This is a genomic window from Staphylococcus petrasii (assembly GCF_002902565.1).
Lineage (GTDB): Bacteria > Bacillota > Bacilli > Staphylococcales > Staphylococcaceae > Staphylococcus > Staphylococcus petrasii.
Map to the genome: position 1 here is coordinate 1 of NZ_PPRC01000009.1, position 57,671 is coordinate 57,671.

Here is a 57,671-nt window from a genome sequence, read left to right on the forward strand (position 1 = left end):
GAATAAGTATGTTTAATAACTTATTGTATTGTTCTTTTTTTGCAGAATTACAAACTACATTTTCAAAAAAAGTTAAAAAATAAACACGCCTACTCTATGTCTATAAGGAAAGTTAGAGTAAACGCGTTTATGAAGTTAACTGGTTAGTTATCTAAATTACTATTTAATATATCTGAAGCTTGCTGTTTAGAAGAATCATTTGGAATAAAGTACCATAGGCCATCACTTTGAATACCGCCTTGGCCTTCTAATTGATGACGATTTACAGTATTATTGGCATCTTTATAATTACTTCTAATTGCATTCATATCACTTAAAGTTAAGTCTGTAGTTACATTCTTTTGAATTTCTCCTATTAATGAAGGGAAATGTGTCAATGCAGAAGCACTAGTCATTTTATTAGCCATCGCTTGTAATACAAGCTGTTGACGTTCTTGACGACCGAAGTCTCCGCCTGCCCCTTCTTCTTTACGACTTCTGATGAATTCCATAGCCGTTTTACCATCGACATGCGTTTTTTGACCTTTAGTAAACTGTGTACCGTTTACAGTAAATGTATCGTTACTTACTACATCTACGCCACCTAAAGCATCAATCATCTCATGTAGTCCGTCCATATCAACAGTAGCGTAATGGTCCACGGGTACATTCATTAATTTCTCTATAGATTTAACCGCCATTGTTGGTCCGCCATAAGCGTAGGCATGATTAATCTTTTCTGTAGTATTATGTCCTACAATTTGTGCTTGTGTATCACGCGGGATACTTACAATTTCTGTCGTCTTTTTCGCTGGATTTATCGATAACAACATAATTGTGTCACTACGTTCCCCATCATTTGCACTTTTACGTTGGGCGTCTGAATCGACACCAAATAATGCGATTGTAAATGGATCGCCGTTATTTAAGTTGACATTTTTAGAACGTAATTCTGAGTGTTGACGATTTAAAGGGTTATGAATTTTGTCCCCAGTAATGTAAATACTGGCTCCTATGAATATAACTGCTGCAACGGCTAATACAACTAAAATTCCAATTAGCCATAGTAGAATCTTTACGGGCAGGCTCATTTTATTTCGAGTGCTACGCATCCTACCACTCCTATCTTATTTTGTGAAATATATATCTATATCATTATATATTAAAATTATTTATTTTCTATACATCTCAAGTTGTAATTTTCACAAAAATAAGATAAACTGTGTGCTATTTTAAATAACCGCTTCCTTCATTTAAAATAGATAACATTTCTTCATAGCAACCTTTATTACTGATAATAAATGGTCCACCTTTAGCATAGTCTAATGGTCCTCCGTCAAGGCGAGTTATCTTCAAGCCTAGTTGTTTAGCAAATAAGAATTGTACCGAAATATCCCATGGCTTAGGATCCGTATTAAAGTGTGCGCCAAATTGACCTTTAATAACTCGTATTGAATCTAAACCACATGAACCGATATATCTCACACCAAATGCCGCATCATATAGTGCTTTATTGGCACGATCATTAATATATTCAGAGCCAAAAGAAATAACTGCGTCTTCTAATTTTACTTCTTTTGGTGGTTGTAAAGGTTGGTCGTTCATGTAAGCGCCTTGACCTTTAATCGCTTTATAAAGTTTTCTATGTGGATAATCATATATATAGGAAAGTTGTGGTTCTCCATTTTCAAAATAAGCTAAAATAATACAATAATCTTCCTGTTGTTTAACTAAGTTAGCTGTACCGTCAATCGGATCCATAATCCATAAGTGGCCTTCATATGGCTTAATCGAATCATTATTTTTTTCTTCGCCTAACAATTGATGACCAGGAAAATGTTCATTAAGATATTCCTCAAATTGTTGTTGCAATTGTTTATCAACATTTGTTACTAAATCAAAGCGGTCCACTTTAGTGTCTGTAGTCATTTCAGCAATTAAATTAGGTATCACATTGTCTAAATGTTCAAGCCATTGTGCAATGTGTTGATCGATATGTTGAAGTTGGTTTAGTTCCATCTCTTGCACCTCATTTATATTATTTCATTTTATTTTATCTCAAAATCATATTTCTTTATAGATTTAACTGTAGAAATAAAAAAATCGGCTAGTCATCTGCTAGCCGACAAATAGAAAGGAAAGTAAGTAATAAATATTGAAGATGTTTCGATGTAACCCGAACGATTCACAATAAGCTATCTGTTATATAGCTTCTACCCCTTTGTTTGAATTCGTTCTCCCCTGTTACAAATATTATATTAGCATAAAAGTACTATATATGTAAGCGTTTTCCAAATAAAATATGTTTATTTTTACACCTAAAATCTACTAATAGGCATTAAATGTCTTACATCTCAGTCTTATGTTATAATTAATGTAATATGTAATGTCTGCGGGCGGTGAAAATATTGAATAAACAAGAAAGACAAAATCAAATTATTTTAGCTATACAACAAGGACATAAAGTTAAAGCTTCAGAATTAGCGCAACAATTTAATGTCTCAGTGCGTACAATCACTCGAGATATGGCTGAATTAGAGGCAAAAGGTGTTCAACTTTACACTTCTAAAGGCAAACGTGGAGGCTATGCGATTCATAATGCCGAAGAAAGTATTCAACTTAACTTAAATGAACAACAAATCATTGCCTTATTTTTAACTTTAATTGAAAGTAGATCTTATTCAACGTTGCCTTATACTGACTCAATTGAAACCATTATCAACCAATGTCTCAATTTGTCTAATGTTCGACTTCGCCATTCATTAAGACACATGAATGATTTCATCAAATTTGAAGATACTCAGGATATTACATTGCCTAAATTATTCGCTGACATTTTAATTTATAGTAATGAACGTCACGTCATGCTAATTGATTTTCAAGAAGAGGATAAATTTATCGCTGAGAATATTATTTTTATAGGCTTACTTTGTCGCAATGGTACATGGTTAGCTATCATTTATGAAATAGGTTCTGGTCGCACGCGCGAATTACCGGTACTTGATATATATGATATTTCTTATTCTTTTGAAAAAACGATTAAAACTTACGATATTACTATTGATAACTATGCTGAATTTTTAAATCCAGTCGAGGAGGAAGAACAGTAATTTTTCATAATGCGTTTTTCTTACTCGATTGGCCTATTCTTCATCTCCCCGCTTCACTTCCCTCATTTTCCTAAAAGGAGCAACGCAATGACAAACTCTCAACTACCTATTAACTATCAACATAATTTAATAGAATTACTGACACTTATTGAAAAAATAAAATACTACTATTTCATGGAACCAAAACTACTCATTCAAGCTATTGAACAATTTAATATAACTGTGGACGCATATTATTCAGAAGCAACTATACAACAGCAAGAACATAATGCTAATCCCACTATGCCTCTATCTTCCGCTTCTCCCTTTACTACTTATCAAAACTTACTTCATTCACTACACCAACAACCTCTTCACCACTTTCAACAAGGCGAATTGCTCTATGATTTACATGAACGTCATCGTCGTATCTATCAAACTTATATCACTATTCAAAGCATGTTTAACGAATTATAAACATCAGTCTATTTTTGAAAAGGAGCCATCCCCTAACGTAAATTGTCTTTACACTGGCAACACGATATAATGAGGCTAGATTAATGTAACTTAGGAGGCAGCATTATGTTGGGTTTCTCAGTGTACTTAGGTGAGCCGTTAAATAAAGAATATATTTTAAAAATGATAGGCAAAGGTTACCGTTATATATTTACATCTTTACAAATTCCTGAGGAGAATGAAGAAACGAAATTGACATATTTGAGAGAATTATGCCAATTATTACAGGACACGCCTGTAACCTACATTATTGATCTCAATCCTTCTTTACTTAATCAACAACTTTACAGTTTTTTACAACAGTATCCAAATGGGGATTTTGCAATCAGAATAGATGACCATTTAAATATGGCTCTAATGCATGAACTTTACACACATAATTTAAAATGTTGTTTTAATGCTAGCACAATGACTTCAGATATACTTAAATCAATCTACACTCAAGAACATTTACCTGAAATATTATACTGCCATAATTATTATCCGAGACCAGATACTGGCCTATCACTGAGTAGTGTAAAAGAACGTAATCAATTAATTACTCAATATGATAAAGATGCGCAGATTCTTGCTTTTATTCCAGGTACTACACTAAGAGGACCTTTATTCAAAGGTTTACCTACTATAGAACATCATAGATCAACACCTACATTAGTAGCTGCACATTCATTACTTACAATCGGTATCCATCACATTATGATTGGCGATTTAGCTATTAGCGATGATAAAGCTAATGCCTTAGCACAAATGATACTTCATCGCCATTTCGTTATTAGGGTTTCATCTTATTCTTCTGCCTATGCAGAACTCATATTTAGAACACATACATCGCGCATTGATGCTCCGGAGCATCTTATTCGATCCAAAGATTCGAGAGCGATCAACCATCTTACTATTGAACCAGATCATCACCATGACCGCGTGCGCCAGAGAGGTACCATTACAATCGATAACCTTTTAAATCAGCGCTATGAAGGCGAACTTCAAATTATTAAATCAGAGTTGCCTAGTCATCCCAACATTAATCATGTTGCTACTGTTTCATCTGAAGATTTATATATTCTTGATTTGATTCAACCTGGCGACACATTTGAGATTATTTCTGAAAAGGAGGACTGTCTATGGAACACTTAACAACTGAAAGCAGAAATCAGCATACTATGCATTTAGACGAAATGTCTATCGCAGAAGCACTAAATACAATGAATCAAGAGGATCAACAAGTGGCGCAAGCTGTAGCACAAACCTTGCCACAATTACGCGACGTTATTGAACAAACAATCCAACGTTTCCGTAGTCACGGTCGCCTTATTTATATCGGTGCAGGTACAAGTGGTCGCCTGGGCGTATTGGACGCTGCAGAGTGTGTTCCTACATTTAATACTCAACCTACAGAAGTTGTGGGTATTATTGCAGGCGGACAACAAGCGATGACTGAAGCGATAGAAGGTGCGGAAGATAACACTGAAATGGGTGCTCATGATTTACAAGATATTCATTTAACTGAAAAAGATATAGTAATCGGTATTTCAGCGAGCGGTCGTACGCCTTACGTTAAAGGTGCACTTGAATATGCGAATTCATTAAATGCAATGACAGTCGCATTATCATGTAACACTAATAGTGAGATTAGCAAATTAGCACAGTTCCCTCTTGAAGTACCAGTGGGTCCTGAAGTATTAGCTGGCTCAACTCGATTGAAATCTGGTACCGCTCAAAAGCTCGTTCTAAATATGATTTCTACATTAACTATGATTGGCATTGGAAAAGTGTATGATAACTTAATGGTTGATGTAAAACCAACAAATTATAAATTAGAGCAACGTTCTATTCATATTATTGAAGATATTTGTGGCTTGAGTTATGAAGAAGCTTTAGATTTATATGAACAATCTGATTCTAATTTAAAAGTTGCCATTGTAATGAACTTATGTGATACCACTAAAGAAGACGCTAAATTAAGATTATTAAATCACAACGGAGTGATTAAACAAGCTATCAAATCTTAAGGAGGCACTGCGTATGAACAAAGAACAACGACTCGCCCATGACATTTTGGATGCTGTGGGCGGAATTGAAAACGTTAGTAATATTATTCATTGTATGACACGTGTGCGTTTAAAAATTATTGATGATAATAAAATTGATTACACTGAGTTAAAAAAGACCGATGGCGTACTTGGCGTTGTGAAAGATGAACGTCTTCAAGTCGTCGTCGGCCCTGGAACTGTCAATAAAGTTGCACAAGAGATGGCTAAAGTGAGCGGCACTCAATTAGGTGAAGATATCTCTCACGAACAAAACCACAAGCAACGTATTGAACAACAAGCTCAAGAAAATAAAGCTTCTTATACTAATAAACGTAAACAAAGCAAAATGAACCAAGTTTTAAAAACGATTGCTAATATTTTCATTCCTTTAATCCCAGCATTTATTGGTGCTGGTTTAATCGGCGGTATTGCTGCTGTTCTTAATAACTTCATCACTGCTGGTACGATATCTGCTGACTGGGTAAAACAATTGGTTGCGGTATTAAATGTAATTAAAGATGGAATGTTAGCATACTTAGCTATCTTTACTGGCTTTAATGCTGCCAAAGTCTTCGGGGCTACACCAGGTTTAGGTGGCGTTATCGGGGGTACCACATTACTAACAGGAATTACTCCAGAACATCCGATTAAAAATATTTTTACGGGTGACCCTTTACTTGCAGGCCAAGGCGGTATTATCGGGGTTATCCTAGCAGTATGGTTACTAAGCTTGATTGAAAAAAGATTACACAAAGTGGTACCAAATTCAATTGATATAATCGTAACTCCTACTATTTCACTATTAATAATCGGTCTATTAACTATATTTGTTATTATGCCTATTGCTGGCTTTATTTCAGATGGTTTAGTGGGCGTTGTCAATTGGGTCATCGGCGTAGGTGGACCATTTAGTGGCTTTATCATTGGTGCTTTCTTCCTACCACTCGTCATGTTAGGATTGCATCATATTTTCACCCCGATCCACATTGAATTGATTAATCAATCAGGCGCTACATATTTATTACCTATAGCAGCGATGGCTGGTGCTGGACAAGTAGGTGCTGCCCTTGCACTTTGGGTAAGATGTAAAAAGAATACAACTTTACGTAATGCTATTAAAGGTGCTTTACCAGTCGGCTTCTTAGGTATTGGTGAACCACTTATTTATGGGGTTACCCTTCCTTTAGGACGTCCATTTATTACGGCATGTATTGGTGGCGGTATTGGAGGAGCGGTGATTGGAGGTATCGGTCACATTGGTGCTACAGCTATTGGACCTAGTGGTATCTCTTTATTACCTTTAATCGCACATCAAAAATATCTTGGCTATATTATTGGCTTAATCTCTGCCTATATTGGAGGATTTGTGTTCACATATTTCTTCGGTACGACTAAAGAAATGAGAAACTTAGACAAATTAGGTGATTAGATGACAAATATTTTATATATCATTGATGAGAATTATAGTTCATTTTCCAAAAATGAGAAAAAATTATCACGCTTCATATTAAATTCACCACATGCCCTCTTACGAATGTCCAATCAAGAGGTCGCTGAAGAGCTAAACATTAGTGTGTCAACATTGAACCGATTTAGTCAGAAATTGATGAATGCAAGCTTTCAAGTGCTTAGAGATGAATTAAAAACTTTATTCCCAAAACAAGTCACACCTTATAATATAGAACTTGTGAACAACGAACCTGTCGAGACATTGAAAAAGAAACTAAGCGCACGTGCAGAAGAAGCATTAAAGAAAAGTGCGAGATTTACAGACGATAGTACCATTGATAAGATTTGCGAAAAATTTAATCAATCAGAAACGGTTTTTATCTTTGGATACGGCGCTTCTTACGTTTGTGCCACTGATTTGTATCAAAAATTATCACGTGTAGGTTTAAACATTCAACTTATTCAAGAGACACATCTGTTTACAACGATGTTATCGACGCACAGCGATAAAGATTGTGTAGTCTTTATTACTAATAATGGTGAACAAAGCGAATTGCAAGCAATGGCGAAAGTCGTTTCTGACTATCATATCCCTATTATTGCAATTACAAGTTCTGATAATAATCCAGTAGCACGTCAGTCTGACCTTGTGTTAACTTACGGCCACTCTGATGAAAATGATTTACGCATGGGTGCAACAACATCTTTATTCGCACAAATGTTTACAATTGATGTACTATTTTATCGCTACGTCGCGTTGAATTATCAATCTTCATTAGATTATATTACTCAATCAAAAATGGCATTAGATAATTATCGAAAACATTTATCAAATATAGAATTTAAACATTAAGAAAGTATAAAAAGGCGGTGAATAAGATTCACCGCCTTTGATTATTAGATAAATAACTATTTTAAATCAGACTGAAAGAAAACCTTTGTCAATCGAGGAGGCGAAATACGTAACGACGGGAGTTTACTACTGACTAATAGGAACACCTGAGCTAAAGCTCATGTGTAAGTACCACTAACTTCTAAAGAAGAAGTGGTGCTTTAAGGCACGTATAAGCCGACAAAGAGTGAAAAAGTTTGTCTACAGTCTGAAAGGCGGTGAACTCTTGTTCACCGCCTTTCTTGAATAATGTGTTGTTTATAGTTTATTTATATTTTCAGTTTTTTTATTTAACTTTACGTGATGGATCATTTTTGTGGTGTCCACGGATGAAATAGTAAACCGTTACGCCAGCTAAGAAAATGATACCGATAATTACAGATGCTACAGTTTCTTTGTTGAATAACATACCTACAAGTACTACTAATAAGAAAATAATTGTAATAATACTTGCTGGAATACCACCAGGCATTTTGAATGGATGTCCTTCAACTTTTTCAGGGTGTAACTGTCTGAAACGAATATGACTGATTAAAATCATAAACCAAGGAATCATACCTGGTAAAATTGAAGCACTGTATACATATACGAAAATGCTGTCTGCACCTTTAATGAATAAAGGAAGAATAACATTTAATAATGCTCCAATTAAGATACCAATTGCAATGGCTAATACCGGGTAGAATGGTACACCATTTTTCATAACGCGAGTGAAGATTTTAGGCATTTGACCTTTTTGAGCTAATGTATAAATCATACGGCTCGCACTGAAGATACCTGAGTTACAGCCTGATAATGCAGCTGTTAATACTACAAAGTTGATTAAACCTGCTGCGAAAGTGATACCAATTTTAGCAAATGTTGCTACGAATGGGCTACCAATGTTTCCTAATTGATCCCATGGGTAGATAGAAACAATTACAAAAATAGCACCAATATAGAAGATTAAAATACGCCAGATAACACCGTTAACCGCACTTTTAATATTCTTTTGAGGATCTTTAGTTTCCCCTGCAGTAATACCGATTAATTCAACACCTTGGTATGAACCAATAACGATTGATAATGCAAAGAAGAATCCTACAAAACCGTTTGGCATGAAACCACCGTGAGACCATAAATTAGAAATACCAATTGGATGGCCACCGTTACCAATACCAAAGAAGATTAAACCAAAACCTGCAATAATCATTAATAAGATTGTTACTACTTTAATCATTGCAAACCAGAATTCAAATTCACCGAATGCTTTAACAGATGTTAAGTTTGCTGCTAATAAAAGTAATACTGCAATAACACCTGGAATCCAACCTGGTAAATGTGGGAACCAATAGTTCATGTATTCACCAACGGCAATAACTTCACTCATACCTACTACAATCCACTGGAATATATTACTCCATGCTGTCATGTAACCAGCTGCTGGATGGATATAATCACTTGCGAACGTTGCGAAAGATCCAGTAGTTGGATTTAAGTAAATCATTTCCCCCATTGCTCTCATGATTAAAAATAAAAAGATACCTGCGATTAAATACGCAAAGATAACTGAGGGACCAGTCCACTTAATTGTACTAGTTGCTCCCATAAATAAACCAACACCGATAGTCCCACCAAGCGCTATCATTCTAATTTGACGTGCACTTAGCCCCCTATGTAATTCATTGTTATCCATATAAAATAACCCCATCTCTATTTAATCTAAGGTGGAATAGTTTTATTTTTCAGAAAACCTTATTTTTGCTTTCCCTCTTTCCCTAAAAAAACATCCTTTACCTTATTGAAGATATTATACTATAATTTGACAAAATTAAAACAAAAATTTTACAAATTTTTGAAATCGCTTCCATTCCTATCATGATTAGTGTTTGCAAATTTTCAAAAACGTTGATTTTACGCCTTTTTAACGCTTTAAAGCGAGTTACTTTTTACATATTTTTTTATTGGAAAATTTCACTTTTTTAAAATATTACTATTGCTTAGTTAAATTTAATGTTAATTTTTTTAACAATTAGATATATCGATTTCGTTAAAATAGAATATGTTATACTCTTCATAGATTAATTAAGGGAGCATATTAAAATGCAAACATTAGTAAAAAAGAGTGCTACATTATCAGTATTCTTTGGTATTATATTTTTCTTATTAAATTATTTTTCAGCTAAACATGATACAATAAGTCCTTTGCTTATTAGAACATTATTAGCAACGTTAACTTTTTTTGTACTATATATTATTGTTTTTTCAATTTTTAATTCTGATGCGTGCAAGATTAAGTTTGGAATAACAATACCTATTTCAATAGTCATTTTCTTAATTATTGGTGCATTATTTTTCACTATTCAAATTGGTGTGATAATCGGATTAATTGTAGGTCTTATTGCTGGATTTATATGGGAGTTCATTGAAAAAAGAAATGGAGGTATGCATTAATGTCGGTTATGATAGGTATCGTTTTAATCATAGTGTTATTATTGCTTAGTTTAATTCCAAACTATAAAGCAATGAAACAAGCTCAATCTCAAGGAGTAAAAAGTACACGTTTTACTATAATGGTAGGTGTTGATTTAATACTGATTGTACTATTAGTAGTCACTATTATTTTAAAATTAATTATTTAAACCAAATATTAAAAGCCTTAACGTCATTTCATATGTGTACGAAATGATGTTAAGGCTTATCTTTTAAATTCTACCTTGTAATAGCAGAAAATAACCTATCGTTGCTAAAATCAAATAAATAATAGTACCAACTATAAATGAACGAAGTTGTACTTTAAACGGAATATGCTTACTAAATATAGGTCCTAACACTAAATTACCAATACCAATAATAATGGGTCCGGCTAAGAAGAATAAGATAATTTGCCAAGACATATATCCTTACTCCTTATCCTTTTCAAAAAAGCGAGAAATAATTTCATCAAAATTTAAATCTTTACCCACATATGGAATAGATGAAAAATCTTGCGCTTCAGTCATTTCATTTGTATTAATAATCACATCAAGACCTGCATTTGTAGCCCCTGTGGCACCATTAGCTGAATCTTCGATAGCTAAACAATGCGCTGGTGAATAATTAAGCTGTTGGACTGCAGTTAAATATAATTCTGGATCTGGTTTCACCGCTTCTACATCTTCACGTCCAACAATTACATCAATATACTCATCTAATCCTAACTTTTGCACAGTAGGCAAAATATCTTTTTTATAACTGCTTGTCGCTATCGCCATAGGAATATGACGTTGTTTTAAATACGCCATTAACTTAGCGATGGTTTCTATCATTTCAAGTTCATGACTTGTTTGATTGTGTTCATCGTAAATTTTTTGTTTATTATCTTGTCCTATTTGTGTTTCAAGATAATCATGCAATCCCTGTGCATGCCCACCAATATGACTACGATAAAATTCTAATGTCACAGGTTCAACTTGATGATGGTTTAAATGTTTATTAATGATTTCAAATAAGTGTTTTTCTGTATCAATAATGGTGCCATCGAAATCGAATACGACTGCTTTATACATATGATTGCTCCTTTAAACTTTACAATTATAATTAAGTTTAACATATGCAATTAGCCAGTTCATGCTTCATTTTCCGAAAATTAAAAAACAAAACTTAAGATTATTAAAAATCTGAAAATTTAAATAATTGTTGTGTAATTATACTTAAACGTTTAAATATGGTTAAGATTATATTACAAAAGAATTAAATTAAAGTTCGTTCGAAAGTCCTAGTGATAATATTCAAAAAGAGTGATACAATCAGTGTGTATTAATGAACGGCGTACGATTATTTAAGTCTTTATAGCTAAATGCGTTCTACATATAATAAAAAAATCAGGAGGTCATTGCATGTTGTTAGATAAATTCGAAACTTACATTATCAACATTGTAGGTTTGAAATCTAGATCAACTAGAAAAAATTTAATCAAAGTTTGCAAAGATGTTAAGTTTTGCGACTCTTTCCAATACTCTATTATTAAACACAATAATATCCCAGCTTTAGAAGTAAGCTTGCCTAAACAACAGCTTCCCTACTTCATTAGCTTTTTAAGTTTTTATCAATTCTCAATTTACCAAATTCTTTCACCTAAGCGTTTAAATACGCTATTAGATTCAGAGCAATCTTATCAATCTTCTAAACGATTTGATGTCGCTATTGATGGCCTCCAAGATGCATTTATTAAAGATAAAGTAATTGATATTATGACTTATTTCTCAAATCACTTCGATATTAAATATACATTGAACAATAACTGCGCAAGTGTATGTTGCCCGCCTGAAGTTTTCACTAAATTATTACAAACTATTGCTTGCCGCAATATTGATATTTTATCAGCTACGTATAAAACACATGTGATGCATAAAGCAAACATTTCGTAATAAAAGAAACACACTAAAAAGCGTACATGACCATGGCATAAAGTAATTGATTAAATTGAAAAGACAATTTCTATTAAATGATATAGAAATTGTCTTTTTTTAATTTCAAATGTAAACTTACAAATGAATAAATTATATTTTGGCGAGACTCTTATGATATTTATTAATGAACATAAATAAGTTCTAAGATAGATTACGAAGTGTAGTTGTGAAGACTCCTAGGGGAGCAGTGCTAGTCGAAGACTACAGGCTGAGACAGCACCCCTGGAAAGCGAAACAACTAAAACGAGTAAGCATCTATCTAAGAACTGCTTTACAAGACCAAGGCTCGCCCCAGCCCCCTAGGCAAGCATCTCAACTTAAATGCTATAACAATCCATCTAAGAACTACTTTAGATACGAAGTAATTATAAATTAAATAGCCAGTAAATGAACTTATAAAATCATTTACTGGCTATTTTTCTATTTAAAATACTTTGACTTATTTTTTATCATTTTCATCATAAACAAGATGTTCAAATGCTTCACGTACTTGAGGTACTGTCATACCTACTACAACTTGTACGTTTTTACCACTTTTCACTAAACCATGTGCCATTTGATCATGAGTAAAGTAACCACTATCTTCAACTTTAGATTCATCATTTACTGTTAAGCGTAGACGTGTTGTACAGTTAGTCACGTCTTTAATGTTTTCTTTTCCGCCTAAACCTTCTAAATAGTAGTGTGCTTTCGCTTCATATTCATTGCTTGGCGTGAAACCTGAATTATCAGTATTTCCTTCACCTTTTTTCTCTTTGTAATCTTTCTTAGAGAATAGTTTAACTTCTTCTTCAGCACGACGACCCGGTAATGGAATGTCAAATTTCAAGATTAAGAATCTAAATACGAAGAAGTAAATGGCTGAGAAGATTAAACCAATAACAACTTGTGCGACATAAGTCATCCAATGATTTTGACCTAATGGAATCCAGTTAGTAGCGATGAAATCTAGTAAACCGCCACCCATGTTACCTACCACACCAAAGCCATACATAATTGTATCCATTGTTGCTGCTAATAAAGCATGGATAACAAATAAATATGGTGCGATGAATAAGAATGTAAATTCTAAAGGTTCAGTGATACCTACTACTACAGCAGTTAAAGTTGCTGGTACTAATAATGCTGCCACTTTTTTACGATTCTCTTTAGGTGTTGTTGAGTACATTGCTAAAGCAATACCAATAGCACCGAATACTTTACCGTTACCTTGTAACATGAATCCGTAATGGAATTGATCTTTTAATGGTTTGCTACTTTCAGCAAATTGATTTAAGTGTCTGAACCATTCTGCTTTTAAGCCATCTTTAGCTACAACTGGTCCAACCTCAATTGGTGCATAAATAAAGTGATGTAATCCAGTTGGAATTAATACACGTTCTAAGAAGTGATATAACCATACGCCAATATAACCTGATGCGATGATAAAGTGTTGCATTGATTCAATACCACTTTGAATTGTTGGCCATACAATACAAGTAATTGCAGCAATTGGTAACATTACAAAGAATGAAATCGTTACTACAAATGTTAAACCTTGGAATACGCCTAACATTTCAGGTAATTTTTTACTGTAATATCTATTATGTATCCAAGTCACAATCGCTGAAATAATGATACCACCTAAGATATTTGTATCTAATGTTGGAATACCAGCAATTGCTTTTAACCCAGTTACATTTTCAACGCCTTTTTCTAAGTTAGCCCCAAATGTATGTGGCCATTGAGTTAAAATCGCGTTGATAAATGTATTGAACATTAAGTATCCCATTAATGCTGCTAACGCCGCATGTCCTGGTGCTTTTTTAGCTAGTGATAATGGTAAACCAACTACAAAGACGATTTCCATGTGATTGAAGATGACCCAACCACCTGATTCAATCACTGACCAGAATTTGAACCAGAATGTATGTTGATCAGCTAATCCACCCATAATTGTTGGGTTTTTAAATAATGTTGCAAATCCTAATACAATCCCAAAAAATGCAAACATTAATACTGGAACGATCATTGCGCTCCCAAAACGTTTAATAGCATTCATATTTTTACCCCCATATCTTTCCAATCTATGTTGTTTAACTAATTAATATGTAAAGCGTTTTCTTAATAACTTAGTTTAATATTATAGTAAACGCTTTCATATATACAACGCCGTTGACTGATTTTGAAATATTTTTGTATAATCAGTTTATGTTTTCTATGAGTGAAAATATTTTCAGAAAGAATTAGAGGTGTGATTGTGCTATTAGATGAAAGAGTAAATGCTAATTTCGATAAACTAAATGATAATGACCTCCAAATTGCACATTTCGTTAATACCAATATCAATAAATGTAAGACTTTAAAAATTCATGAACTTTCTCAATATACGCATGCATCCAATGCTACGATTCATCGTTTTACGCGTAAACTCGGTTTCGATGGCTATAGTGATTTCAAATCGTATTTAAAATTTGAAAGTGAATCGTTGAGCCAATTGCCAACGGATTCTATGGATGCGTTTAAACAAGAAATTGAAACCACATTTAATTATTTAGATCGCGTTGATTTTAAATTGTTAACAGATAAAATTAATCACGCCTCTACTGTTTATTTATATGGCACGGGGCGCGCTCAGAAAAATGTCGCTGAAGAAGCACAACGAATTTTATTAACGATGCACAAAAATATTATCGTGTTACACGATGAACATGAAATTAAAATGGTGCTTAACCGTTCAGTAGATGAAGATTTGTTCTTTATCATTTCTTTATCTGGTGAAACATCTCAGCTTACTGACGTAACGAATTTACTTCAACTTCGTCAAAAATATTTCATTTCTGTGACTACTATGAAAGATAACACGCTTGCACAACATGCCAATTATAATGTTTATGTCGCAAGTAATACATTCTATTTATACGATGGCACAGATTATTCTAGTTTCATCAATTATCATATCTTCTTTGAAACACTATTACGTAAATATAATGAACGCAAAGAGAAAGGCGAACTAGCGTAAACTAAACTCGCCCACTACATAAAAAAAGCGTCGAATAGCTATTCTATTCGGCGCTTATTGATTACAATTATAATAGTTCATTATCTTCAACGTACTGATGTAGAACTTCATGCATTTTATCAAACATAAGTTCTAGACCATGTACAGTTGCATCGTGATATTCTTTTTTCTTTTGTTTGTATTCTAATGTTGTAAGGCGTCTTTCTTTTTCCACTAAAGATTGATAGAAGAAGAACATTTGCGTACCGCCAGATTCACGTTCTTCAAACTCCACTTCAATGACGTCTTCATGGTCACTAAGTTCTGGCATACCAATTGTCATTTTAATGTACTCATTGTCCACTAATTCTTGATAAGTACCTTGAATAATATTTTGTTTACCATTACGTGCATCTACAATACGGTACGAACCGCCTTCATGCATTTCCACATCAAACGCTTTATTATTTCGTTGAGATGTCATAAACCATTGTTTTAATAAATCCACATCCGTCCATGCTTTATATACTAATTCTGGTGAATATTTTAATAAGCGTTCAATATGAATTTCAACATGTTCGTTTTCCACGTTATACTTTGCCACTTGCTTCACCTACTTTCACTCTTATTCTTATTTTAACGCATTTATAAATAGTACCAAACTTTCAACTATTGAAATGTGTAAATTATTTGTTTTTCATTTTCGAAAATTAAAAAATAAACCAGCTCGCCATAATAATTACGTTAAGCTTTAGGTTTAACTCTTGGATAGCGCACAATAATAGCAACGACACCACATACGCCTAACATAATTGAATAAATACAATAAGGCATCACACTAAATGGCGACACACTTGCTACGGCAGCAGCGGCAATGACTTGAGGACTGTAAGGTAAGAAACCTTGGAAACAGCCTGCAAAGATATCAAGTAAACTAGCCGATTTACGAGGGTCAACATCGTATTCATCAGCAATATTCTTCGCTAATGGACCAGCCATAATAATCGAAATCGTATTATTTGCTGTCGCAATGTCCGCTGCACTTACTAAGCCAGCGATACCGAACTCAGCGCCACGTTTAGACTTAACTTTCGATCTTACAAAGTTAAGTAACCAGTCAACGCCCCCATTATGTTGAATAATACCAACTAGGCCGCCAATAAGTAAAGCAATAATCGCAATGTCTTCCATACTCATAAGACCTTCAGACACTGCTTTTAATAAACCTTGCCAACCAAACGAACCGTCTATAAGTCCGATAATACCTGACAGTAATGTACCACCAATTAATACAATGATAACATTAACGCCTACTAGCGCTAAGATTAAGACTAAAACGTAAGGAATGACTTTCACTAAATTGTAGTCATAGCTTTTTGAGTGATCAATGGTTATACCATTCGTTAAGAAGAAAAGCACAATAATTGTTAAAATAGCACCTGGTAACACAATCCAGAAATTCACCTTAAACTTATCGCTCATTTTAGTTTTTTGCGTGCGGACTGCCGCAATCGTTGTATCTGAAATCATTGATAAGTTATCGCCGAACATCGCGCCACCTACTACAGTACCCATCGCTAACGCAGCAGAAATATCAGTCGCTTGCGCAAAGCCAAAACCAACAGGAGCGATGGCTGCTACGGTACCAACAGAAGTTCCCATTGAGATAGAAACAAACATACATATAATAAATAATCCTACAATGATTAAATTTTGAGGAATTAGGGATAAACCTAAATTAACTGTAGACGTTACGCCACCCATTTTTTCAGTGGTCGTTGAAAAGGCGCCGGCAAGAATAAATATAAATACCATTAAAATGATATTAGAATGGCCTGCCCCTTTCGTGAAAATCTCAACCTTGTCTACAAATTTTTCTTTTCTATTCATTAATAAAGCAACAATAACCGTAATCGTTATCGCCACGTTAAGAGGCATACTTGTAAAATCACCTGTAATAGTACCTACGCCTAAGAATAAAGCTATAAATAATACCAAAGGAAGTAATGCCCAGGCATTGCCTTTCTTCCTATCTTCCATATTTGACCTACTTTCTATAATCTGACATCAATTTAACTTTAAAATTACAAGAATACTAAATTTACGTCAACCTATTTTCATGAAAATTACATAAATTAGCCTCAAATAATAGCGTTATGTATGTATTAGCACGGAGAAAAGCGAATTGCCCACCAAATAGCTTCGCTCAGTCTTTTTAATTTAAAAAAGCGAGAGTCTAAACCACTCTCGCGTTAACTTAAACTATATTAATTAGTCGATTTGAATACCGCCTGTCACACCAAATACTTGGCCAGTTGTATAACTTGAATCTTCAGAAGCAAGCAATACATACGTACCAGATAATTCAACAGGTTGACCTGCTCTACCTAATGGTGTATCTTGACCAAATTTAGGAATAGCAGACTGCGGTTGACCACCAATAATTTGTAATGGTGACCAGAATGGACCTGGCGCTACACAATTCACACGAATACCTTTCTCTCCTAATTGTTCAGAGAAACTTTTCGTTAATGAAATAATCGCAGCTTTAGATGCCGCATAATCATGAATAAGTGGATTTGGATTATATCCTTGCACAGATGACGTTGTCGTAATTGAAGCACCTGGTTGTAAATAATCCAACGCTTTTTGTACTGTCCAGAAGACTGGATACACATTTGTTTCAAATGTTTCTTTAAATGATTCAGTATCAAAGTCTTTTAAATCATCGTGATAGATTTGATGTCCCGCTACTAACGTCACATTATCTAATCCGCCAAGCTCATTGTAAGCTTGTTCCACTAAATCATAGTTAAATTGTTCATCACGTACATCACCAGGAATAAGCACCGCTTTACGGCCTGCTTTCTCAATCACTGCCTTAACTTCCTGAGCATCTTGTTCCTCACTAGGAAGATAATTAATTGCTACATCAGCGCCCTCTTTCGCGTACGCAATCGCAGCTGCACGTCCAATCGCTGAATCACCGCCTGTCACAAGCATCTTATAATCTTGTAAACGACCGTGACCTACATAAGATTCCTCGCCACAATCAGGTTGCGGAGTTAGCTCAGATTGTAAACCTGGCACCTCTTGTTCCTGTTTCTCAAAGTCTGACGTCTTGAATTTATTTCTTGGATCTTGTGCACCCATGTTAAATCATCTCCTATAGAATAATCACTCACTATTTACCCAACTTCATAGCACTGTTAATCATTCTTTTTGAAAATGCAGAACCAAACAGCCCTCGAAAACGTATTATTCTATACCAATACACACCTCTTATGCATACTCAGCAAGTAATTGATGAATCAACATAATAAAGTACTCAGGCACCTTTTCCAAAATACGTTCATCAGGATCATATTTAGGATGATGTAAGTCATACTCACTATTAGAGCCAATAAACGCAAAAACACCAGGATGATTAGCCAATAATCCTGAAAAATCTTCACCAATAGTATAAGGCGTATCTAATTCAATGACGTTGTAACCGACCTTCTTAGCCGCTTCTTTCGCCTGTTCAGTTAATTCTTCATCATTAATCACTGCCTGAGGTAAATGCGTATAAACTAACTCAATCTCTACATTGAATACTTGTTCAAGTCCTTTCGCAATATCAGTCATACGTTGTTTAATTTGTTTTTGAATTTCAGGTTTGAATGAACGCACTGTACCTTGAACGTATGCATTATCAGCAATGACATTCCACGTATTACCTGATGATACTTCGCCAATCGTCACAACGGCACTATCGAAAGCCGATAAATTACGACTCACTATCGTTTGTAAACTAGTAATCAGTTGTCCTAATACCATAACTGGATCATTACCTTGTTCTGGTTTCGCAGCATGCGCTCCTTTTCCACGAATCTTAAATTCAAAACGGTCTACCGCTGACGTAATAGGACCTGATTTAATCGCAAATTCCCCTATATCTAAAGTAGGATAATTATGGAAACCGACAATCGCTTTCACATCATCTAATACATTAGTTTCCGCCATAGCTAATGCTCCCGTACCTACTTCTTCAGCAGGTTGGAATAAGAATTTCACTCGCCCTTTTAAATCAGATTCTTGTGCTTTTAACTTTGTCGCTACTGCTAAAATACTTGCCATATGAATATCATGACCACAAGCATGCATAGCACCCTCATTTGAAGATGTAAAATCATGGTCTACTTGTTCATTGATAGGTAGCGCATCTATATCTGTACGCACTGCAATACAAGGTTCACCTTCACCCATTTCTGCTACAAACCCTGTTTCAAGTGGGATATCAATAATTTTAATATCGTATTCCTTTAATATTTCTTTTAAGCGTTTTGTTGTTTCAAATTCATTATTAGATACTTCCGGATATTGATGAAATAAACGACGCCATTTAACGAAATCTTTATATTCAGTCATACCGTGCTTCGTCCTCCTTTTCTCAAAATAAATTGAACAATATAGTAAACGATAGTGCCTGCTACAACACCAATTGCTAAGTTATGCGTGCTAAGAATTAAAATAATTGTAAATAACATCACGAAGGTGCGCGTGATAGGTGCTTCGCGCAAATGCTTGAATGTCCGGCGATCAAAGGTGTTAAGTGAAATGGTGATTAAGACGGAAGCTAGTACCGCCATAGGAATCAACCCGACAATAGGCGCTAAAATAAAAATACAAGATAGCAAGAGTAAACCTGTGATTAAAGTTGCTAAACGCGTAGTTGCACCCATTCTGTGATTAAACTTCGATTGACCTACAAGTGCACTACCACCATACCCGCCAAACAGACCAACTAACACGTTTGCTATTCCTTGGGCAACAACTTCCTTATCTTTATCGGTAGGACTTTGGGTAATCACATTCATCATTTCATTCGTTAAATTGGTTTGAACTACTGAAATAATAGCCATAGTCAAAGCGTATAAGATGATGACGCTTAACGCATGAAAATGAAATAACTCAGTGGGTAAAGCAAACTTCGGTATAGCAATATGGATATCTGCTAAGTCATGTACCAACTGAACATGAGGCTTAATTATATAACTGCCTACCGATACAAGAATGATTGCAATTAACGGCGCTGGAATACCCCGAATAAGTTTAGAAGATAAAAAGATAATTGCAAACGTAGCAATAGCGACGATGTAAGTTGCCACAGAAATACCAAATATGTACTTAATTTGTGTCGTTAATAATAAAATACCTAAAGCATTCATAAATCCCATAACTACAGTGTCCGGTATCAACTTTAATACTTTATCTATGTGACATAATCCAAATATAAAAAGTATTATCCCCATTACAATAGTTGCGGCAATTAGGTAATGCACATTATAGTGTTCAACTAAAGGTGCACCTACAATTGAAATGCCACTACTTGGCCCAGATACCATACTCAAACGTACACCTAAAAAACTAATAAAAAATAGCATTAACCCACAGCTCATGATACCGATAGTCGGACTTACATGAACGATAAAAGAAAATGCGATAGTTGTAGGAAGTAAGGCTAGACCCATTAATATACCTACCATAATATTCTGCGATATGTCTTGATTCCATTGTTGTATATAATTATGAGTTTTAAATGACATAGTCCCCCACTCCCTTTTCACTAGTATCTTACCATAATTGTCAAACTTTTCTCACAATTACTGCTTGCATTACGCTGATATTAAAAAAGTCACCCTTCCACATAAGAGCGACTGAAATTAAATATAATAAATAATATTTTAGCTAGAGTTATCTAGAGTTATAACGAAGCAAAAATGTAAAGTACCTAAATGTTCAAACACTTACGTAAGTAGTTCTAAGATGAATAACGAATGATGTTGCGCGACTCTTGGCGGAAAAGAAAGAGCTTAAGACTACAGGCTTAAGCCTTTCCCGCAAGAAAGCGTCGCAACAAAATGAGTAACCTTCATCTAAGAACTACTTTTCAAAACCAAGCATTGTAACAAAAATGAGTGAATGTTCATCTAAGAATTTCAAATAATGCATTACACAAGAAAGTGATGAATTAAATTAGCAGCTAATCTTGACGTACGATCATCCACATCATAATCAGGATTAGTTTCCGCAATACTAATAGAAGAAACTTTCTCACTTAAAATTACACGTTTTCCAATATCAAATACAGAATGCGGATATAAACCTAAGACACTCGGTGAACTCACACCTGGCGCAAAGGCACTATCCACCACATCCATACAAATCGTAAACATAATCGTATCATGGTCATGCATAAATCGTTCAATTTTATCTTTAATCGTTGGAGAAACTTGATGCAATAGTTCATCTGCATACACGTATATAATTCCTTTTTCATCTGCATAATCATATAACGCACATGTATTACCACCTTGCGCTAATCCAAGCACTAAGTAATCCGCATGTTCATCTTCATCTAATATTTGTCTAAACATCGTTCCTGACGTTGGTGCTTCATCCGGGCGTGTATCAAAGTGTGCATCAATATTTATGATACCGATAGAGGCATCAGGATAAACTTCTCTGGTAGCTAAATATTGTGCATAGGCAATATCGTGTCCGCCACCAATTAAGAAAGTTTGATTATGATTTTTAATCACTTGCGCTGATAATTTAGCCATTTCCTGTTGCGTTTCACTAAGTTCACCATCTTCATACTCGACATTTCCGTAATCAATTAACGCTTCACATTCACTTAAATCGGGCAATTTAGCAAATTCTCGTTTTACTGCATCTGGTCCCTTTTTTGCACCTACTCTGCCTTTATTCAATTCAATCCCTTTATCAACGGCATACCCTAATAAACCAACGCCTGATTTATCATCGTTCATATCCATTTTTTCTAAATTCGCAAATTTTACTGTTTGAAAATGTCTAAATTGTTTTGGATCTGTTTCACTGTCAATTCTGCCTGTCCATAGTTTTGGATTACCTAGTGTATACATTGAGATGCCCCCTATAAAATAAATGTTATATTTAAATCATACAATATTTAATTTAATTATGTCATTATAGCCTTGTATTATGTCTGATACCCATTTCAAATCATTTTAAGACATTAAAAATTGTTTTCAATAAGATAAAAATAATTCAAGACTATTACATTTTAATGATATTTGAAATGGACAATTTATTTATACTCAAGTAATATGTATAATGTTAAAGAAAGAGTTTTATACGGTTACCCTAATGGAGGTTACATAAATGAAGACTAATCGTATTTCAGGATTTCAATGGGCGTTAACAATCTTCGTGTTTTTCGTTGTAACAATGACGCTATCTATTATCCTACGAGATTTTCAAGCTACAATCGGTATTAAACGTTTCGTTTTTGATATTAAAAATTTAGCACCTGCTATAGCTGCAGTGATTTGTATCGTGGCTTTTAAAAATAAACCTGTACAACTTGCTGGTTTAAAATTATCAGTTGATGTCAGAGTAGTGGAACGTATGTTACTTGCATTAATTTTACCTTTAATTATCTTCATTATTGGTATGTTCAGTTTTAATGCATTTGCGGACAGCTTCATCCTACTTCAATCTTCTGACTTATCAGTTTCAGTATTTACTATTTTAATTGGTCATATCATTATGGCATTATTCGCCGAATTTGGTTTCCGTTCTTACATTCAAAATATCACGGAAACTAAAGTAAATACATTTTTCGCTTCTATCATCGTTGGTTTAATGTATTCTGTATGGACGGCGAATACGACGTATGGTACTGAATACGCTGCATACCATTTCCTTTACACGTTTATGTTCTCTATGATTGTTGGTGAACTTATTCGTGCTACACGAGGCCGTACAATTTATATTGCAGTTATCTTCCATGCAGCGATGACATTTGCGCAAGTGTTCTTATTTAGTGAAGAGCTTGGCGATGTCTTCTCAATGAAAATAATTGCTTTAAGTACAACAATTGTTGCGGTTGTCTTTTACTTACTAAGTTTAATTGTTCACTTCATTTTCTATAGAAATACCAACCAATCTTTAGGTGAAGTTGAACCAAATAATTACTTAGATCATATGAATGACGATGACGATGTTGCTTCTGAAAATGAAGACTCAGTTACGCATCATGAAAAGGATAATCATTTATCTAGCACTGATAAAACAGTGAATTCAACTGATAGTACTTCAAGCGTTAAAGAGGATTTAAAAGAAAGTGCTTCTTACGAGAATGATAGACATTCATCAGTAGTGGATAGCGCTAAAGATAAAATTGACAGTACTAAAAACAAGTAAATAGTTCTTTAAAAGCCACTTCATTAATCGTTATGAAGTGGCTTTATTAATTATGTAGTTTTTAAATGGATTGTCATTGCACTTAAGTTGAGATGCTTGCCTAGGGTGCTGGGTTGTAAAGAAATTCTTAGATGAACATTTACTCATTTTTGTTGCGACGCTTTCTTGCGGGAAAGGCTCAAGCCTGTAGTCTTAAGCTCTTTCTTTTCCGCCAAGAGTCGCGCAACATCATTCGTTATTCATCTTAGAACTACTTACGTAAGTGTGTGAACACTTACGTTCATCAATAACTCATTCCTCAGGCCCCTCAGGCGTCACACAACGTCATTCGCAGTTCATCCTTAGAATTTCTTACATAAGTGCCTTAGCACTTATGTTTATTATAAATGTGTGGCAAATTACAATTTATCTTTGTTCTTTAATTAAATACATAATTATCTAATTTTACATATAAAAATAAGACGCTTCGTATGAGTTAATGAGTGTTATCGAAGTGTCTTATTTTCTTAATATATGTTATTTATTTATGATTTGTACGCCTTGTTGTGTGCCTACTATAACTTGATCTGTGATATCTAAGAAATAACCTGTTTCTAAGACACCTGTTAAATGAATGAGGAATTCATGGAATTCGTAAGGGTCTATTTTTTCATTTAATTGGCAATCGATAATATAATTGCCATTGTCGGTAATAAATGGGACATCACCATTCATGCGGCGTTCAGTTTGAATCTTACCGTATGATTCAATCTTTTTAGTAGTGTGTAACCAATTAAATTTATCTACTTCGACAGGTAACTTAAAGTTTTGACCTAAGTAGTCTACCATTTTTCCTTCATCGACTAAGACAACAAAGCGTGCGGCCATTTCATCGATGACTTTTTCTCTAAATAGCGCGCCTCCGCCACCTTTTACTAAATTAAGCTGAGGGTCTACTTCATCTGCGCCATCAATTGCTAAATCTACATGCGAAACATCGTTAATATCTACAATATTCATATTCAATTGTTTGGCAAGATATTCACTTTTATTAGATGTGCAGACACCTGTAATATTTAGTTGTTCGTCTTTTATACGTTCTGCGATTTTAGGAATAAGTAATTCAATGGTACTTCCAGTTCCAATACCTAAAATCATATTATCTGTAATTTGAGCAACAGCATCATCAACTGTCATACGTTTAAGCTCTTGTGAATCTTTCATGTTTACTGAGACCCCTTTACATGTTTACTTACTCATTATTTTACATGACATATTGAGAAATATATAGCACTTGTAGCTATTTATTAATGATAATCGCTTATCTTTTCAACAGAATTATAGTAAACTTTTGCTTAAAACAGTACGAGGAGGGACATAAATGATTCCTATCTATGCGATTTCTACGGGAAAGATTGAAGACTTAGATTATGGACAGAAACGTCAAATGCTTTCTGCTTTGAATAAAGCCCCATTTTCAGGAAAAATGTGGTTATCTACATTAGGATTTGTAGAAGATGAACAAGCGTACAAAGATCACGGCGGGCCTCATAAAGCAGTATGTAGCTTTAGTAAAGCGAATTATGCCATGTATAAAGAAGACCTCACGCACTTACCCGACTATGCGATGTTCGGGGAAAATCTCACAATAGAAGATTTAGATGAGTCTGAGGTGTATTTTGGCAATCAGTACCGTTTAGGGGAAGCAATAATCGAAGTGTCAAGAAATTCGTGAACCTTGTTGGAAGATTCAAACGAAATACGGCATACCAGATTTAGTCAAACGAATGTCATCATCTGGAAAGACGGGATTCTACTTCCGAGTCATTAAAGAAGGCTTTGTGAAGGAGGACGACAATTTAGAACTCGTTCAGTTCGCTGATGCCGATACACGATTGTCTGTCCAAGAACTTAATGATATTTATTATAATGACCGTAAAAATTTAGAACGTTTAAACTATGCACTTCAAAATCCATATTTATCACCTCAGCGAATTGAAAAGTTAGAAAAAATACGTAACATTGCGCTTAAAAAACGTAAATAAAAAACTCTGATTAGTTAAGTGGAAATGAATTTCTCATTCTTAACTAGTCAGAGTTTCTGTTTTATTGTTCTTTCTTTTCTGCAATATGGTAAATCGTTTTTGAATAAAACGTCTCATTTGCTTTTAAGATTGATTTCGCTTGTGCTTTCTCAATATTAATGTCATTCGGTAAAAATTGTGTTTCTAAAGCAACACCTGAATGGGCTTTATAAATATTGAAATCACTCTTCCAATCTGATGTATGATTAAATGTAAAAATAACCACGTTAGGCATTGTCGTTTCAACGTCTAGCGCGAATTCATTATTTTCAATAAGAAGTTGTTGATTGCCAATTTCAAATGGATGATCTAACCCATTATTAGCTTTTATCTGCTCAGCAATTAATGGATTGTCAGATAAATAAATATCTTTAAAGTTAATACTATCGCTCTTGAAAATATCTATTAAATCAATCGTTTGCGTATTTGAAATTAAATGAGTGTCATCGATTGGGTACATATTCAATTTACTACTTGTAAGTTTATGATTATCTATGACATTGTTATCTCTATTCAAGTTAAAGTACACATGATTAGTTGGATTGAATAAAGTATCTTCATTAGATTGAGCTTCATATTCAATCGTCCATCTATGTTCCATGTCATACGTGTGTATAACTTTAATTGTCATATCCCCTGGATAACCATCTTCTTCTGATCGTAATTGAGTAGTAAAAATAATCTTAACATTCGTTATATTATCTTTAATTTCATAATCGAATAGACGTTTATCTAGACCGTTACTACCTCCATGAAGATGATGTGGTCCGTTATTTGCTTCAAGCTGATACGTTTGATTGTTTAATGTAAATGATGCATTACTTATACGCCCTGCATATCGTCCGATTGTAGCTCCAAAGTTATAAGGGTTCTGAGGGTAGAATTCATCCGCCTCAACTCTGTTGCCCAATACGATATTATTATCATGATATTTCCATGATACAATGCGTGCACCATAATTCGTAAATACAATATTTGTTTCTTCGTTGTCAATTTTAATTAAGTCAATACCGTGATTTTGATTCTCTACTTCAACTTTCATTACTTACGTCTCCCTCTTAACACGCTTAATCAGGCTCTGCTCGGTAAGACCATCACAAGTACACCTATGATGCAAATTAACGCGCCAATCAAATCGTATTTATCTGGCGCTTGTTTATCAATAACATATGCCTATACTATGCTCATGACAATAAAGACACCGCCATAAGCTGCATAAACACGCCCAAATGTTGGAAATGACTGAAATGTAGCGACGACACCATACAGGATGAGTATGACGCCTCCTACAAATCCTAACCAACCTGATTGCCCTTCCCTTAACCACAACCAAATTAGATAGCCACCACCAATTTCACAGAAACCTGCTAATAAAAAGATAAAGATGGAATAAAGCATTTCTATATCCTCCGATACAATGAACTTTGTTAGTTGTATTGTATCAACTCGTAACGCTCTTTATCTAATTAATTTTAAGCACTGACTTTTTCACATACATATTGTTACACTTTTCTTATTAATATTCCATACATTTTATATAAATTAAAAAATGAAAACGCTATCTATAAAATATTTTTTGTAGATAGCGTTTTCTTATTATATTTATTAACGATATTGTTTTTTAAGACGGTAAAATTGAATAGCTAATATCATTCCTGAAACTACTAAAAATAAAATTGTAATAATTGAACCAAGAGGCCAATGGTGCATAAATAATTCTACTACACAATCAATTATCACAATGATAGTTAGAGAAATAACTATCCAAATATAATTTGATGCATAAGTGTTAATAATCGTTTGTTTTTGTTGTTCATCAGCAAATCGATAATTAGGAATAAGTCTTAGCATCCCTTTAGGATTAGCATCTCTTTCTTCAATGCTTGGGACATATTGCTCAGTTATTTGAATTCTTTTATCATTATTTAACATAAAAATAATGAAATAAATTGGAATAAAAATAAGTAATATTGGTTGTATCTCCCATTCAATATGGCCTTTATAAATCATTGGAACGATAAAATTAGCTATCAATATAATAATAATTATCCATGTTAACCAAAACCAGAAACGTTTAATTTTAGATTGACGATTCAGTTTTCTTTTATCTTCATGCGTTTTAACATAGATATATATGTCATCCGCTGTTTCTTTATGAATAGCAATTCTACATACAATTACAATTAATATTAATAGACTTCCAATCAATAATGGAGATAAAAATGATCTTTCAATATCACTCATTGCTTCAAAGAACATTATTGCACCTAAAAAATTCAAACTAATTATGCCATGTTTAGCTTTAATTATTTGATATTGTTCACTTATCCTTTCATCCGTCGCTGTCATCTTCTCCCTCCCAGAATAAATCGTCTAACGTTACGCCTAATGTCTTAGCAATATTAATACATAACTTCAATGAAGGATTATATTTATTGTTCTCAATCATATTGATTGTTTGACGTGAGACCCCAACTGAACGTGCAAGTTCTAACTGGGATATTTTACTTACTCCTCGATATTTCTTAACGTTATTCACTTTCCCTCACTTCTTTCAAGCTCCCATTTATTTAAAGCATAACGACTGACCTTGACTATTGTCAAATATATATGACGTCACACTTTTGATTTTAATTCATTTTATTTCTTTAATACTTCAATTATAATTGCTATAATACTACACATTTAACATAGCGCTCTAGTCTTATATCTTGATGGAGTGCATTTTTATTTTTCATTTTCAAAAAGAAAGAAAGAAGGAATAATTGTGGATTTCGTATCTAAACCAACGACAGAAACTGCTAAAGCGTTATTAGGCGTTAAAGTTATTTATGAAGATAATAACCAAACATATAGTGGTTATATTGTAGAAACTGAAGCATACTTAGGATTTGATGATCGAGCTGCACATGGATTTGGAGGCAAACAAACGCCTAAAGTGACATCACTGTATAAGCGTGGAGGCACAATCTATGGCCATGTCATGCATACGCATTTATTAATTAACTTTGTAACGCGTACGGAAGGCGTGCCTGAAGGTGTATTGATTCGCGCTGTGGAACCAGAAGATGGCATTGAAGCGATGATTAAGAACCGCAATAAAAAAGGTTATGAAGTGACGAATGGCCCTGGAAAATGGACGAAAGCCTTTAATATTCCCCGTGCAATTGATGGCTCTACTATTAATGAATGTCGTTTATCAATTGATGTAAAAAATAGAAAATATCCACGAGACATCGAAGAAAGTGCAAGAATTGGCATACCTAATAAAGGTGAATGGACGCATAAACCTTTAAGATACACAGTCAAAGGCAATCCATATGTATCACGTGCGAGAAAATCAGACTGTGTGATGCCTGAAGAAACATGGAAATAGCGAGAACCATAGCTTAACGTCAGTAAAAGCGATTTTTAAATTATTATATAAGTTGCATTAATTCCATTTATATAAATAACTCCAAACCTTTATATATACCAAAAAGATATTATGCGTTCTAGAAATATATATTTTTTATATGTATAATGGGTAATATGGGTATTTATAGCGCTTTCATTTTTATAAGCGTGCTGAAGTAAACAAAGGGGGAATATAAATTGGAATTAGATGCAGTGACAACATTATGTCTCGCTTGTCTGCTTTACTTATTAGGCGAATTTATTGTTAATCACGTTTCCTTTTTACAAAGAGTTTGTATACCAGCACCAGTCATTGGTGGTTTATTATTCGCAATATTAGTTGCAGTTTTAGATACTTTTAATATTATAAAAATTACATTAGACGCAAAATTTATTCAAGATTTCTTTATGATGGTCTTCTTCACCACAATTGGTTTAGGCGCATCGTTCAAATTATTTAAAATTGGCGGTAAAGTGCTATTACTGTATTTCGGTTGTTGTGCCGTTTTAGCGATCTGTCAAAACTTTATCGGCATTTCACTGGCGAAACTACTTAACATCAAACCTTTATTAGGGTTAACTGCAGGTTCTATGTCGATGGAAGGTGGACATGGGAATGCGGCTGCTTATGGTCAAACGCTTGAACAAAGTTTCAATATTGATTCTGCAGTAACTGCTGCCCTAGCTGCTGCTACGCTTGGCCTAGTATTTGGTGGTTTAGTTGGTGGCCCGTTAGTAAAATTAATGATTAAGCATTATAACCTTAAACCTGAAAATAGCGATGATTCATTCAAAGATTATAGTAAGGTTGAAGCCAATGCCAAATTACATAAGAAATATAAACCAACGCAAGTGTTCTTTATTCAATTAACGATTATTGCGTTCTGTATGTCACTTGGTACATTTATAGGCGATCAATTCTCTAACCTTACTGGACAAAGTTTACCTATGTATGTAGGTTCTATGTTTGTCGCAGTAGCTATACGTAATATTTCAGAATATACGAATTGGAATATTATCGACTTGAAACTGAATGACCAAATCGGCGATATCGCACTTGGTTTATTCTTATCACTTGCTTTAATGAGTATTCAATTAACACAAGTCTATTCATTAGCTTTACCATTAATTATTATTGTTTTAGTCCAAGTTGTCTTCATCTCACTCTTTGCCTTCTTCATTCTATTTAGAGTGTTAGGTAAAGATTATGACGCAGCGGTAATGGCTGGTGGCTTTATTGGTCACGGTCTAGGTGCGACACCAAACGCTATGGCTAACTTGGATGTTATTACTAAGAAATACGGTAGCTCACCTAAGTCTTACCTAGTAGTTCCTATTGTTGGTGCCTTCCTTATTGACTTAGCTGGTGTACCTATCGTTATGGGCTTCATCAATATCTTTGGTAATTAACCTTTGAAAATGAAAACCAAACACCTTCACAATAAACAAAGCGTAAAATGGAAAAAGTTGTTTTCCATTTTACGCTTCTTTTTTTCACTTCATTATCCTCTATGAATATCTAAGCCACGTTGTTCAATCCAAGACATTAATTTTTGATCAAATACTAACTTACTATGTTTAAGCTCGCTAATGTCTTTGGCATTTAACATTGTCATAATTGATTTCATATGTTCAATAAATGATTCAACATATTCAATTGTGCTAGTGATGCCTCCATTTTCAACATGATTCAAGAATGGACGTGACATCCCTACTGCTTTCGCACCTAATGCTAAGCTCTTAACAGCATCTAATGGCGTGCGGACACCACCGCTAGCAAATACATTCAATGTATCTTGGTAAGCAGCGCTTTCAAGTAAAGATTCTACAGTAGATTGACCCCAGTTTGCTAAATAATCCATATCTTTATTAGAGCGACGTTCGTTCTCAATCGTTACGAAGTTCGTACCGCCTCTACCACTCACATCAACATACGTTACGCCTGCATCAATTAAATCTTTATATAATTCTTTACTCATACCGAAGCCAACTTCTTTGATAATGACTGGCACGTCTACACGTTGTACAATTGCTGCTACATTATCAATCCAAGTTGAGAATTCTCTATTTCCTTCAGGCATAACAAGTTCTTGAGGTGCATTCACATGTATTTGTAAAGCTTGTGCATCTAATAAACTAACCGCTTCTACTGCTTTATCTACAGGTACATCGGCACCGACATTACTAAATACGATGCCTTCTGGATTAGTTTGACGTACGATACTAAAAGATTCCGCCATTTTAGGATTTCTAAGTGCTGCATGTGTTGAACCAACTGCCATAGCTAAACCTGTTTCACGTGCAACGACTGCTAGTTTTTCATTAATTTTCTTTGTCCAATCACTACCGCCTGTCATTGCATTAATATATAAAGGATATTTCATATCAAAGTTTGATGTATGACTTGTTAAATCAATTTGATCTACATTAATATTTGGAATTGAATGATGTACAAACCTCACACGGTCAAAGTCCGATTGAGGCGCGTCATGTTGTGCCATTGCAATTTCAACATGTTCATTTTTCCTCTGTTCTCTTTGCATATCGCTCATGCTACTACCTACCTTTGCTTAATTTATATTGTTCATGCTCTGTACTAGAACCATTTTTTTCTTTTGAAAAAGATAATTAACGCCACCGCTATGATTAACATCACTAGCATACATATAGGATAACTATAATGCCATTTCAATTCGGGCATATATTCAAAGTTCATGCCGTATACACCAGCTATAAATGTTAATGGCGAGAAAATAACGGATACAAGTGTCAACACTTGCATAATACTATTCATTCTAAATGAAGAATACGATTCAAAGTTCTCCCTAATCTCATTCGTCATTTCTTGCGATGTGCGAATAATGTTATTCTGTTTAATCAAATGGTCATCGATATGTTGAATATACATTGAATGTTTACTATCGACAATTAAATTACCTTCTGTTTTAATCGTATTCACCAATTCTTGCATTGGGAATAAAACGCGTTTAATTTTAATCAAGTCTGAACGTAATTTGAAGACATTGTCCATGACCTTTTTACTATGCGTATCATCTACGTGCGCATCTTCAAAGTTATAGACTTTCTCTTCAATCGTATAAACAAAATCAAAATATTTATCTACCATCATGTCTAAAATATGTATCACTATATCAGCACAGTCTAAATCTGGCTCATGATTATTAGAATTCATTTCAGCTACTTTATTTAGAGATTCGAAATGTTTATCATGATATGTCACTAATACCTTGTCATTTACAAAGACGTTTAATGCTATAGGAGAAAAATCATCTTTATACATGCTATGAAATACCATATATTGATAATCTTTATACGCTTTGTATTTAACACGTGGCACACCACTTATCGCATCTTCTAACTCTAAATAGTTAAAATTAAAATGTTCAATTAAATAATCATTTTCTTCGGATGTAGCTTTTTCAAAATCAAACCACACGATGGTTGCGTCCTGTGGAATATCTTTTACTGAATCAACTTGAGTAAGTGACTGTTTCGTAGTTTGATACCGAATTATCATCGTCATTTTATATGTTACCTCCTACAGAACCATACGTCTTACATTCTACCATGAATTAAATGTCGTGTATGCGTTATTTTAATTTAGTAAAATGAATTTATAAATATAAATTGAAAGGACGTAACTATTTATGAATTACCCGTTTATCGTTAGAAAAAAAGTAGAACAATCTCAAATTGATCATAATAATCACATGCACGATTCTGAATATAATGCCGTCTTCAGTGAAGCTGTAAATGAATTCAATTATGCTAACGGTTTATCATTAGAAGAACGTGAAGCGCTAAATTATACGATGTTTACTTTAGAAGAACATACTACTTATTTATCTGAAATGTCTTTAGATATGGCGTTTCGTATTATAGTGAATATTTATAATTATGATGACAAACGCGTTCATTTCTTTTTATCTCTATACACTGAAGATGATGTGCTAGCTGCCACTAATGAAGTGATGATGATGGGTATTGATGGCGAACAACGTCGTTCCGCCCCTTTTCCAGAAAAATATAAAAAGAATGTTGAACAGTATTATAGTATTCAAGGAGATGTGGAATGGCCAAAGCAATTGGGACATCAAATTGGGATACCAACAAAAAAGGATGAATAGATATGACGCAAACGTTAAGAGAGTTAATTACAGAGAAAGTATACGATATGTATGATGATTTAAAAGTGAAGTTGATTGAAATTAATCAGTCCAAGCAATTATTTATGAACGGCCCAAGCCAAGAACTAATGAAACGCGCGTTTAATATTAGCTACTATCAAGGAGAGAAACAGGCAATTGAAGCGATACAGAAAATCATCGAAGATAATAAAGAAGAGTCTGTGCTTGTTGAACAGTTACGTGATTACCAAATACGCATTAACGATAAGCTAAGCAATTTGGCAGAAATGATGCATCGTATAAGCGAGCCACAATTTAAACTTGAAGAAGTATTAGACCAACATTATCACTATTTAGGACAAAGCTACATCATCACACAAGTAGATAATATGATTAAAGAGGTTTCAGAATGATGCTGAAACCTCTTTTTCAGTAATTATTGGTCGATTGTCTTAGTAATCTGTTTAATAACTTTATGTGATTCACGAATTGGATATAACGGGAAGTCATGAAACATTTTAGGATAATCAAAGAATTGAATATCTTGGTTAGCTTCTTCTAATTTATAAGCTAATTGTTGAATGTCAGGATAGTAAATCTCACGGCCTCCCCCAAACATTACAATCGGTGGTAAATGTTCTAAAGAACCGTAGAGTGGAGAAATACGTGGATTTGCGAGCGCATCTCCATGACTCCATACATTTAAAATACGTTGTAATCCATCAATATTAACGAAGCGGTCTTTATTAATTAAATTATCTGTTATTTGAGGATTTGTCATCGTTGCATCCAACATAGGTGAAATTAAAAATAACTTTTTAGGCACAGGACGTTGTTGTTCGATAAGTTGTTGAACAAAGCTTAACGCAAGTGCGCCTCCAGTTCCATCCCCCATAATCACGATATTGTGTGCGTCTACTTCTTCTAATAGAGAATCATAAACATCGTTAATGGCTTTAAAAGTATCTTCTATATGGTATTCCGGCGTCTTAGGGTAAATAGGTAATACTACTTCATACAACGTGTTTAACACAAGCTTGTCCATAAATCTCCAGTGAAATGGTGAAGGTTGTAATGTATTATAACCACCATGAATATACAATATTTTCTTTTTTGTTTCATGACGGAAATTAAATCTAAATACCTGCATATCTCCTAAAGAAAGTTTATCGAGATTAGCTTTAACGTTTAATGTTGAAGGTTGTTTATGTTTCGCTTGATTGGCATCTTTACGTCGCTCCATGAATTGATCAAATGCAGCTTCATTATCAAATAATATTGAGCGATTGTGTAACAAATACTTATTTATAATTCTATTTACCATATGAGATCTCATGATAATTTATAACCTGCCTTTTTATTTTTTATGAGATATATTTGAAATACTGTTCCGTTAAATATAAAAAACGATATAATGAAAGGTATGTTGTAAATTTAGTATTAAGTATGATTAATATGCTAGTTATTTCACATTAAACTCAGTATAAAATAGTCAATCTTATAACACAAATGAATAAGGGTAAAGGAGGTTAAAAATTGTCAAACTATCGCAACGATAATTATGAAGACAATAGTTATACAAATAATAATCAGTTTAGTCGTGCTAATCGAAATGGAAAGAAAAAGCGCTCTTGGGTAAGCTTAATTATTCATATTATTGTTTTAGTATTAGTAGGTATCACTGGTTATAGTATGTATAGACAGCCAATATTTAATATTGTCTTTGCAAACCAACCTATCAACTATGACGGTATTAAAGATTTTCAAAATTTAGTAACCCAAATTGGTTCATTAAATATTAATTTCGGACAGCTTGCAAATATTCAAGATATTGCAGACAAATTAGTTATAGTCTTTAATATATTTTTCATTTTATGCATCATTAGTATGGTTATTTCAATTATCACTATTCTCTTTAATCGTACAATTTTAAAAATAATTAATTTTGTCATAATAGCCATTCTACTAGTAATGTCTTATTACTTTGGTTATGCAGTTCAATTAATTGGTCAACGTGTTTCTGACAAACTACAAGATTTCTATTTAAAAGTAGCGCCAACTCAAATTGTTGCTGAAGCAGATGCGATTCATAATGCGCTTATCTTATTAGTATGTAGTTTAGCATTACTCATTATCAGCTTCTTCTTTAGAAATCGTCGTCCAAAAACTAAACTTAAATAGATTTTATTAAGAAAACCATCAAGAGGTGTAAATTTCTTGATGGTTTTTTATTTTGTTCTATCTTTTCCGGAAAAATAAAAAAAGTATCGATAACACATAATGTGTACCGATACTTTAAAAATCATGCCCCCACAACACAATTTTTTAATTATTTTAATTGATGGTTTTGTTCTGCTTTAACCATTCTATCGTGTTCAGCTTCAGCGCCTTTTTTACCTTTTAAGAATAAACTTAAAATAAACGCTAATACAGCTAATCCTGTGGCAATCCAGAATGCATCGTTAATACCTTCGATATACCCAAGTTTATTAACATATTTTAAAATTGCTTGCATAGCATCTGATTGGCCACCATATTGCATAGCCATTTGACGAATTTTATCAATAATCATTGGATTTGTTTTATCCATTTCATTCGCAAAGTTAGCAACATGATTAGTTGTTTGAGTTGTCATAACTGTAACAAGAATGGCTGTACCGATAGAACCGGCTAATTGTCTCATTGTATTTAAGAATGCATTACCATGAGAAATTAATCTTGGTGGTAAAGCGTTGATAGCTGCTGTCATTAAAGGCATCATTACGAACGCCATACCAAATGAACGGATTACATAAATACTCATGATGTGGAAATATGGTGTGTCCATATTTAATCGAGTAAGTTCCCAAGTTCCGTATGCCATAACAGCGATACCGAATAACGCTAATGGTTTCAAACCAATCTTATCTAATAATCTACCAGTAATTGGTCCAAGAAGACCCATTATTAATGAACCAGGTAATAGAAGTAAACCTGAATCAAGGGCTGAGAAGCCACGTAAGTTTTGTAAGTAAATTGGTAATAAGATCATACCACCAAATAAACTCATCATTACTACCATGTTAATAATTGTAGTAAGTGTAAATGTTGAAGATTTTAATACTTCAAGGTTTAACATTGGTGCTCTCATTGATAACTCACGAATGACGAAAGCTATAATGAAGATAGTACCAATAATGAACATAGCGATGATTTCACCTGAGCCCCAACCTTTGTTACCAGCTTCACTGAATCCATATAATAAAGCACCAAAACCAATAGTACTATATACAATACCTTGGTAGTCTGCTCTAGGATTAGTTGTTTTTTGGTAAAGTTTGAACCAGAAGAAACCAACGATGATAGCAAGGATACCTAATACAGTCATACCATAGAACATTACGTTCCAATGGTAGTTTTGAACGATATAACCAGATAATGTTGGGCCAATTGCTGGCGCAAGAATCATGGCAATACCCATTGTACCCATTGCTGCCCCACGTTTTTCAGGTGGGAAGATAGTAACGATAACGTTAGAACCTAAAGGCATTAAGACACCGGCACCAATCGCTTGTAACACACGTCCAGTCATCATGATTGGGAAGTTTGTAGAAATAGCACAAACTAAAGAACCAAGTGTGAATAATACAAGCGCAATAATAAATAATCTACGATAAGAATATTTATTAAATAGGAATGCACTAATTGGAATTAAGATACCATTTACTAACATGAAACCTGTCATCAACCATTGACCAGTTGATGCAGAAATATTAAATTCAGTATTAATTTTAGGTAAGGCAACGTTTAGTAATGTTTGGTTTAAGATGGCAATAAACATACCAAACAACATTGCCGCTAAAATCATACCTCTTGTAGTGTTTTTACCGAACACGAAATCAGCTTTTTGGTGTTTAATACGCTCATTTACGCGTCCTTCTTGAGAGTTCGGATTAATCGGCTCATAAATTGAGTCTTTAGGTAAATGTTGATTATTTACATCTTCTTCATCTCTTTGTTCGCCAACAGCATCTTCGCTGTGCATTTCTGAAGCATCGTCGGAATAATGTAAGGAATGTGATGCTTGTTTTTGTTCAGGATGAATTTTTTCAGATGCAGAATCTTGTTGATCTTGTTCGCTTTCGAAATGATCTTTACGTTTGTCATTATCGAAGCGATGATTGTCTTCGTTCTCAAAGTGACGACGGGCTTCTTCGTCATGATGAGAAGAAGTTCTTTCGTTTGACGCTTTATCTCGGTCTAAGTCACTTATTTTAAATTTAGATGGATTACTTTGACTTTTAGATTCTTCATTTACGTGTTGTCCCTTAGATTGGTTTGATTTTTTACGTGATTTAACAAGTAAAACATTAATCAAACCAACTAAAATGATCGCTACAACTATATAACCAATAATGAAGGTCGCTGTCATTCTATGACCTCCTTAGTCTTTATGGATTTTTACTTCAGCGTTCATTCCAGGAACAACGTTTTTAGATGGTGCAGAATCTAAAGAAATTTTAACAGGTACTACTTGAGAAACTTTAGTGTAGTTACCGTCAGCGTTAGATGATGGCATTAATGAGAAGCTTGCTGCAGTTGCTTGGCCTACTTCTTCTACTTTACCATCGATATCAGAATCTTGACCGTCAATTGAAACGTCAACTTTGTCGCCTTTTTCGATACTGTTAACATCTTTTTCGTCAATATTTGCTGTAATATATAAATCATCTAAATTGTAAGCGTAAGCAATTGGTGAACCTGCTTGTGCAACTGAACCTTCCATGCCGCTTGTTTTAACGATAGTACCGTTTTGAGGCATTTTAATGTCCATGTCTTTAGCGTCTCCGCCTTGACCTTGAGCACTAACTTCAGCTACTTTGTCACCTTTTTTCAATTTGTCGCCTTGTTTCACATCAAATGATTTGATTTGACCTGAAGCAGGACTTGAGATTTGAATTTGATCTCCGTCAACTTTTGCATTATCAGTTGTTACATAGCTTGTAGCATTGTGGTATAACATGAAACCTACAATACCAATAGCAATGATAACAATGATAGTGATAATATTAATTAACACCATTTTTTTCATTGAACTTTTCCTCCTATTTGCTTTTCAAAATTACTTTTAATATTATAAAGACATGTGAAAGAAAAAAACACCAACAATTACATAAAATTTGTTGGTTTGTTGAAGGTATAAATAATATGGGTGACATATAATGAAGCAAAAAGCAAAGTATAGAATTATAAAAAGTTTAATCGATTTATTAGAAACTTATCCAGTCGAGAGTATTTCAATAAAGATGATTTGTGCCAATAGCAAAGTCAATCGATCAACTTTTTATGCCAATTTTCAAGATAAATATGATTTGCTTGATAAAATCCAAAATTATCATCTAAATAAATATGAAAAGTTATTACACGCATTCGCTAATAATTTCGAAAGTATTAAAAAGGATCCTGAGAAAGTACATAAATTCTTCTATATTGTATTGAAGTATATATATAGGAAGAAAGCGTTCTACCACGCTATATTTATTTCTCATCCAAATAAGGAATTAGTATTAGATTATTTTGATATTACTAAGAAGTATTATTCTAAAATTTTAGGTGAACATGAAACTACGATTCAAAACAAAGCATTCTTTATTACTTACACAATGAGCGGTCAAGCCGGCGTAGTTTTAAGTTGGTTAAGAGGTGGCTGCAAAGAAAGCCCTACTGTTGTGGCAAATGCTTTATTAGCAAATACACTTAAATTACAACGTTAAAAAGGAGCAAAGACTTAACTAAAAGTCCTTGCTCCTTTTATTATGTGAATTATTCTGGTTTCGTTTTAAATACTTTAATATTCAATAGTTGTAAAACAATTAATATTACAGCAGTAATACAAATAATAATGATGTAAGGGGTGCTATTATATTCACCTTTAAGATTTACAAGTGGTGTGACTATTCCGCCTAATAATGATTGCAATAATCCTAATAAACTTGAAGCACTTCCGCTCCCAGTTGTACGTTCTTCCATGGCAATTGAGAATCCTAAAGTCGCAACCCCTGTTACTGGTGCCACTAATACAATAAATCCAATGACCAACATTGCAAAGTGCCAATGATTGATAAGTGTTAATGCTACGATAACTACACCTATAATTTGAATAAATGTCATCGCGCGTAGTAGCTTCTGTGGATGAACATAGTCAACCAACTTACCAGCTAATTGACTTGAAATAATTAATGTAATTCCTATGCCAGCAAACATCCAACTAAAATGTAAAGCTGAGACGCCATATATCTTCTGAACTAAGAATGGCGAAGCAGAAATATAACTAAATAACATAATAAATGTAACACCTTGTATTAACATAGGTAAAACAAAGCGTGGTGTAGAAAATAAACTTTTAAAATTTCTAAAGATAACACCTATGCCACTACTATCTCTATGTTCAACAGCTAATGACTCAGGTACTTTGAATAAAGATCCCATGACCATTAACACACCAAATATTGTTAATATAACAAAGACCATTCGCCAGACCGCAACACTAAGAATCAATCCACCTAATGCCGGAGCAAGTACAGGAGCGACACCATTCACTAACATTAATAGAGCTAAAAATTTAGTTAACTCATTTCCATTGTACATATCACTGGCAATCGCTCTAGAGATAACTGCGCCTGCACCTCCAGTGAAACCTTGAACAAAGCGTAAAAATACCATAATCCAAATGTTATGGACGAAGACAATACCTAAACTTGCTAACGTGAAGATAATCATAGCAATAACTAAGGGTTTCTTACGTCCGATACTATCTGAGATTGGCCCTACAAATAAATTTCCCAATCCTAACCCAATCATAAATAACGATAATGTTAATTGAGCATTTGAGGTTGTAGTATTAAAATCTTTCTTCAATTCAGGTAATCCTGGTAAAAACATATCAATGGATAATGCCCCAATAGCTGTTAGTGCACCCAAGATAATAATAAACAATAGCGAATGTTTATTTTGTCGCTGTTCCTCATTCATATATAAGCCCCCGTATTTAATTTAATAGTAAATATTATTATATTTATACGTAATTTTAAAAAAAGAGCGGGGATAGAGATTGAGACATAAAGAGTTTATACTCTGCTCAAATCCTAAACTCTATTGTCCAGACCTCTTTCTCCACTCTTTACTTTGCTTTGACAAGTTGTAATGACCCATCATCACTATTTTCAGTTAATTCATAATCAGTGGTTTGGAATTGACCATGGTTATTTAATTCTTGTACTTTTGTTTCGATTTTATCGCCTTTTTGTGAAGCGCTTAGTATTTGTGGCTCTGTTAATCCAGGAGTTGAGCCTAAATTAGTTTTAATTTTTTTATACATGTCTGATTTATCTTTTAAAAATGTACTTACTAAATCAAAATTGTTATTTGCAATTGCTGTGTTTAATGAGAATGAATAAGCACTGAAAAAGTTACTCAATTTATTTTTTAAACTATTTTCTTCTTTTTCTTTTTTCTCAACATAATCACTAATCGCTTCGTCATCAAATTCTAATTCGACGCTATTAATATTTCCTAAATCTTTTGCTTTCATTGTTTTTGTTTCTGATTTAAATGTCTTATCTTTTGCTTTACCAGAAGCAGAAACCACTATGTCTTTATTTTGAGGATAAGGGCCATATTCTCTAGAAGTTGAATATTTCATTTCTTTATCATTGATTTTTACTTTCAATGAATCGTCGTCTAAATCACTTTTGCCTTTTAATTTCACTGTAAGCAAGGCTTCATTAAAGTTCTCGTTTACTTCTACTGTATTACCTTTGCTATATCTAAAATCGAATTTTAATTGACCTGTGAATTTGCCGTATTCTGTTTCTTTTTCAGCATCTATAGAATAAACACCTGGGATAAATTTGCCTAAAGATGTCGTTTTATTTGCATCAGCAACTACTGTTTTATTTTTGCCCCCAGCTCTAAATTCATATTTCGTCTCTAATTTAGGTTTTACCACAGCCTCTTTTGTCGGTGCAGTAAAACTCATATTATCAAAGATTAAGAAACGCGTGCCGTTTTTACTTACTCTTAAGACATTGTTTCCAGCTCGTGTTTTTATATAAGCCGCTTCTTTAGATTCACTTTTATTCAATTTCTCAACGTTATCTCTAATATCGTGAATAAATTTTTTCATACCCACTTCACTTTTTACGTACGCAATATACTCATCAGCTTCTTCAGAGTCGACATGCGTTTCTTTAGTGCTTAATAACGTTGCAACTTTTTGTGAATCATTATTATCAATCGCATTCACAAGAATTTTTGTTTGTGCCTCTGGAGAGTTATAATTTCTTACTAAAAAGAAGACAATAACCAATAAAATGATAATAAATATAACAATCGCCCAAGGAATAAATTTCCTAAGCCTAATATTTGAGGATTCTGTTTGAGGGGCTTGATTTTCTTGTTTCTTGATGTCTTTTCCATCAATTTGTTTACCACAATTTGGACATTGTTGCGTATCTTTGCTTTTTAGTTTCTGGCCACAGTTAGGACATTTTTTCATTTAATCACCAACTTCCCCTCGCATGATGTTAATAATTTCATAATCATAATTTTATTATAATATAGATAGTTTATATAGGAACACTTATACGTTGTTTTTATTCCACTTAATCATTTTCTATCTAAGTATTATAATCATTTTTCCTAAAATTGTAATATAATTCGCGGCGTCTATTGTTTTATTTTAAATTTTCGCATTATACTTTTTCAAACGTTCATCAATGACATATAACACATTTAATGCTTTTTCAATATCCTGACTTGATAAGTCTTCTACCATATCATTAACAATATTACTCACAATCTCATTATTCTCTTCAGTGTATTGACGACCTTTGTCACTTAGAATCACATTTTTTAAACGCTGATCTATTTTATCATTTGGCTTCTGCAATTCTACAAACCCACCATCAATAAGTTTTTTAATACGACGACTAACCGCCGCTTTATTAACGCCTTGTTTTTCCGTAATTTCAGTTATAGATAAGGCATGATGATGACTCAATAGTCGCAATACATTAGATTGTTCCATTGAAATACCGTATTTAATTTGCTGATCTTTCAGTAGTTTAGCAGTTAAGGTATTCGTATCATCAATAAAACGTTTCATAAATTCGATATGATTTTTCGAAATTCTGCTCATGGCCTAGCTCCTTGTTGATAAACTCAAATAATTTCCATATATTCTGTTAAATAATATCAATAATCGGTACGCTTGAAAACTATATTTCAGTAATAATAGTTGCTAAAACATAAAGCTTTCAATTACATTTAAATAGACAAATATATACGAGGTCCTAATTATGCTTGCGATTATTCTTTCAATCATTGTTTTATTCATTACGTTAGGTGTGTTATTTAATATTAATTATTTACTCAATTTGCCTACGTTTATTTTAACAATTATCCTATGTTTTATTATAAATGTAATCGATCTTATCACAATGACGTTACCGCTTGGTTTACTTATCATTGTAATTATTGACGTTTTTGGCTTGTTCATTAAACATAGTCATCTTTTCACTTTGAAAAAGGGTGCTAGATTTTTACGCAAAATGTTTAAACATCTTATACATGGCGCCTTAATTATTGCGATTTTATTTTATATTAGTACCATCCCTATTCCAATCGTAAATGGTATCTTTTTATGGTTATCTATGATTGCTTTCAGCGCGTGTTATTCCTTCACACTTTACATGGTATGGTCTTCTGCTTTTGGCCGTACGATTACGACAAAGCAATATGATTTAATCATGATTTTAGGAGCAGGCATTTTCTCAGAACAAGTCACTCCTATGTTAGCGGATCGCTTAGAGCGCGCGTTACATGTATTAGAAAGCCAATCAGCAAATTGCAAGGTCTTAGTAAGTGGCGGTAAAGGTCCAGATGAGCCCATAACAGAAGCTTTAGCTATGCAACGTTATTTAGTTGAACATGGTGTTCCTGCTTCTTCTATTTTGGTGGAGGACCAATCTACAAGTACTTATGAAAACTTTGTGTTTTCGAAAGATATCATCGCTGATTACTTTTCACGTTCAGCTAAAATGCTTTGTGTCACAAGCCAATTTCATATTTTAAGAGGCTTACATTTTGCACGTTCTGTGCGATTGAATATGGAAGGCATTGGCAGTCACACGCCTTATCACTTTTTTGATATCGCTTTAGTGCGTGATTTCTTAGCCTTGATGTATCAATATAAACTACTTCTTGCCTTTTATTTTGCAATTATATTCTTTATTTCGATTTTAATCATATTTTAAATTATGAATTCTCACATAGCAAAGCCCATAGATGACGTCAATCCATCTATGGGCGTTCCAATTTTTATGAAGTTATTTTTCCATCTTCAAGATGAATAATGCGATCAGCATAGTCAAATAATCGTTGATCATGCGTAATCATGATGCCAATAATGTTATTACTTTTGACGCGATTTCTAATCATTTCTACCACACTTAAAGCACGCTCGGCATCCAAACTGGCAGTAGGTTCATCAGCCAACAATAGTTTAGGTTGGTTCATGAGCGCACGCATAATTGCTACACGCTGTTTTTCCCCACCCGATAACATATGCGGATAAGCGTCTAATCGATGTTTTAATCCTATTTCATTAAGTAGTTGCTCCGCGCGTTGTTTAGCTATTTTAGTAGATTCACCCGCTTCTTTTGCCACAATCGTCAATTGTTCTTTAACTGTAAGGTATGGCACTAAGTGCGAAGATTGGAAGATGAAACCAATGTCTTTAAGACGTAACATCGTTTTATTTTTATTTTTTGAAAATAAAGGCTCGTGATGATATAGAATTTCGCCTTCTGTAGCAGTCAACAAGCCTCCCAATATATTAAGAAGCGTAGACTTACCTGAACCAGAAGCGCCATTTAAAATGACAAATTCGCCGGGTTGAACAGTAAAGTTAATATCTTTTAAAACAGTAGTTTGTGAACTACCTTTATCAAATGATTTAGATACATGTTCAAGTTGTAATGTCATTATTCTCCACCTCCAATAGCTTCGATAGGATCTATTTTCAAAATTTTAATAAATGAAAGAATTGTTCCTATAAAACCAACGATTAAAAATATCACTATCATCATTACAATGTTTGTCGAATTTAAATAAAATGGCATTGAAACTGGCATAAGAAGCTGCAACACTTCAATTAGAAGAATAGCTAGAAACACACCAATCAACGTGGTCATGACAATTTGCAATACGAGTGATAACAGTAGATGACGTGTTTTGATGCCTATTGCTTTTAAAATGCCTATTTGAGAAATCTTCTGAATAGTCATTACATAAAAGAAAGCACTTAAAACGATAGCTGTAATAATAAATAAACTTGCAATCATAAGATTAAGTGGTAATTGTTCTGCTTTATAACTTGCAATATTGTCAGTTAGTTCAGATTGTGTACTCACTTTTACTCCTTTTAATGAATTAACTTTATCTAATTGTTGTTTATTTAAATTGGTTATTGGATAAAATGTTGAAACTTGTTGATTAATTTGGTTAAACCCTTCTTTGGTCATTAAAATCATCGAACTATGAGCATACATTGTATCCTCGATAATGCCACTCACTTTAAATTGTTGATCATGTCCTTTGAATGATACTTTATCTCCTACTTTAATATGTTCGCCCGTTAATTTTTGATTAATAGCAATTTCATTATTGTTATGTGGATATGAACCCGTTTCAAGTTTTGGACGCAACTTAGATGAAGTCGTATAAGTTAAAACATCTTGGTCTTGATGTTGAAGTTTCAACGTTTGTGGTCCCAATGTGGTTGATTGCTGATGAACCACATCCTCAATTTGAGTTTGCTGCTCCTTTGTTAGATGAGAACTTTCAATTTTAGTCTCTTTCATATCTTCTGTAATAAAATAGCGTGCATTCATATTATCTAAAAATGAGACATTTTCACGGGCCAAGCCTTGCGCTAAACCGCTAATGAATAACACCATAATTCCTAATAAAAATATGATTAACATGATTAAAGCATATCGAAATTTGTAGAATCTCATTTCTTTCCATGCTAAGTTCATATATAATTCCTCCCCACTACGATATGTGCATAGCTTAATTGACGAATATGAACTGAATATGAACGATAAGAGGAATTGTCTTCTTAATAAGTTATTCGTATAATGATTCTAAAATACAAAGGAGAAGAGCAAACATGGTGAAATGTTTAATTGTAGATGATGATTTAAAGCTATTACATTATGTTTCTACACATTTAGAGGCAAATCATATTCATACGATTACACAATCAAGTGGAGAAGCGGCACTTGATTACTTAAATACACATCAAGTAGATATTGCTGTGGTGGACATTATGATGCCAGGGATAGATGGCTTTAAACTTTGTAAAACGCTAAAGGACAATTTTGATCTCCCTGTAATTATGTTGACGGCAAGAGATGCACTAAGTGATAAAGAACATGCCTTCGTAAGCGGAACAGACGATTATGTTACTAAACCTTTTGAGGTAAAAGAGCTATTGTTTCGAATTCAAGCTGTGTTGCGTCGTTATCAAATTAATGCACAAAGTGAAATACAAATTGGAAATATAGTGTTGAATGAATCATATATGGAAGTAGCCGTTCATAATAAAAAGATGAATTTACCTACGAAAGAATTTCAATTGCTTTTCTTATTATGTAGCCAGCCTAAACAGATTTTTACGCGAGATGTATTAATAGAGAAAATTTGGGGCTTTGATTATGAAGGTGATGAGCGCACAGTAGATGTTCATATTAAACGCTTAAGACAACGTTTGGCTAAATTACAGGCCAATATACATATCCAAACGGTCCGAGGCCAAGGTTATAAGGTGAGTTATGATGTTTAAGACGTTATATAGCCGAATCGCTATTTATACTATTACCGTAATCTTGTTTAGCGCTTTAGTCAGTTTCCTTTTCACCAATGTTTATTATCATTTCAATTTAAAACCAAGTAATGACGCTAAGATTATGCGCACGCTAAAAGAAGCACGTTCTTATAATGATCATATTGCTTCTTCTGATTTAGATGCGTATTTTCAACATTTAGGTCAAATGAACTATCAAATTATGACTGTGGACCAACATCATCATAAAGCTTTTTATGGCCAGCCTTTTCGAAAAGATAACCTAAGCAAGGCTTCGATAGATAAAGTGTTGAAAGGCCAAGACTTTCATGGCATTAAAAATAAGCCTTATGAATTATTTGTCACAGGCTTTTTTGATAACGAGACCAATAATACGGTTGGCGTAAGATTTACACACCAACATCAACCTATCGCTGTATTTATGAGACCAGATATAGGTCATACCTTTAGTGAGTTTCGTATCTTTTTAAGTGTACTTTTAGGATTATTGCTTATCATTTCTATCACGCTTGTTATTCTATCAACATATTCAATTATCCGTCCGGTAAAACTTTTAAAAAATGCAACTGAGCGCTTGATAAATGGTGATTTTGATACTCCAATTAAGCAGACACGTCACGATGAAATTGGTACGCTACAATATCGCTTCGATGATATGCGTCAATCTTTGAAACAAGTCGATGATATGCGCCAACATTTCGTGCAAAACGTTTCACATGAAATCAAAACACCTTTAACACATATACAACGTTTGTTAAGTGAGTTGCAACAAGCTAAAAATGAACAAAGTCGAAATATGTATATCAATGATATCCATTCAGAAGTAACACGTTTAAGCGATTTAACTAGAGAGTTACTGTTACTTTCCGAACTAGATAACGCTCAGCATTTAAAATTTAATGATGAGATTCATTTAACTGCTTTAATTACTGATATCATTCGTCATGAACAGTTTGCGCTTGATGATAAGAATTTAATGTTGTTATCGGAAATCGAGGATGTTTATTTCCGAGGAAATAGTCGCCTATTATATCAAGCCTTTTTCAACTTAATTCAAAATGCAGTTAAATATGCGCCAACTGATAGTTCAATTGACGTCATGCTTTCTTGTGAAAATGACACAATAATTTTTTCAGTAACAAATGAAGGAAGCACTATTTCTAAGGAAGCGCAATCTCATGTCTTCGAACGTTTTTATAAACTTAATACGCAACAAAATAGTAATGGTTTAGGATTGGCAATTACGAAAGCAATTATTGAATTACACCATGGAACGATTACAGTTAAAAGTAAGAGTGATGATACAACAACCTTTACTGTTCAATTATTTAAAAACGAACGCTAATAATAAAGCGGATATCTATCTAGTAAGTTTAATCTCACTAATAGATATCCGCTTCTATTTGTTATTTCACATTTAAATATTTTTGTACTTCTTTATGAACTGCTCTATATACGTCTTCATGTTCAGTTAGTTTCAATCCAAATGATGGTACCATTTCCTTAATTTTCGGAATCCAACCTTTGAATTCTGCACCATAGCAACGTTGTAATAAATCTAACATGATGTCTACTGCAGTTGATGCACCTGGTGAAGCACCAAGTAACGCAGCTAATGAGCCATCATCTGATGTGATTACTTCTGTACCGAATTGTAAGTTACCTTTACTATCTTCTGTATCTTTAATCACTTGTACACGTTGGCCAGCTACAATAACTTCCCAATCCTCATCTTTCGCATTTGGTAAGAAGACACGTAAGTCATTCATACGCTCTTTATGCGTTAACATAAGTTGAGACACTAAGTATTTCGTTAAGTTAAATTCTTTCACGCCAGCTGATAACATTGTAATCACGTTATTTGGTTTAACAGAGCGAATTAAGTCTAAATTTGATCCTGTTTTTAAGAATTTAGGTGAAAAGCCTGCAAATGGGCCAAATAATAATGAACGTTCTCCATTTACAAATCGAGTATCTAAGTGAGGTACTGACATTGGCGGTGCGCCTACGTCTGCTTTACCATAAACTTTCGCGTGGTGACGTTCAATGACGTCTTTATTTGTACAACGTAAGAACAATCCACTTACTGGGAAACCACCAATATGTTTAGATTGTTTGATACCTGTTTTTTGTAATAATGGTAAGCTTGCGCCACCTGCACCAATAAAGACAAATTCTGATTCGTACGTATGACGTTGACCAGATTTTAAATCTTTAACTGTGACTTTCCAGTTACCGTTATCTAGCTTTTCAATATTTTCAACTTCTTGTTTATATTGCACTTCTGCATTGCGTTCTTTTAAATTAGAAATTAGCTTTTTAGTTAATGCGCCAAAGTTAACGTCTGTCCCTGATTCATCACGAGATAAAGCAATCGGTACGTTAGATGTTCTACCTTCAATCATTAACGGTACCCATTCTTTCATTTTTTCTCTATCTTCAGTAATATCCATTTTTTCGAATAAAACGTTCTTTTTAAGTGCTTCCACACGTCTTTTCAAAAATTGAACATTAAAAATACCTTTTACGAAGCTCATATGTGGCACAGATTGAATAAAATTACCTGGGTTGTCTAATTGGCCTGTTCTTACTAAATGTGCCCAAAACTGTTTTGATACTTGGAACTGTTCATTAATTTTAATTGCTTTATTAATATCTACAGTGCCATCTTTACCTTCTTTAGTATAGTTTAATTCGCATAATGCTGAATGTCCTGTACCAGCGTTATTCCACACGTTAGAACTTTCTTCTCCTGATTGTTCTAACTTTTCAAAGATTTTAATTTCTTTGTCTGGAGATAACTCTTTTAATAATGTACCTAATGTTGCGCTCATAATTCCGCCACCAATTAAGATGACATCTGTTTTGCTATGTTGTGAACTCATAACAACACAGTCCCCCTTTTATAATCACATCTTTAGTCGATAGGTTTAGACCCTGGCCTAATAAATTAAAACGCTTTCTTTTTCTTATAAAAATTTTTAATATTAATTTTACGTAAAAACGTAAATCGACTTTTTAACAACTACCTTAATTATATACATAATTTCTTGTTGAAAAAAGTGTTTATACTAATTATTACATTATTTAAGTTACTGTATCCTATTTACACTAAATTTACTTTTATTAAGTGATGCGCTATTTAACCTCTATTACTTATAAAGACACACATGCTATAATTTTTTTAAATTAAGAAACTTGAGGTGTAACCATGAAATCATATACTTTTTTAATGCATAATATTTATGCTTTAGGCGGTACTGTTAAAGCCGTGACTGAACTTGCTAACACACTATCAAATAAAGGTCATCATGTAGAAATCATTTCTATCTTTAAAGCTGCAGATAAACCTTACTTTGAATTAGATGACGTAATTCATGTCAACACATTAATCGATTATCGTTTAAAACCTCAAAATATAGGTTCAATCGTAATGAATCGCTTAAATCGCTATACACCTTTTTTCAAGCCAACTCACCTATCAAAATATGAGCCAGGTTTAAATCAATTTTCAAGCTATATAGAACGTAAGATAATTAAAGCGATTAAGAAAGTTAATACCGATGTGTTAGTTGGTACGAGAGCGAGTTTCAATATTTTAATCGCTCAGTATCATCCTGCAAAAGTTACTACTGTTGGTATGGAACATATGAATTTAGAAGCATATCCGAAAGCATATCAACATGAAATTATTAGTGCTTATAACAAATTAGATGTTATCACTACTTTAACGTCAAATGATCAGCAAAAATATCAAGCGCTTATTACTACGCCAGTCTTTACTGTGCCTAATATTATTAATGCACAAGCACTTTCTATTCCTAAAGAAAATATTATTATGAGTGCTGGAAGATTAGAACTTGAAAAAGGCTTTGATATTCTAATAGAAAGTATTCAACGAATTCAAAGTTCTATCCGCAACTCTAACTTTAAAGTTGAATTATATGGAGATGGGAAAGAACGTACAAAGCTTCAACAGTTAATTGATAATTATAAACTTAACGATATTATTACGCTCCACCCTGCTACTCAACAGTTAAATAAGAAGTTAGCACAAAGTAAAATCACTGTTGTACCTTCAAGAAATGAAGGATTTGGCATGGTCATCTTAGAAGCAATGGCACAAGATAATGTAGTAATCAGCTTTAAAGATACTTTAGGCCCAGCTAGTTTAATTAATCATGGCGTTAATGGTTACTTAGCTGATTATGCAGATGTTAATTCTCTAGCGAAATATATAGATATTACCATCAATCATATCGACGATTCTGACAATATGATAAAAGAAGGACACTATACGGTTGAACAATATTCATCAGATGAAGTATACGACAAATTTATATCTGCTATTTCATAAAAAAATTAAATAAAGACATAAAAAAATTGTAATTTGCGCAATATCGCTCAAATTACAATTTTTTATTATGCTTATAAGACTAATGAAAGGATGAAAGTCCAAATACAGATAAAGATTAATAATCCAATACTGTAACGTAAAGTCATTTTAAGTAATTCTGATTCTTTACCTACTTCTTTAACAGCTGCAGTCGCAATCGCAATTGATTGTGGAGAGATTAATTTAGCAGCTACCCCACCAACTGTATTAGAAGCTACAAGTAATGAACCGCTAGTTCCAATTTGTTGTGCTACTGAAGCTTGAATTGGAGCAAATAATGAGTTGTTATTAACAACTGATCCTGTCATAAATACACCAATCCAACCTAAGATAGGTGATAATACTGGGAAGACATTTCCTGCTTTGGCAATACCTTGACCCATTGCAGCACTTAAACCACCGTATGTTGTAATTTTAGAAATAGCTAAGATGAAACAAATTGTAAGAACTGGTAACCATAATTCTTTGAATGTCACTCCGAATAAACGACCTGCATCACCAAAGCTTACTTTTTTAGCCATTAATACTGTAATAATAATAGTTAATAAGATAGCAGTACCAGTTTGACCAATAAAGTTAAATGTTAAGATAATTGGTTTATGCGCAACTTCACTAAATGTACCTGGTAAGTTAAAGTTGAATACTAATGAAGAAAGTGCGCCATTTGGTAAGAATAATTTTTTGAAGAATGGAGCACTCCAAATCATTACAATGACAGTTAAAATTACAAATGGACTCCATGCATACATAATTTCTTTTGCGCTATGATGCTTAACCGGTTCAGGTTCCACATCTTTTTGTACACGATAAATATTTTTTGGTTGGAATTTTCTAGAGAATACAGCTAAAGCTCCCATTGTAGCTAAAGGTGGAATGATATCAGCTAATTCCGGACCGCTGAATACTGTTAATAAACCTTGTAAAACTGTGTAAGTGACTGAAACGACTAAGATAGCTGGTAATGTTTCTTTAATACCTTTAAGACCATCGATAATAAAAATTAATAAGAATGGAATAAAGAAGTTAATGATGGCTAAAGTTAATGTTGATGTTTGAGAAACACCCATCGCATGTACACTACCTGGTAAATGTAAAGTATCAACTACGCCTACTGGGATACCAATAGCACCAAAAGCACCAGAAGCCGCGTTGGCAACTAAGCAAAGCATTGCTGCTTGTAATGGTCTAAATCCTAGTTGTGATAATAATAACGCACAGATTGCAATTGGTACACCAAATCCTGCTGCACCTTCTAAGAATGCGTTGAACGCAAAACCAATAAGTAAAAGTTGAATACGTTGGTCTTGTGAAATGCTAGTAATACTATCTTGAATTGTGTTAAATTGTCCTGATTCTTGAGTAATTTTGTATAATAGTACGGCCATCATAACAATATAGCCAATTGGAATGATACCTTGGTAGAAACCTTCTACAACTGCTCCAGAAGCAATACCCACTGGTAATTTGAAGAATGGCACAGCAATAAGTAATGTCACTACTAAAGTAGTAATAGCAGCATAAATACCTTTCATTTTGAAGACTGTTAAACATAGTAAGAATAGAATAATAGGAATTGCTGCAATTAAGCTAGATAACACTAAGTTATCGAAGGGATTAAATGTTTGAACTAACATAATTTTGACTCTTCTTTCCTTAATTTTTTTAATGAATCATCTAGAGCGTTCAGCTGAAAGAGGTCCGGACGTCTACTGTGACCATTTTAACCTCATACAGTTCACTACATAATTAATATTTTGTCGACAAGTTAATCATGCTAGATTTCACAATTTTTATATTGTGAACTTTTTCACAAGTTGAATATAACACCTTTTTATTTAATTGACAATACTATATAGCGTTTTTAACTAAAAATTTGTGATTTTTTTAACAAATATAATAAAATTTAAACTTTTCATAGATTAAAGTATTAAATGAATAACAACCAATCTCTTTTGTATGTCTTTGTAACTATGATTTTTTTAAATGCACGTGGTAAAATATATATATGAAATTTACGAGCAAAAGGATAATGTATGATGATTAAACAAATAAATATTTCTAATATGGCACATCTTGAGCTACAACTTAATAAAGCGAAATCGGCAGGTTTTTCACATTTTATTCCATATTCTAATGAGATTAAAATCAATCAAGATATGCTTGAAGCCGTGGCTTTATCGGATAACTCCGTTGCAGTAGATTATACAATTGACGGTATGTATTTAAACGATTGTCGATATTTTGGTGACGATAAACTTACGTTTATTTCTTGGATGAAAAATATTAATCATTATCCCAACTTTATTTATAATATCGATGCAACGCTTTTACATTTAGCTAAATACGACATTCACTCTATTATGGACTTAGCGGTTATTACTGCTTTGAAAAATGAAATAGATATAGACGGCCATGTCGTTTTTGATTTCAACAATGAAATGCCAACAAGTAAAGCATTTTGGAAATCATTAGATACACGTGAAGTTAAATTGATTAATCATTTTGACTTAAATAAATTAGCTTATATACATGGTCATTCAGTTCCATTTAATAAATTTAGATTTCCTGGTAAAGAAGATGAAATGCGTTTTGCTGAAAGTTGGTTAGTTACTACTAAATTTAAATTGCCTAAATGGATGTATAAAAAAATGCACCAACGTGCCGTTAAAAATCATCGTAATTTGAGTTATGTTTATGACAAGGATAAATCTCAAGTAAAAAATCATATTGTTTTCTTAGGCTTTGATTATGGTTACAGAGGAAATTCAAAATATTTATTTAATTACTTCGTTAAACGTAACCCTACTACTGAAGCGTACTTTATAACAAACGATCGTCGTGGTCCGTACTTTTTACCGCCTGAAGCGGAAGGAAATAAAGAATTAATTGAAAGTGCTAAAATCGTGGTCGTTGAGAGTTATATGCCTGACGAATATAAACCAAATGGTACAGTTATCCAATTATGGCATGGAACACCTATTAAAAAACTATTTTTAGATAGCCATGAGCCGGATCAAAATAAAAACATTTATAATTACAAAGCACGTAAATATAATAAATGGTTACAACAAGATTACTTTTTATTAGATTCTGCTAACTCACAAGGCTTGTTTGAAACAGCTTTTCCAAATCAAAATATACAGTTTATTCCATATGGCTATCCAAGAATAAGTCACTTACTACATAATCTTAATGATCAAAGTCATCACAAAAAGATTAAAGATGAACTTGGCATAGAACGTACAAAACCAGTATTGTTATATGCGCCTACATGGCATGCCTCTAACAGAGAAGATTCTACTTTAACAATTACACCTGAGCTATTAGAACAATATGATGTGGTTTATAAAGGTCATGTTGAAAGTAAAGCTCAAGTGCCAGAGGAAGTTATTGAGGCGCCTAGTCATATTGAAACTCAAGATTTATTATTAATTGCTGATGTAGTCTTAACAGATTATTCTTCAATTATTTTTGATGCTTTAACGATTGGGAAAAAGGTTTGTCTGTACACACCTAATCATGAAGCTTATGAAGATGAACGTGGCGTTTATGAAGATGTGATGCAAAGTTTATCTAAAGTGTGGTATACAGATGAAGATTTATTACTTAACAATCTAATAAACTATACTTTATCTGATATCCCTCACCACCCGTTAGTGAATGAGAATAATCAATCTCTAAAAAAATTAACACAACTTATGCGTGACATTTTAAATGACAATCATTAATGAAAAACCGTTAAGATTCTAAATTACGAATCTTAACGGTTTTATAATTATATGTTCATTTATACTAACAACAATTTTACACATTTCGTTCCATAATAAGGTCGGTATCTACAATATCGCCATTCACAAAATCATGTGATCCAGTAACTTCGAAGCCATGTCGTTTATAAAATGCCAACGCCTTATCATTGTACTCCCATACACCTAGCCATATTTTAGATTTATGATGTTCACGCGCTTTCTCAAGTGCTAATTTAATAAAAGCATTGCCTCTTCCCCCGCCTTGATGCCCTTTATAAAAGTAGATACGTTGGATTTCTAAATACTCATCACCTTTAGGTTCAGTTTGAGCCTCATTGATATTTAACTTTAAATATCCAGCTATTTCGTTATCTATTTTATAAAAATAATGAAATGACTCAGGATTATCTAATTCAGTTAGTAATAATTCTTCATTGTAAGCTTCTTTAAAGAATTTTTGAAAATTTTCTTCTGAATACTCTTCTTTAAACGTTTCATAAAATGTTGTTTCTGCTATACGTCGTAAATCACTTACCTCATCTTTTTGTATCTCTTCAATATGTTCAGCCATGGTATTACTCCCTCACCCCATCCACAGTAGTTTTTCAAACAATTAATTATAATTAATTTGTGAACGTCTTAAATTACTATTGATAATATTTATCAATGAGTATAAAGTATAGTTGTTATAAGTATAAATTAGAGTGAGGTTTTTTCAAATGTTTCAAGATTTATTTGTAGTAGGTATCACTGGACCAACAAGTCTAGTCGTCATAAGTATTATCGCTTTGATTATTTTTGGACCTAAAAAATTACCACAATTTGGTAGAGCAATTGGTAGCACATTAAAAGAATTTAAATCTGCTGCTGAAAATTTAGATTCAGATGACGTACACGATACTCCCAGTAAAGAGTCAAAACAACAACGAGAACAATCAAAATAATTCGACATTACTAGAACACTTTGATGAATTAAGAATACGAATCGTCAGAGTGTTTATTGCTTTTATTATTTCAACTATCATTGTTTATATTTCATCACATTGGTGGATGAAACCATTTATCCATTATGTTAAACGTGCGCATGTAACTCTTCATGCATTTTCATTCACTGAAATGATTCAAATATATATTATGATTATTTTCTTTGTGGCGCTATGTTTGATTATGCCATTTATCTTTTATCATTTATGGGCATTTATCGCACCTGGCTTGCATCCACACGAACGCCGATTTATTTATAAATACAGTATTTGGTGTGCTGTATTATTTATTATTGGAGTTGCATTCGCATTTTTCATTGGGTTCCCACTAGTTATTAACTTTTCACTAACCCTTTCAACCGTCCTAAGTATTCAACCTGTGATAGGATTTCAAGCATATTTACATGAATTAATAAGATGGTTATTAATCTTTGGCGTTCTATTCCAATTACCTACCCTATTTTTAGGCTTGGCCAAATTAGATTTAATAGATGTTAATGAACTCAAAACATATCGTAAATATGTTTACTTCGGATGTTTTGTCGCAGCAAGTATTGTTGCCCCACCTGATTTAACATTAAATTTATTGTTAACATTGCCATTAATTATTCTATTTGAATTTAGTATGGTCATTGCCAAAGTTACACAACGAAATTGATATTTAAATAAACATAACTATACAAAAATCCTCGAACTTTCTCATAATGTTAAGTTCGAGGATTTTTTATATTATTTAATTCTTATTTTACACCTTGTTCTTTCTTATCTTTTCTATTTTTGAAAATGAAGAAAATAATCAACACAATGTAAATTAATTGAGCAACAATTGTTTCAACCGTTGGATAGAAACCAATGAAACTAATTGTTGGTAAACCTTCAATACCATGATGTGGTACCGTACCTAATAATTGTAATTTTTGAATACTTACACCAAGCATCTTGAATGCCATAATAAAGATTAAAATTGAAAGCACTCTGAAGATATAATAAATTGGTATAAGTTTTACAATAAATCTGAATAGCAATGCAAAGATAATTAAAATCACAATTGCTAATGCGATACCAATAACGAAATCTGTAGTAGTAATGCTACCAATCATACCCATATAGAAGATAATGACTTCTACACCTTCACGTAAGACTGAGATTAAACCAATTGTTCCTAAGAGAACTAGATTCCCATTACTAATAGCATTTTGATACATATTTTGAATCATGTCATTCCAACGCTTCGCACTTGAACGACGATGCATCCAAATACCTACCACGTACATAAGAACAACGGCAATAATACCAAGTGTAGCTTCCATTCCTTCACGCAAGATACCATTATTACCCAACGTTTGAATGAACACAACTGCTAACGTGATACTTAGGATTAAACCAAGAATAGCACCGCCAACAACACTTGTAGTACCTTTTGTATCTTTCACTTTACGTGTCATTGTAGTTAATGTCATGATAATTAAGAGTACTTCAAGACCTTCACGTAAGAAGATAATCATTACATCAACGAATGAATATCCTTCTTGACCTATCGTATCTTTAATATCTGAATTGATTTCTTGTAAACCTTTTTTCACTCTATCTTTATTACTATTATCTAAAATACTTTGATAATATGGAATCTTATCTTCGATAGTTGTATATAATGAACCATTTTTAGTTTGAATTTTACCTTCAACATATGGCCAGATTTGCACGAATTTAGATAATGCTTCATCAGCTTGATCTAAATTATTATCATCAATGCCTTTAATAGCTTTATCTAGTTCATCATTTAATTGTGAAGCCTTGTATTGGCCAGACTCTTCACTAGATTGTTTTTGATCTACAGTATCGATGCTAGATTTAAATGTATTCCAAGCATTCTCAACCTTCTTCGTATCTAAAGGTTCTTTTTGGGTTGCTACACGAAGTTGCATTAAATTCACTTCGATTTGTCCATATTTACCTTCATCATAGTTACGAATTGCAGATTCATGACTTGTCCAAATTTGGTTCAAACTATTATTGATTGATTGTAATTCAGACTCGTTTTTTGTTTTAATCGCTTTTTTAACTTGAGCATCTTTAGAATCAACTTGTTGTTTTAACTGTTTAATTTCTCCTGAAATATCAGATGATGATTCTACATTTTCATAAGCAATCAGCGATTTAGTTAATTCTGAAAGTTGATCAGCTTGTTTGTCGGTTGAAGATGTATGATCTAAATCTTTTAATTTAGATTTAACCTCTTTACCTTCTTTATTATCTTTAATATTTAAATCATTAACTTTAGATTTAATATCTTCTACTGCTTTTTGTTTCTCTTTATCACTTTTATCCTTATCTTGTAGCGTTGACTTTGCATCCGTAATAGCCACATAAACGTCACTAATTGAGTTGTCATCTGCAGCATGTACAGGTGTTGGTGTGATTCTTAGCAC

The 57,671-nt window shown here is 33.3% G+C and carries 54 protein-coding genes and 2 pseudogenes (1 of these 56 running past the window's edge); 25 read left to right on the forward strand and 31 right to left on the reverse strand.

The genetic code is table 11. The features are described from left to right. Positions 1-143 precede the first annotated feature (143 nt). Positions 144-1,091, reverse strand: a complete 948-nt coding sequence (locus CD127_RS01890) for an LCP family glycopolymer transferase (protein WP_103365542.1) — start codon at positions 1,089-1,091, stop codon at positions 144-146. Between the two features lie 115 nt (positions 1,092-1,206). Then, on the reverse strand, positions 1,207-1,998 hold the full coding sequence (locus tag CD127_RS01895; protein WP_103365543.1) for an inositol monophosphatase family protein: 792 nt from the start codon (positions 1,996-1,998) through the stop codon (positions 1,207-1,209). 389 nt (positions 1,999-2,387) lie between these two features. Here CD127_RS01895 and CD127_RS01900 point away from each other — a divergent pair, with 389 nt between their 5' ends. From CD127_RS01900 to CD127_RS01925, 6 genes are all read left to right on the forward strand, one after another. Continuing rightward, entirely contained in the window at positions 2,388-3,089 is a 702-nt protein-coding gene (locus tag CD127_RS01900; RefSeq protein WP_103365544.1) for a helix-turn-helix transcriptional regulator, read from the forward strand. 87 nt (positions 3,090-3,176) lie between these two features. Beyond that, positions 3,177-3,545 carry a hypothetical protein gene (locus tag CD127_RS01905; RefSeq protein ID WP_103365545.1) on the forward strand — a complete coding sequence of 123 codons (369 nt, stop codon included), beginning with the start codon at positions 3,177-3,179 and terminating at the stop codon, positions 3,543-3,545. A gap of 105 nt (positions 3,546-3,650) precedes the next feature. Beyond that, positions 3,651-4,718, forward strand: a complete 1,068-nt coding sequence (locus CD127_RS01910; protein ID WP_103365546.1) for a MupG family TIM beta-alpha barrel fold protein — start codon at positions 3,651-3,653, stop codon at positions 4,716-4,718. Then, complete coding sequence (murQ, locus tag CD127_RS01915) at positions 4,706-5,593, forward strand: N-acetylmuramic acid 6-phosphate etherase (RefSeq protein WP_103365547.1); 888 nt, start codon at positions 4,706-4,708, stop codon at positions 5,591-5,593. Before CD127_RS01910 ends, murQ begins: the two co-directional genes overlap by 13 nt. A 13-nt stretch (positions 5,594-5,606) precedes the next feature. Next, positions 5,607-7,043 carry a PTS transporter subunit EIIC gene (locus tag CD127_RS01920; protein ID WP_103365548.1) on the forward strand — a complete coding sequence of 479 codons (1,437 nt, stop codon included), beginning with the start codon at positions 5,607-5,609 and terminating at the stop codon, positions 7,041-7,043. Continuing rightward, positions 7,044-7,916 (forward strand): MurR/RpiR family transcriptional regulator, encoded by an 873-nt coding sequence (locus tag CD127_RS01925; RefSeq protein ID WP_103365549.1) that lies wholly within the window; start codon positions 7,044-7,046, stop codon positions 7,914-7,916. A 325-nt stretch (positions 7,917-8,241) separates the two neighbouring features. Here the strand turns inward: CD127_RS01925 and CD127_RS01930 are convergent, their stop codons facing one another. Then, positions 8,242-9,630, reverse strand: coding sequence for an amino acid permease (locus CD127_RS01930; protein WP_103365550.1), 1,389 nt, complete (start codon positions 9,628-9,630; stop codon positions 8,242-8,244). Positions 9,631-10,037: 407 nt separating this feature from the next. On the opposite strand from CD127_RS01930, the gene CD127_RS01935 reads away from it, so the two are divergent. Further along, entirely contained in the window at positions 10,038-10,388 is a 351-nt protein-coding gene (locus CD127_RS01935) for a hypothetical protein (protein WP_103365551.1), read from the forward strand. Then, positions 10,388-10,576 (forward strand): hypothetical protein, encoded by a 189-nt coding sequence (locus tag CD127_RS01940; RefSeq protein WP_103298632.1) that lies wholly within the window; start codon positions 10,388-10,390, stop codon positions 10,574-10,576. Before CD127_RS01935 ends, CD127_RS01940 begins: the two co-directional genes overlap by 1 nt. Positions 10,577-10,639: 63 nt before the next feature. Here CD127_RS01940 and CD127_RS01945 read toward each other — a convergent pair whose 3' ends face one another. Both CD127_RS01945 and CD127_RS01950 read right to left on the reverse strand, forming a co-directional pair. Next, the gene (locus CD127_RS01945) at positions 10,640-10,831 is read right to left on the reverse strand and encodes a hypothetical protein (protein WP_103365552.1); all 192 of its coding nucleotides are present in this window, start codon (positions 10,829-10,831) and stop codon (positions 10,640-10,642) included. A gap of 6 nt (positions 10,832-10,837) precedes the next feature. Further along, on the reverse strand, positions 10,838-11,482 hold the full coding sequence (locus CD127_RS01950) for an HAD family hydrolase (protein ID WP_103365553.1): 645 nt from the start codon (positions 11,480-11,482) through the stop codon (positions 10,838-10,840). A 330-nt stretch (positions 11,483-11,812) separates the two neighbouring features. Here CD127_RS01950 and CD127_RS01955 point away from each other — a divergent pair, with 330 nt between their 5' ends. Continuing rightward, positions 11,813-12,343, forward strand: coding sequence for a hypothetical protein (locus CD127_RS01955; protein ID WP_103298629.1), 531 nt, complete (start codon positions 11,813-11,815; stop codon positions 12,341-12,343). A gap of 481 nt (positions 12,344-12,824) precedes the next feature. Here CD127_RS01955 and CD127_RS01960 read toward each other — a convergent pair whose 3' ends face one another. After that, positions 12,825-14,426, reverse strand: coding sequence for an alpha-glucoside-specific PTS transporter subunit IIBC (locus CD127_RS01960; protein ID WP_103365554.1), 1,602 nt, complete (start codon positions 14,424-14,426; stop codon positions 12,825-12,827). Between the two features lie 198 nt (positions 14,427-14,624). Here CD127_RS01960 and CD127_RS01965 point away from each other — a divergent pair, with 198 nt between their 5' ends. Then, a complete protein-coding gene (locus CD127_RS01965) occupies positions 14,625-15,386 on the forward strand; it encodes a MurR/RpiR family transcriptional regulator (protein ID WP_103298627.1) in 762 nt (253 codons plus the stop codon). A 67-nt stretch (positions 15,387-15,453) separates the two neighbouring features. On the opposite strand, the gene CD127_RS01970 is transcribed toward CD127_RS01965, so the two are convergent. From CD127_RS01970 to hutG, 6 genes are all read right to left on the reverse strand, one after another. Next, entirely contained in the window at positions 15,454-15,969 is a 516-nt protein-coding gene (locus tag CD127_RS01970; protein WP_103365595.1) for an SRPBCC family protein, read from the reverse strand. Between the two features lie 140 nt (positions 15,970-16,109). Continuing rightward, positions 16,110-17,405 (reverse strand): Na+/H+ antiporter NhaC family protein, encoded by a 1,296-nt coding sequence (locus CD127_RS01975; protein WP_103298626.1) that lies wholly within the window; start codon positions 17,403-17,405, stop codon positions 16,110-16,112. A 231-nt stretch (positions 17,406-17,636) separates the two neighbouring features. Beyond that, the gene (locus tag CD127_RS01980) at positions 17,637-18,518 is read right to left on the reverse strand and encodes an SDR family oxidoreductase (RefSeq protein WP_103365555.1); all 882 of its coding nucleotides are present in this window, start codon (positions 18,516-18,518) and stop codon (positions 17,637-17,639) included. Between the two features lie 129 nt (positions 18,519-18,647). Then, on the reverse strand, positions 18,648-19,775 hold the full coding sequence (locus CD127_RS01985; RefSeq protein WP_103365556.1) for an amidohydrolase: 1,128 nt from the start codon (positions 19,773-19,775) through the stop codon (positions 18,648-18,650). Then, on the reverse strand, positions 19,772-20,953 hold the full coding sequence (locus CD127_RS01990; RefSeq protein ID WP_103365557.1) for a SulP family inorganic anion transporter: 1,182 nt from the start codon (positions 20,951-20,953) through the stop codon (positions 19,772-19,774). Before CD127_RS01990 ends, CD127_RS01985 begins: the two co-directional genes overlap by 4 nt. Positions 20,954-21,358: 405 nt before the next feature. Continuing rightward, positions 21,359-22,294 (reverse strand): formimidoylglutamase, encoded by a 936-nt coding sequence (gene hutG, locus CD127_RS01995; RefSeq protein WP_103365558.1) that lies wholly within the window; start codon positions 22,292-22,294, stop codon positions 21,359-21,361. Between the two features lie 259 nt (positions 22,295-22,553). On the opposite strand from hutG, the gene sdpC reads away from it, so the two are divergent. After that, positions 22,554-23,597 (forward strand): peptidoglycan release complex CPBP-like subunit SdpC, encoded by a 1,044-nt coding sequence (sdpC, locus tag CD127_RS02000; RefSeq protein ID WP_103365559.1) that lies wholly within the window; start codon positions 22,554-22,556, stop codon positions 23,595-23,597. Between the two features lie 516 nt (positions 23,598-24,113). Here sdpC and CD127_RS02005 read toward each other — a convergent pair. Next, positions 24,114-24,800, reverse strand: a complete 687-nt coding sequence (locus CD127_RS02005; RefSeq protein WP_103298620.1) for a ribose 5-phosphate isomerase A — start codon at positions 24,798-24,800, stop codon at positions 24,114-24,116. Positions 24,801-24,957: 157 nt separating this feature from the next. Here CD127_RS02005 and CD127_RS02010 point away from each other — a divergent pair. Continuing rightward, positions 24,958-25,621 (forward strand): annotated as a pseudogene (locus CD127_RS02010) (MOSC domain-containing protein). A 61-nt stretch (positions 25,622-25,682) separates the two neighbouring features. On the opposite strand, the gene CD127_RS02015 reads toward CD127_RS02010, so the two are convergent. The 4 genes and pseudogenes from CD127_RS02015 to CD127_RS02030 all read right to left on the reverse strand — a co-directional run bounded on the left by CD127_RS02015 (position 25,683) and on the right by CD127_RS02030 (position 28,199). Next, positions 25,683-26,702 (reverse strand): aldose epimerase family protein, encoded by a 1,020-nt coding sequence (locus CD127_RS02015; RefSeq protein WP_103365560.1) that lies wholly within the window; start codon positions 26,700-26,702, stop codon positions 25,683-25,685. Positions 26,703-26,731: 29 nt separating this feature from the next. Continuing rightward, positions 26,732-27,058, reverse strand: a pseudogene (locus CD127_RS02020) (YnfA family protein). A 207-nt stretch (positions 27,059-27,265) separates the two neighbouring features. Next, positions 27,266-28,009: a hypothetical protein gene (locus CD127_RS02025; RefSeq protein ID WP_103365561.1), complete on the reverse strand. Its 744-nt coding sequence runs from the start codon at positions 28,007-28,009 to the stop codon at positions 27,266-27,268. Beyond that, on the reverse strand, positions 27,993-28,199 hold the full coding sequence (locus CD127_RS02030; protein WP_103365562.1) for a helix-turn-helix transcriptional regulator: 207 nt from the start codon (positions 28,197-28,199) through the stop codon (positions 27,993-27,995). Before CD127_RS02030 ends, CD127_RS02025 begins: the two co-directional genes overlap by 17 nt. A gap of 228 nt (positions 28,200-28,427) precedes the next feature. On the opposite strand from CD127_RS02030, the gene CD127_RS02035 reads away from it, so the two are divergent. Then, on the forward strand, positions 28,428-29,036 hold the full coding sequence (locus tag CD127_RS02035; RefSeq protein ID WP_103365563.1) for a DNA-3-methyladenine glycosylase: 609 nt from the start codon (positions 28,428-28,430) through the stop codon (positions 29,034-29,036). 218 nt (positions 29,037-29,254) lie between these two features. Beyond that, complete coding sequence (gene gltS, locus CD127_RS02040) at positions 29,255-30,466, forward strand: sodium/glutamate symporter (RefSeq protein WP_103297014.1); 1,212 nt, start codon at positions 29,255-29,257, stop codon at positions 30,464-30,466. A 92-nt stretch (positions 30,467-30,558) separates the two neighbouring features. Here gltS and fni read toward each other — a convergent pair whose 3' ends face one another. Both fni and corA read right to left on the reverse strand, forming a co-directional pair. Continuing rightward, positions 30,559-31,608 carry a type 2 isopentenyl-diphosphate Delta-isomerase gene (fni, locus tag CD127_RS02045; RefSeq protein ID WP_103297016.1) on the reverse strand — a complete coding sequence of 350 codons (1,050 nt, stop codon included), beginning with the start codon at positions 31,606-31,608 and terminating at the stop codon, positions 30,559-30,561. A 44-nt stretch (positions 31,609-31,652) separates the two neighbouring features. Further along, complete coding sequence (gene corA / locus CD127_RS02050; RefSeq protein ID WP_103297018.1) at positions 31,653-32,600, reverse strand: magnesium/cobalt transporter CorA; 948 nt, start codon at positions 32,598-32,600, stop codon at positions 31,653-31,655. Between the two features lie 124 nt (positions 32,601-32,724). Between corA and CD127_RS02055 the strand changes: the two genes are divergently transcribed. Both CD127_RS02055 and CD127_RS02060 read left to right on the forward strand, forming a co-directional pair. Beyond that, positions 32,725-33,204 (forward strand): thioesterase family protein, encoded by a 480-nt coding sequence (locus CD127_RS02055; protein WP_103365564.1) that lies wholly within the window; start codon positions 32,725-32,727, stop codon positions 33,202-33,204. Between the two features lie 2 nt (positions 33,205-33,206). Next, the gene (locus CD127_RS02060; RefSeq protein WP_103365565.1) at positions 33,207-33,617 is read left to right on the forward strand and encodes a hypothetical protein; all 411 of its coding nucleotides are present in this window, start codon (positions 33,207-33,209) and stop codon (positions 33,615-33,617) included. 23 nt (positions 33,618-33,640) lie between these two features. Here the strand turns inward: CD127_RS02060 and CD127_RS02065 are convergent, their stop codons facing one another. Next, positions 33,641-34,540, reverse strand: a complete 900-nt coding sequence (locus CD127_RS02065) for an alpha/beta hydrolase fold domain-containing protein (RefSeq protein ID WP_103365566.1) — start codon at positions 34,538-34,540, stop codon at positions 33,641-33,643. 200 nt (positions 34,541-34,740) lie between these two features. Here CD127_RS02065 and CD127_RS02070 point away from each other — a divergent pair, with 200 nt between their 5' ends. Then, on the forward strand, positions 34,741-35,385 hold the full coding sequence (locus CD127_RS02070; RefSeq protein ID WP_103365567.1) for a hypothetical protein: 645 nt from the start codon (positions 34,741-34,743) through the stop codon (positions 35,383-35,385). A 148-nt stretch (positions 35,386-35,533) separates the two neighbouring features. Here CD127_RS02070 and CD127_RS02075 read toward each other — a convergent pair whose 3' ends face one another. Together CD127_RS02075 and CD127_RS02080 are read right to left on the reverse strand one after the other, a co-directional pair. Then, positions 35,534-37,615, reverse strand: a complete 2,082-nt coding sequence (locus CD127_RS02075; protein ID WP_103365568.1) for a DHA2 family efflux MFS transporter permease subunit — start codon at positions 37,613-37,615, stop codon at positions 35,534-35,536. Positions 37,616-37,627: 12 nt separating this feature from the next. Further along, entirely contained in the window at positions 37,628-38,275 is a 648-nt protein-coding gene (locus CD127_RS02080; RefSeq protein WP_103329824.1) for a biotin/lipoyl-containing protein, read from the reverse strand. 130 nt (positions 38,276-38,405) lie between these two features. Here CD127_RS02080 and CD127_RS02085 point away from each other — a divergent pair, with 130 nt between their 5' ends. Then, positions 38,406-38,957 carry a TetR/AcrR family transcriptional regulator gene (locus CD127_RS02085; RefSeq protein ID WP_103297034.1) on the forward strand — a complete coding sequence of 184 codons (552 nt, stop codon included), beginning with the start codon at positions 38,406-38,408 and terminating at the stop codon, positions 38,955-38,957. Positions 38,958-39,006: 49 nt separating this feature from the next. Here the strand turns inward: CD127_RS02085 and CD127_RS02090 are convergent, their stop codons facing one another. The 3 genes from CD127_RS02090 to CD127_RS02100 form a co-directional block, all read right to left on the reverse strand. Beyond that, the gene (locus CD127_RS02090; RefSeq protein WP_103297036.1) at positions 39,007-40,215 is read right to left on the reverse strand and encodes a putative multidrug effflux MFS transporter TcaB; all 1,209 of its coding nucleotides are present in this window, start codon (positions 40,213-40,215) and stop codon (positions 39,007-39,009) included. Positions 40,216-40,363: 148 nt separating this feature from the next. Further along, the gene (locus tag CD127_RS02095) at positions 40,364-41,740 is read right to left on the reverse strand and encodes a membrane-associated protein TcaA (protein WP_103365569.1); all 1,377 of its coding nucleotides are present in this window, start codon (positions 41,738-41,740) and stop codon (positions 40,364-40,366) included. A 183-nt stretch (positions 41,741-41,923) separates the two neighbouring features. Next, positions 41,924-42,382 carry a MarR family transcriptional regulator TcaR gene (locus CD127_RS02100; protein WP_103365570.1) on the reverse strand — a complete coding sequence of 153 codons (459 nt, stop codon included), beginning with the start codon at positions 42,380-42,382 and terminating at the stop codon, positions 41,924-41,926. A 160-nt stretch (positions 42,383-42,542) separates the two neighbouring features. Here CD127_RS02100 and CD127_RS02105 point away from each other — a divergent pair, with 160 nt between their 5' ends. Further along, positions 42,543-43,499, forward strand: a complete 957-nt coding sequence (locus CD127_RS02105; protein ID WP_103365571.1) for a YdcF family protein — start codon at positions 42,543-42,545, stop codon at positions 43,497-43,499. A 64-nt stretch (positions 43,500-43,563) separates the two neighbouring features. On the opposite strand, the gene CD127_RS02110 is transcribed toward CD127_RS02105, so the two are convergent. Then, positions 43,564-44,229, reverse strand: a complete 666-nt coding sequence (locus tag CD127_RS02110) for an ABC transporter ATP-binding protein (RefSeq protein WP_103365572.1) — start codon at positions 44,227-44,229, stop codon at positions 43,564-43,566. Continuing rightward, entirely contained in the window at positions 44,229-45,284 is a 1,056-nt protein-coding gene (locus tag CD127_RS02115; RefSeq protein WP_103365573.1) for an ABC transporter permease, read from the reverse strand. Before CD127_RS02115 ends, CD127_RS02110 begins: the two co-directional genes overlap by 1 nt. Before the next feature lie 134 nt (positions 45,285-45,418). Here CD127_RS02115 and CD127_RS02120 point away from each other — a divergent pair, with 134 nt between their 5' ends. After that, complete coding sequence (locus CD127_RS02120; RefSeq protein ID WP_103365574.1) at positions 45,419-46,093, forward strand: response regulator transcription factor; 675 nt, start codon at positions 45,419-45,421, stop codon at positions 46,091-46,093. After that, complete coding sequence (locus CD127_RS02125) at positions 46,086-47,459, forward strand: sensor histidine kinase (protein WP_103365575.1); 1,374 nt, start codon at positions 46,086-46,088, stop codon at positions 47,457-47,459. The genes CD127_RS02120 and CD127_RS02125 overlap by 8 nt, the downstream gene beginning before the upstream one ends. 61 nt (positions 47,460-47,520) lie before the next feature. Here the strand turns inward: CD127_RS02125 and mqo are convergent, their stop codons facing one another. Beyond that, positions 47,521-48,999 carry a malate dehydrogenase (quinone) gene (gene mqo, locus CD127_RS02130; RefSeq protein WP_103365576.1) on the reverse strand — a complete coding sequence of 493 codons (1,479 nt, stop codon included), beginning with the start codon at positions 48,997-48,999 and terminating at the stop codon, positions 47,521-47,523. A 326-nt stretch (positions 49,000-49,325) separates the two neighbouring features. Here mqo and CD127_RS02135 point away from each other — a divergent pair, with 326 nt between their 5' ends. Then, entirely contained in the window at positions 49,326-50,471 is a 1,146-nt protein-coding gene (locus CD127_RS02135; protein WP_103365577.1) for a glycosyltransferase family 4 protein, read from the forward strand. A gap of 71 nt (positions 50,472-50,542) precedes the next feature. On the opposite strand, the gene CD127_RS02140 is transcribed toward CD127_RS02135, so the two are convergent. Continuing rightward, the gene (locus CD127_RS02140; protein ID WP_103297055.1) at positions 50,543-52,144 is read right to left on the reverse strand and encodes an L-lactate permease; all 1,602 of its coding nucleotides are present in this window, start codon (positions 52,142-52,144) and stop codon (positions 50,543-50,545) included. A 402-nt stretch (positions 52,145-52,546) separates the two neighbouring features. On the opposite strand from CD127_RS02140, the gene CD127_RS02145 reads away from it, so the two are divergent. After that, positions 52,547-54,238 carry a CDP-glycerol glycerophosphotransferase family protein gene (locus tag CD127_RS02145; protein WP_103365578.1) on the forward strand — a complete coding sequence of 564 codons (1,692 nt, stop codon included), beginning with the start codon at positions 52,547-52,549 and terminating at the stop codon, positions 54,236-54,238. Positions 54,239-54,314: 76 nt separating this feature from the next. On the opposite strand, the gene CD127_RS02150 is transcribed toward CD127_RS02145, so the two are convergent. Further along, positions 54,315-54,830 (reverse strand): GNAT family N-acetyltransferase, encoded by a 516-nt coding sequence (locus tag CD127_RS02150; protein WP_103365579.1) that lies wholly within the window; start codon positions 54,828-54,830, stop codon positions 54,315-54,317. Between the two features lie 148 nt (positions 54,831-54,978). On the opposite strand from CD127_RS02150, the gene CD127_RS02155 reads away from it, so the two are divergent. Both CD127_RS02155 and tatC read left to right on the forward strand, forming a co-directional pair. Continuing rightward, positions 54,979-55,203: a twin-arginine translocase TatA/TatE family subunit gene (locus tag CD127_RS02155; protein WP_103297060.1), complete on the forward strand. Its 225-nt coding sequence runs from the start codon at positions 54,979-54,981 to the stop codon at positions 55,201-55,203. Next, entirely contained in the window at positions 55,145-55,900 is a 756-nt protein-coding gene (gene tatC / locus CD127_RS02160; protein WP_103365580.1) for a twin-arginine translocase subunit TatC, read from the forward strand. The genes CD127_RS02155 and tatC overlap by 59 nt, the downstream gene beginning before the upstream one ends. A gap of 82 nt (positions 55,901-55,982) precedes the next feature. Here tatC and CD127_RS02165 read toward each other — a convergent pair whose 3' ends face one another. After that, positions 55,983-57,671, reverse strand: partial view of an FTR1 family protein gene (locus tag CD127_RS02165; RefSeq protein WP_103365581.1) — the 3' portion only. It continues 51 nt past the right edge of the window; only the last 1,689 of its 1,740 coding nucleotides appear in the window; its start codon lies beyond the right edge, outside the window — the gene reads right to left on this strand; it ends in the stop codon at positions 55,983-55,985.

Bases quoted from the DNA above. Each gene is read 5' to 3' on its own strand.
- sdpC (WP_103365559.1), top strand. From the start codon at position 22,554: ATGAAGACTAATCGTATTTCAGGATTTCAATGGGCGTTAACAATCTTC.
- CD127_RS02100 (WP_103365570.1), bottom strand. From the start codon at position 42,382: ATGAGCAGAATTTCGAAAAATCATATCGAATTTATGAAACGTTTTATT.
- CD127_RS01950 (WP_103365553.1), bottom strand. From the start codon at position 11,482: ATGTATAAAGCAGTCGTATTCGATTTCGATGGCACCATTATTGATACA.
- CD127_RS01990 (WP_103365557.1), bottom strand. From the start codon at position 20,953: ATGTCATTTAAAACTCATAATTATATACAACAATGGAATCAAGACATA.
- CD127_RS02005 (WP_103298620.1), bottom strand. From the start codon at position 24,800: ATGAAAGATTCACAAGAGCTTAAACGTATGACAGTTGATGATGCTGTT.
- CD127_RS01905 (WP_103365545.1), top strand. From the start codon at position 3,177: ATGACAAACTCTCAACTACCTATTAACTATCAACATAATTTAATAGAA.
- CD127_RS01930 (WP_103365550.1), bottom strand. From the start codon at position 9,630: ATGGATAACAATGAATTACATAGGGGGCTAAGTGCACGTCAAATTAGA.
- CD127_RS02140 (WP_103297055.1), bottom strand. From the start codon at position 52,144: ATGTTAGTTCAAACATTTAATCCCTTCGATAACTTAGTGTTATCTAGC.
- CD127_RS02090 (WP_103297036.1), bottom strand. From the start codon at position 40,215: ATGAATGAGGAACAGCGACAAAATAAACATTCGCTATTGTTTATTATT.
- CD127_RS02065 (WP_103365566.1), bottom strand. From the start codon at position 34,540: ATGAGATCTCATATGGTAAATAGAATTATAAATAAGTATTTGTTACAC.
- CD127_RS02085 (WP_103297034.1), top strand. From the start codon at position 38,406: ATGAAGCAAAAAGCAAAGTATAGAATTATAAAAAGTTTAATCGATTTA.
- CD127_RS02110 (WP_103365572.1), bottom strand. From the start codon at position 44,229: ATGACATTACAACTTGAACATGTATCTAAATCATTTGATAAAGGTAGT.
- CD127_RS01890 (WP_103365542.1), bottom strand. From the start codon at position 1,091: ATGCGTAGCACTCGAAATAAAATGAGCCTGCCCGTAAAGATTCTACTA.
- fni (WP_103297016.1), bottom strand. From the start codon at position 31,608: ATGAGCGATATGCAAAGAGAACAGAGGAAAAATGAACATGTTGAAATT.
- CD127_RS01920 (WP_103365548.1), top strand. From the start codon at position 5,607: ATGAACAAAGAACAACGACTCGCCCATGACATTTTGGATGCTGTGGGC.
- CD127_RS02060 (WP_103365565.1), top strand. From the start codon at position 33,207: ATGACGCAAACGTTAAGAGAGTTAATTACAGAGAAAGTATACGATATG.
- corA (WP_103297018.1), bottom strand. From the start codon at position 32,600: ATGACGATGATAATTCGGTATCAAACTACGAAACAGTCACTTACTCAA.
- CD127_RS02125 (WP_103365575.1), top strand. From the start codon at position 46,086: ATGTTTAAGACGTTATATAGCCGAATCGCTATTTATACTATTACCGTA.
- CD127_RS02025 (WP_103365561.1), bottom strand. From the start codon at position 28,009: ATGACAGCGACGGATGAAAGGATAAGTGAACAATATCAAATAATTAAA.
- mqo (WP_103365576.1), bottom strand. From the start codon at position 48,999: ATGAGTTCACAACATAGCAAAACAGATGTCATCTTAATTGGTGGCGGA.
- CD127_RS02055 (WP_103365564.1), top strand. From the start codon at position 32,725: ATGAATTACCCGTTTATCGTTAGAAAAAAAGTAGAACAATCTCAAATT.
- CD127_RS02095 (WP_103365569.1), bottom strand. From the start codon at position 41,740: ATGAAAAAATGTCCTAACTGTGGCCAGAAACTAAAAAGCAAAGATACG.
- CD127_RS02105 (WP_103365571.1), top strand. From the start codon at position 42,543: ATGCTTGCGATTATTCTTTCAATCATTGTTTTATTCATTACGTTAGGT.
- CD127_RS01985 (WP_103365556.1), bottom strand. From the start codon at position 19,775: ATGACTGAATATAAAGATTTCGTTAAATGGCGTCGTTTATTTCATCAA.
- CD127_RS02120 (WP_103365574.1), top strand. From the start codon at position 45,419: ATGGTGAAATGTTTAATTGTAGATGATGATTTAAAGCTATTACATTAT.
- CD127_RS02115 (WP_103365573.1), bottom strand. From the start codon at position 45,284: ATGAACTTAGCATGGAAAGAAATGAGATTCTACAAATTTCGATATGCT.
- CD127_RS02145 (WP_103365578.1), top strand. From the start codon at position 52,547: ATGATTAAACAAATAAATATTTCTAATATGGCACATCTTGAGCTACAA.
- hutG (WP_103365558.1), bottom strand. From the start codon at position 22,294: ATGTATACACTAGGTAATCCAAAACTATGGACAGGCAGAATTGACAGT.
- CD127_RS02150 (WP_103365579.1), bottom strand. From the start codon at position 54,830: ATGGCTGAACATATTGAAGAGATACAAAAAGATGAGGTAAGTGATTTA.
- CD127_RS01940 (WP_103298632.1), top strand. From the start codon at position 10,388: ATGTCGGTTATGATAGGTATCGTTTTAATCATAGTGTTATTATTGCTT.
- CD127_RS01935 (WP_103365551.1), top strand. From the start codon at position 10,038: ATGCAAACATTAGTAAAAAAGAGTGCTACATTATCAGTATTCTTTGGT.
- CD127_RS02080 (WP_103329824.1), bottom strand. From the start codon at position 38,275: ATGAAAAAAATGGTGTTAATTAATATTATCACTATCATTGTTATCATT.
- CD127_RS01925 (WP_103365549.1), top strand. From the start codon at position 7,044: ATGACAAATATTTTATATATCATTGATGAGAATTATAGTTCATTTTCC.
- CD127_RS01960 (WP_103365554.1), bottom strand. From the start codon at position 14,426: ATGAATGCTATTAAACGTTTTGGGAGCGCAATGATCGTTCCAGTATTA.
- CD127_RS01980 (WP_103365555.1), bottom strand. From the start codon at position 18,518: ATGGGTGCACAAGATCCAAGAAATAAATTCAAGACGTCAGACTTTGAG.
- CD127_RS01975 (WP_103298626.1), bottom strand. From the start codon at position 17,405: ATGGAAGATAGGAAGAAAGGCAATGCCTGGGCATTACTTCCTTTGGTA.
- CD127_RS02135 (WP_103365577.1), top strand. From the start codon at position 49,326: ATGAAATCATATACTTTTTTAATGCATAATATTTATGCTTTAGGCGGT.
- CD127_RS02155 (WP_103297060.1), top strand. From the start codon at position 54,979: ATGTTTCAAGATTTATTTGTAGTAGGTATCACTGGACCAACAAGTCTA.
- CD127_RS02015 (WP_103365560.1), bottom strand. From the start codon at position 26,702: ATGAAAGTTGAAGTAGAGAATCAAAATCACGGTATTGACTTAATTAAA.
- murQ (WP_103365547.1), top strand. From the start codon at position 4,706: ATGGAACACTTAACAACTGAAAGCAGAAATCAGCATACTATGCATTTA.
- tatC (WP_103365580.1), top strand. From the start codon at position 55,145: ATGACGTACACGATACTCCCAGTAAAGAGTCAAAACAACAACGAGAAC.
- CD127_RS01895 (WP_103365543.1), bottom strand. From the start codon at position 1,998: ATGGAACTAAACCAACTTCAACATATCGATCAACACATTGCACAATGG.
- CD127_RS01910 (WP_103365546.1), top strand. From the start codon at position 3,651: ATGTTGGGTTTCTCAGTGTACTTAGGTGAGCCGTTAAATAAAGAATAT.
- CD127_RS02075 (WP_103365568.1), bottom strand. From the start codon at position 37,615: ATGACAGCGACCTTCATTATTGGTTATATAGTTGTAGCGATCATTTTA.
- CD127_RS01955 (WP_103298629.1), top strand. From the start codon at position 11,813: ATGTTGTTAGATAAATTCGAAACTTACATTATCAACATTGTAGGTTTG.
- CD127_RS01945 (WP_103365552.1), bottom strand. From the start codon at position 10,831: ATGTCTTGGCAAATTATCTTATTCTTCTTAGCCGGACCCATTATTATT.